This window comes from Serratia sp. 506_PEND (assembly GCF_001076875.1).
GTDB classification, from domain to species: domain Bacteria; phylum Pseudomonadota; class Gammaproteobacteria; order Enterobacterales; family Enterobacteriaceae; genus Serratia; species Serratia marcescens.
Map to the genome: position 1 here is coordinate 1 of NZ_JVEL01000469.1, position 40,726 is coordinate 40,726.

At 57.7% G+C, this 40,726-nt stretch carries 36 protein-coding genes; 11 read left to right on the top strand and 25 right to left on the bottom strand.

Features of this window, described 5'->3' with window-relative positions; genetic code table 11:
* Positions 1-562 precede the first annotated feature (562 nt).
* Positions 563-1,129, top strand: coding sequence for a hypothetical protein (locus tag ADK28_RS33060; RefSeq protein ID WP_075202108.1), 567 nt, complete (start codon positions 563-565; stop codon positions 1,127-1,129).
* A 153-nt stretch (positions 1,130-1,282) separates the two neighbouring features.
* Here ADK28_RS33060 and ADK28_RS30355 read toward each other — a convergent pair whose 3' ends face one another.
* The 3 genes from ADK28_RS30355 to ADK28_RS30360 form a co-directional block, all read right to left on the bottom strand.
* Positions 1,283-1,837: a hypothetical protein gene (locus ADK28_RS30355; protein ID WP_075202109.1), complete on the bottom strand. Its 555-nt coding sequence runs from the start codon at positions 1,835-1,837 to the stop codon at positions 1,283-1,285.
* Between the two features lie 281 nt (positions 1,838-2,118).
* A complete protein-coding gene (locus ADK28_RS19095; RefSeq protein ID WP_048796394.1) occupies positions 2,119-2,721 on the bottom strand; it encodes a hypothetical protein in 603 nt (200 codons plus the stop codon).
* 3 nt (positions 2,722-2,724) lie between these two features.
* Complete coding sequence (locus ADK28_RS30360; protein ID WP_075202110.1) at positions 2,725-4,185, bottom strand: tyrosine-type recombinase/integrase; 1,461 nt, start codon at positions 4,183-4,185, stop codon at positions 2,725-2,727.
* A gap of 159 nt (positions 4,186-4,344) precedes the next feature.
* On the opposite strand from ADK28_RS30360, the gene mutS reads away from it, so the two are divergent.
* On the top strand, positions 4,345-6,906 hold the full coding sequence (gene mutS, locus ADK28_RS19105; RefSeq protein ID WP_048796396.1) for a DNA mismatch repair protein MutS: 2,562 nt from the start codon (positions 4,345-4,347) through the stop codon (positions 6,904-6,906).
* A 79-nt stretch (positions 6,907-6,985) separates the two neighbouring features.
* Here the strand turns inward: mutS and rpoS are convergent, their stop codons facing one another.
* The 8 genes from rpoS to ftsB all read right to left on the bottom strand — a co-directional run bounded on the left by rpoS (position 6,986) and on the right by ftsB (position 13,291).
* Positions 6,986-7,984, bottom strand: a complete 999-nt coding sequence (gene rpoS, locus ADK28_RS19110) for an RNA polymerase sigma factor RpoS (RefSeq protein ID WP_004932578.1) — start codon at positions 7,982-7,984, stop codon at positions 6,986-6,988.
* Between the two features lie 54 nt (positions 7,985-8,038).
* Positions 8,039-9,037, bottom strand: coding sequence for a murein hydrolase activator NlpD (gene nlpD, locus ADK28_RS19115; RefSeq protein ID WP_015376692.1), 999 nt, complete (start codon positions 9,035-9,037; stop codon positions 8,039-8,041).
* A 325-nt stretch (positions 9,038-9,362) separates the two neighbouring features.
* The gene (locus ADK28_RS19120; protein ID WP_033641281.1) at positions 9,363-9,989 is read right to left on the bottom strand and encodes a protein-L-isoaspartate(D-aspartate) O-methyltransferase; all 627 of its coding nucleotides are present in this window, start codon (positions 9,987-9,989) and stop codon (positions 9,363-9,365) included.
* A complete protein-coding gene (surE, locus tag ADK28_RS19125; protein WP_015376691.1) occupies positions 9,983-10,744 on the bottom strand; it encodes a 5'/3'-nucleotidase SurE in 762 nt (253 codons plus the stop codon). Before surE ends, ADK28_RS19120 begins: the two co-directional genes overlap by 7 nt.
* Positions 10,725-11,771: a tRNA pseudouridine(13) synthase TruD gene (truD, locus tag ADK28_RS19130; RefSeq protein ID WP_033641280.1), complete on the bottom strand. Its 1,047-nt coding sequence runs from the start codon at positions 11,769-11,771 to the stop codon at positions 10,725-10,727. Before truD ends, surE begins: the two co-directional genes overlap by 20 nt.
* A 4-nt stretch (positions 11,772-11,775) precedes the next feature.
* Positions 11,776-12,249 (bottom strand): 2-C-methyl-D-erythritol 2,4-cyclodiphosphate synthase, encoded by a 474-nt coding sequence (ispF, locus tag ADK28_RS19135; RefSeq protein ID WP_004932594.1) that lies wholly within the window; start codon positions 12,247-12,249, stop codon positions 11,776-11,778.
* A gap of 10 nt (positions 12,250-12,259) precedes the next feature.
* On the bottom strand, positions 12,260-12,967 hold the full coding sequence (ispD, locus tag ADK28_RS19140) for a 2-C-methyl-D-erythritol 4-phosphate cytidylyltransferase (protein WP_028127843.1): 708 nt from the start codon (positions 12,965-12,967) through the stop codon (positions 12,260-12,262).
* A gap of 3 nt (positions 12,968-12,970) precedes the next feature.
* Positions 12,971-13,291, bottom strand: a complete 321-nt coding sequence (gene ftsB, locus ADK28_RS19145; RefSeq protein WP_016929043.1) for a cell division protein FtsB — start codon at positions 13,289-13,291, stop codon at positions 12,971-12,973.
* 403 nt (positions 13,292-13,694) lie between these two features.
* On the opposite strand from ftsB, the gene ADK28_RS19150 reads away from it, so the two are divergent.
* From ADK28_RS19150 to ADK28_RS19160, 3 genes are all read left to right on the top strand, one after another.
* On the top strand, positions 13,695-14,465 hold the full coding sequence (locus tag ADK28_RS19150; protein WP_016929044.1) for a basic amino acid ABC transporter substrate-binding protein: 771 nt from the start codon (positions 13,695-13,697) through the stop codon (positions 14,463-14,465).
* A 114-nt stretch (positions 14,466-14,579) separates the two neighbouring features.
* Positions 14,580-15,299: an amino acid ABC transporter permease gene (locus ADK28_RS19155; RefSeq protein ID WP_042706788.1), complete on the top strand. Its 720-nt coding sequence runs from the start codon at positions 14,580-14,582 to the stop codon at positions 15,297-15,299.
* Complete coding sequence (locus ADK28_RS19160; protein ID WP_048796397.1) at positions 15,283-16,005, top strand: amino acid ABC transporter ATP-binding protein; 723 nt, start codon at positions 15,283-15,285, stop codon at positions 16,003-16,005. The genes ADK28_RS19155 and ADK28_RS19160 overlap by 17 nt, the downstream gene beginning before the upstream one ends.
* A gap of 52 nt (positions 16,006-16,057) precedes the next feature.
* On the opposite strand, the gene ADK28_RS19165 is transcribed toward ADK28_RS19160, so the two are convergent.
* From ADK28_RS19165 to cysG, 5 genes are all read right to left on the bottom strand, one after another.
* The gene (locus ADK28_RS19165) at positions 16,058-16,384 is read right to left on the bottom strand and encodes a DUF3561 family protein (protein WP_016929047.1); all 327 of its coding nucleotides are present in this window, start codon (positions 16,382-16,384) and stop codon (positions 16,058-16,060) included.
* Between the two features lie 84 nt (positions 16,385-16,468).
* On the bottom strand, positions 16,469-17,158 hold the full coding sequence (gene cysC, locus ADK28_RS19170; RefSeq protein WP_079450100.1) for an adenylyl-sulfate kinase: 690 nt from the start codon (positions 17,156-17,158) through the stop codon (positions 16,469-16,471).
* Entirely contained in the window at positions 17,097-18,524 is a 1,428-nt protein-coding gene (gene cysN, locus ADK28_RS19175) for a sulfate adenylyltransferase subunit CysN (protein WP_048796398.1), read from the bottom strand. Before cysN ends, cysC begins: the two co-directional genes overlap by 62 nt.
* An 11-nt stretch (positions 18,525-18,535) precedes the next feature.
* Positions 18,536-19,444 (bottom strand): sulfate adenylyltransferase subunit CysD, encoded by a 909-nt coding sequence (gene cysD, locus ADK28_RS19180; protein WP_004932620.1) that lies wholly within the window; start codon positions 19,442-19,444, stop codon positions 18,536-18,538.
* Positions 19,445-19,466: 22 nt separating this feature from the next.
* The gene (cysG, locus tag ADK28_RS19185; protein WP_048796399.1) at positions 19,467-20,897 is read right to left on the bottom strand and encodes a siroheme synthase CysG; all 1,431 of its coding nucleotides are present in this window, start codon (positions 20,895-20,897) and stop codon (positions 19,467-19,469) included.
* A 260-nt stretch (positions 20,898-21,157) separates the two neighbouring features.
* Here cysG and ADK28_RS19190 point away from each other — a divergent pair, with 260 nt between their 5' ends.
* A complete protein-coding gene (locus ADK28_RS19190) occupies positions 21,158-22,228 on the top strand; it encodes an aminopeptidase (protein WP_048796404.1) in 1,071 nt (356 codons plus the stop codon).
* Between the two features lie 55 nt (positions 22,229-22,283).
* On the opposite strand, the gene ADK28_RS19195 is transcribed toward ADK28_RS19190, so the two are convergent.
* From ADK28_RS19195 to cysJ, 3 genes are read right to left on the bottom strand one after another with little or no spacing between them, the layout of a single operon-like run.
* Positions 22,284-23,018 (bottom strand): phosphoadenylyl-sulfate reductase, encoded by a 735-nt coding sequence (locus ADK28_RS19195; protein ID WP_016929052.1) that lies wholly within the window; start codon positions 23,016-23,018, stop codon positions 22,284-22,286.
* Positions 23,019-23,078: 60 nt separating this feature from the next.
* Positions 23,079-24,794 (bottom strand): assimilatory sulfite reductase (NADPH) hemoprotein subunit, encoded by a 1,716-nt coding sequence (gene cysI, locus ADK28_RS19200; protein ID WP_016929053.1) that lies wholly within the window; start codon positions 24,792-24,794, stop codon positions 23,079-23,081.
* The gene (gene cysJ / locus ADK28_RS19205; RefSeq protein WP_033641277.1) at positions 24,794-26,596 is read right to left on the bottom strand and encodes an NADPH-dependent assimilatory sulfite reductase flavoprotein subunit; all 1,803 of its coding nucleotides are present in this window, start codon (positions 26,594-26,596) and stop codon (positions 24,794-24,796) included. The genes cysI and cysJ overlap by 1 nt, the downstream gene beginning before the upstream one ends.
* 436 nt (positions 26,597-27,032) lie before the next feature.
* On the opposite strand from cysJ, the gene queD reads away from it, so the two are divergent.
* Positions 27,033-27,392, top strand: coding sequence for a 6-carboxytetrahydropterin synthase QueD (gene queD / locus ADK28_RS19210; RefSeq protein ID WP_004932638.1), 360 nt, complete (start codon positions 27,033-27,035; stop codon positions 27,390-27,392).
* A gap of 30 nt (positions 27,393-27,422) precedes the next feature.
* On the opposite strand, the gene queE is transcribed toward queD, so the two are convergent.
* Positions 27,423-28,094 (bottom strand): 7-carboxy-7-deazaguanine synthase QueE, encoded by a 672-nt coding sequence (gene queE, locus ADK28_RS19215; protein WP_004932641.1) that lies wholly within the window; start codon positions 28,092-28,094, stop codon positions 27,423-27,425.
* Positions 28,095-28,421: 327 nt separating this feature from the next.
* Here queE and ADK28_RS19220 point away from each other — a divergent pair, with 327 nt between their 5' ends.
* The 4 genes from ADK28_RS19220 (at position 28,422) to ADK28_RS19235 (ending at position 34,858) form a co-directional block, all read left to right on the top strand.
* On the top strand, positions 28,422-29,762 hold the full coding sequence (locus ADK28_RS19220; protein ID WP_015376678.1) for an MFS transporter: 1,341 nt from the start codon (positions 28,422-28,424) through the stop codon (positions 29,760-29,762).
* A 375-nt stretch (positions 29,763-30,137) separates the two neighbouring features.
* A complete protein-coding gene (gene hutU, locus ADK28_RS19225) occupies positions 30,138-31,829 on the top strand; it encodes a urocanate hydratase (RefSeq protein ID WP_025159649.1) in 1,692 nt (563 codons plus the stop codon).
* Positions 31,826-33,361 carry a histidine ammonia-lyase gene (gene hutH, locus ADK28_RS19230; protein WP_019455102.1) on the top strand — a complete coding sequence of 512 codons (1,536 nt, stop codon included), beginning with the start codon at positions 31,826-31,828 and terminating at the stop codon, positions 33,359-33,361. Before hutU ends, hutH begins: the two co-directional genes overlap by 4 nt.
* A gap of 102 nt (positions 33,362-33,463) precedes the next feature.
* Positions 33,464-34,858, top strand: a complete 1,395-nt coding sequence (locus ADK28_RS19235; RefSeq protein ID WP_033641276.1) for an amino acid permease — start codon at positions 33,464-33,466, stop codon at positions 34,856-34,858.
* A 37-nt stretch (positions 34,859-34,895) separates the two neighbouring features.
* On the opposite strand, the gene ADK28_RS19240 is transcribed toward ADK28_RS19235, so the two are convergent.
* The 5 genes from ADK28_RS19240 to pyrG all read right to left on the bottom strand — a co-directional run.
* Positions 34,896-36,092, bottom strand: a complete 1,197-nt coding sequence (locus ADK28_RS19240) for a methionine gamma-lyase (RefSeq protein WP_048796400.1) — start codon at positions 36,090-36,092, stop codon at positions 34,896-34,898.
* 30 nt (positions 36,093-36,122) lie between these two features.
* Positions 36,123-36,527 carry a hypothetical protein gene (locus ADK28_RS19245; protein WP_079450094.1) on the bottom strand — a complete coding sequence of 135 codons (405 nt, stop codon included), beginning with the start codon at positions 36,525-36,527 and terminating at the stop codon, positions 36,123-36,125.
* On the bottom strand, positions 36,524-37,714 hold the full coding sequence (locus tag ADK28_RS19250; protein WP_048796401.1) for an NAD(P)/FAD-dependent oxidoreductase: 1,191 nt from the start codon (positions 37,712-37,714) through the stop codon (positions 36,524-36,526). Before ADK28_RS19250 ends, ADK28_RS19245 begins: the two co-directional genes overlap by 4 nt.
* Before the next feature lie 298 nt (positions 37,715-38,012).
* Entirely contained in the window at positions 38,013-39,308 is a 1,296-nt protein-coding gene (eno, locus tag ADK28_RS19255; RefSeq protein ID WP_004932670.1) for a phosphopyruvate hydratase, read from the bottom strand.
* A gap of 81 nt (positions 39,309-39,389) precedes the next feature.
* Positions 39,390-40,726: glutamine hydrolyzing CTP synthase (gene pyrG, locus ADK28_RS19260; RefSeq protein WP_048796402.1), on the bottom strand; the 1,337-nt coding region annotated here is incomplete at its 5' end.

Consider the following 40,726-nt stretch of genomic DNA (forward strand, 5'->3'; position numbering starts at 1 on the left):
CTGTCGCCTGACTCTGATTTATTCAACAAAGCCGAGTAATATACAAATTCGGATAATATAATGGAACGCCACTTGTTTTTTCTATTACCTGACAATATCTCTCTCCACTATTTAAAGTAAAACATTTTAAACCATATTCAACAGACATAATTCCTCCTTTATTTACAAAGTGTTGTTTTCCAACATATAATAAAACACTCAAATTATTTAATTTACAAATTTTATTGCATCTTATTAATTATATCAGGAATGACAAGCACTCAAGACCCGGAGATTTTATATTCACCTTAAGGTGAATATAAAATCCTTTCTATTTACCTAATAACAATAACTCATTGAAATGAAATAATAATTCTTGGTTTGTAAAGCAAATAGTAAACGTAATGATAATTTACTACATTTTTAATTTACACTTCCCCAAAACATTCCTTTATTATATAAACACAATAAATATTAAGAATTCAAATTTATTTTGAGTTGATGGATAATTATTACTTTTTGACTTGCGCTGAAAAATGATAAAATGCACCTATCTCTATCACTCATTCTAAATGGAATTTTTATGAAAAAAATAACCAAGACAACAAAGAATACAATATTTATTGTGGCAGCTCTTGTTGGAATCTGTTCCTACATTTTCCCCAGAAGCCCTGATACTCAAAAGACAGATGATATCGTTGGGGTGTGGACATCTGATTATTCATATGGCACACAGAGTGTTCTTGCTGGTGTGAATGTGAGAACTTCATATTTTTCTAATGGGAAATATAATGTGAATGGTCGAATGTCTTTTAAAATAGATAATGCAAATGGAAAAACAGCCGTTGTTGACTATTATGTTAGTGGTGCCGGAGAGTGGATACTTCACGATAAAGAACTGATAGCCACACTTAGCAGTCTGAAATCAATTCCAGACCGGATTGTCTCTGATGGAAAAGACTTCGATATTCAGGATCTTGAAATATTAGAAAATATCATGCGCAAAAAATTTCCAACTATCGAGGAAAGAATGGCTCCTGGAACAAGCCAGTCTTACATTATCAAAAATGACAGTCATAATCAAAAGCTACTGGAGGTCGTAAATCCGTTTGGGAACAACTTTGACATAATTATAACAAGAGAGAAATAGTGCTGGGATTGATAGTTATATATATTTTTAATAGAATACCGTAATTTACATACCAGCAATCATTTTAAGGGCTTAGTATGTTTATCTAATTCACTAAAATAACCTCATCTTATTTTAAGAGATAATAAATAAGATGAGGTTATAGATAATTATCTATGAAGCCATTCTAATAGCAACGCCTATAATTGCCATACACATGCTTGCTGCTAATAACGCAGCAATTGAATATGTATATTTACTAAATTTAGCAAACAACCAGATATATCTCATAAGTGAGATTGATGCTATTGATATAGATGAGGCAAACATTAAAAATGCATATATCCCTGAAATAAGCCAACCTGTTATTTCATAGACATCTTTTAAAGTGAATAATAAAATTGACAAATAAAAAGCAGATAATGCAAGTCCACTTAAAAAATCATATAAATCAATGTAGGTGATATTTTTATCTTTATCCGGCAAGCCAATAAAAGCTTTAAATTTTTCATTGCTAATTTTTGCTAAAAATCGTCCTATGAATGGAGAAAGGATAGCAAAAAGCATTATAAGATGTATGAATAACAACATTAATTTTATTCTGCTATCTACAGATTGATTTATCGGCCAATTAGAGAAAATTGCATAATCCATTTTCACAAGTAAGAGCAGACATAAAATTGATGGTAGATAGTCAGAAAAAAATATTGTCCGTATCCATTTTAACATTTATTGCCACCTTCCAATTTAATGTAAATACTGTCAATATGAAACGAGCGTTCCATCTCAGTCCCAAAAAAAATAACATGAATGTTAGTGAAAAAAACAAAGCTCATGTCAATCTATAAAAATTCGTACAATACCCTTATGTTGTCTAAATTTATCATTTGTCTTATGGGAAAAATATAGTTTTCCATCTTACATAAAGAAAAACTAATATTGCTGCGGCATATAGAGCAACTATTGATAAATTTGTGATACTTAAATATTTCCGCCTCATACAAATTCAATTATTTATCATCCAAAATGTCATTCAAAATATACCTTTCCTCTTCAGCATCCGATGCAAGAACAATGTTCTTTAATACTGATGTAAAAGCCTTGTGCCAGATAGCTCGTTCATCTTTATTTATCCATGCATCAAAAAGAGCTTTTTCCACAGAGATCCAGACGACTTCTGCATTAGTCTCTAACAAAAGCTGCTTAAAATCATCATCAGGAAGGGTCAATGCATGGGATATGATTTTGCTTGCAGAGCCGCTACCGTTGGTGATGCACCAAAAAGGTTGAGGTTTTGTAAGATCCGAAAGACAAGTAAAAGCTAATCCCCTGACTTGTGCTGCGTGCATTGTGCTGCTTACCCTGTGGCTATCCCGCCATGAACGGAGATCTTTCAAGAGATAATTCACCCTCTGATTCCGGGCTTTGCTGTCTTCTGATTGGTATTGAATGTAGTGTGGACCACCACCGTTTTGTCTATACCTTGCTAATGATTTAACACTGATACCGAGGTAAAGCGCCGCTAAATCGACACCTAACGTAGCGTCGTCAGGCATATCACCAAATAATTGCCATACCTCGGAGAGTTCTCGTAGTGTTTGGATAACGCTCATCCCTTACTCCTTGTTATCAGACAATGGCGGGTATTTGGAAGAAGCCAATAGCGCATTGTATAACCTAGGTGCCGTCATAAGCATGTGCAACTCAATCCGTTGCAGAGCCTCAAAAATTCGCTCATCATCGGGAACCGCATACCTTTCAGTTGGATCTGTTGTATTCCTGTGGTTAAGTAATCTTTTAACAACAGCATACGATGTTAGCTCTTCTGCGACACGCCCAAACGTTCGTCGCAAATCATGCATACCAAGCTTTGTAATGCCAGCTTCCTGACAGAGGTATTCCCTTAAGCTTTTACTATCTGAGTAATGACCAACCTTGCTTCTTGTAGAACGTGCAGGAAAAACCCACTTTTGCCTTTCTGGACGAGTTTCTGCATCAAATACAATATCGTGCCTGTCCTCAAGGATGCATTTAACAGCATCGCATATAGGCAATTCGTGATCGTTCCTGTTTTTAGTGTCATAAAAACGAATAATTCTTTTTTCAAGATCGACATAACTTGTCGTTTTGACCTCTTCTACTGAAAGATGCTCTTTCCAACATAATGAAGCTGTTTCTTCCTTACGAGCACCAAGAAGGATAGTTAGTAGAAGGTAATCACACCCAAGGCGATTGAAGCTTCTCTTGTTATGTAATGCCGTCAAGAACCGACCAAGTGTATCCTTTGGCGATAGAGGGTTTCGGATTCCTTTAGCTTTATAGCTATCCTCAAGCTCAGAACGAGTCCTGAACTTCTTCTGAACTTTCAAGATAGAGAATGGATTGTAGGACAAAGAGGGTTGTCGTTGCTGGGTCTGGGCATTGCTGGCTTCAATTTCGATTGCATGTCTGACAGCAACATTAATCCACCTAAAGGTCTGTTCCGCTGCTGTTCTGGCTCTTGAAGCAATCTCATCAAACTTCCGAAGAATTTCATTACCAGTAAGGTCTTTAACTCGCAAACCAGCCCACTCGGAAAGTCTGTTTTCTGCTTTATCCAATACAGCCAAAGTGTTGGGTTTCGCTGGTTTAGATCTACCCATCAAATGATTTCTGTATTGAGCAAAGACTTCGCTGATAGTGAGTTCAGAAGCCTCTGTTTCTCGCTTAATCCTATTGGGATTTCTTTTGGTGGCGATCATGGTCTGAACCAATTCCCTGGCGGCTTCACGAGCTTGATCGATACTCGGAAAATCAGAAACATTTCCTACTTTCACTTTTAAGACCGAACTCGGTTTCTTACCTTCTTTCACATCACGAGCACCTGAGGACACTCTTCTCTGGATTACATAGGTTTTTTTCGTCAAACTTACCTTTACCCCGAATCCCACAGGAGCGTCCCTGTGATCATCAAAGACTATGTAAGGTTTTTGGTCAGGGTTTGCTTCGAAAACAACTTTTCCAGAGCTACTGAGTTCTGGCTTAACATGGACACTTAACTTGTTGATAATAAAAGACTGAGTGAGAGTTGTTTTCAAAGTATCACCACCATTTGTAGCCCAGAGAAGAAGTAAAACCAATCTATCACGTTCTGAGCTACAAGTGAGCTACAAATTTATGGGTTTATGTGGGTTTAAAGGGGCTTTACCTGGGGCCACATGAGCACTTGAGAGACTTAAAAAACGAGTAAAATCAATATGAATGAGTCTATTAACAAGGATTTATCAGGCCATACACCAATGATGCAGCAGTACCTGCGCCTCAAGGCCCAGCATCCTGAAATCCTGCTGTTCTACCGCATGGGCGACTTCTACGAGCTATTTTACGACGACGCCAAGCGCGCTTCTCAACTGCTGGATATCTCGCTGACCAAACGCGGCGCCTCGGCGGGCGAGCCGATCCCGATGGCCGGCGTGCCGCACCACGCGGTGGAGAACTACCTGGCCAAGCTGGTGCAGCTCGGCGAATCCGTCGCCATCTGCGAGCAGATCGGCGATCCGGCCACCAGTAAAGGGCCGGTCGAGCGCAAAGTGGTGCGCATCGTCACCCCCGGCACCATCACCGACGAAGCGCTGCTGCAAGAGCGCCAGGACAACCTGCTGGCGGCGATCTGGCAGGACGCGCGCGGCTTCGGCTACGCCACGCTGGACGTCAGCTCCGGCCGCTTCCGCGTCGCCGAGCCGCAGGATCTGGAAACCATGGCCGCCGAGCTGCAGCGCACCAATCCGGCCGAGCTGCTCTATCCGGAAACCTTTGAACACATGGCGCTGATCGAACAGCGCCACGGCCTGCGCCGCCGCCCGCTGTGGGAATTCGAGCTGGAGACAGCGCGTCAGCAGCTCAACCTGCAGTTCGGCACCCGCGACTTGACCGGCTTCGGCGTCGAACAGGCGCACCAGGCGCTGCGCGCCGCCGGCTGCCTGCTGCAATACGTCAAAGATACCCAACGCACTTCGCTGCCGCACATTCGCGGCATCACCATGGAACGCCAGCAGGACGGCATCATCATGGATGCCGCCACCCGCCGCAACCTGGAGCTGACGCAGAGCCTGTCCGGCGGCAGCGACAACACGCTGGCGGCGATCCTCGATCGTACGGTCACGCCGATGGGCAGCCGCATGCTGAAACGCTGGCTGCACATGCCAACCCGCGACATCAAGGTCCTGACTGCCCGCCAGCAGGCGATCGGCGCATTGCAGGAGCTGTTCGCGGATCTGCAGCCTTCGCTGCGTCAGGTAGGCGATCAGGAACGTATTTTGGCGCGTCTGGCGCTGCGCACCGCCCGGCCGCGAGATCTGGCGCGCATGCGCCATGCTTTCCAGCAACTGCCGGACATCCGCGCGCTGCTGCAGGATGTGAAAACGCCGCACGTGCAGCAGCTGCTGTCGCAGGTAGGCCAGTTCGACGAACTGCGCGAGCTGCTGGAACGCGCGGTCATTGAATCACCGCCGGTGCTGGTGCGCGATGGCGGCGTGATTGCCCCCGGTTACAACAGCGAACTGGACGAGTGGCGGGCACTGGCCGACGGCGCCAGCGACTATCTCGATCGGCTGGAGATCCGCGAGCGTGAAAAGTTGGGGCTGGATACGCTCAAGGTCGGCTTCAACGGCGTACACGGCTATTATATTCAGGTCAGCCGCGGTCAGAGCCACCTGGTGCCGATCCACTATGTACGCCGTCAGACGCTGAAAAACGCCGAGCGCTACATCATCCCGGAACTGAAAGAGTACGAAGACAAAGTGCTCACCTCCAAGGGTAAGGCGCTGGCGATCGAGAAAAGCCTGTACGACGAGCTATTCGATCTGCTGCTGCCGCACCTGGCGGAACTGCAACAAAGCGCCGCCGCGCTGGCCGAGCTGGACGTGCTGGCCAACCTGGCCGAGCGCGCCGATACCCTGAACTACGCTTGCCCGACCATGAGCGAGCAGCCGGGGATCCGCATTACCGAAGGCCGCCATCCGGTAGTGGAGCAGGTGCTGAGCGAGCCGTTTATCTCCAACCCGCTCACCCTGTCGCCGCAGCGCCGCATGCTGATCATAACCGGTCCGAACATGGGCGGTAAAAGCACCTATATGCGGCAAACGGCGCTGATTGTGCTGATGGCGCACATCGGCAGCTACGTGCCGGCCACCAAGGCCACCATCGGCCCGGTGGATCGCATCTTCACCCGCGTCGGCGCGGCGGACGATCTGGCTTCCGGCCGCTCCACCTTCATGGTGGAGATGACCGAAACCGCCAACATTCTGCACAACGCCACCGAGCACAGCCTGGTGTTGATGGATGAAATCGGCCGCGGCACCTCCACCTACGACGGCCTGTCGCTGGCCTGGGCCTGCGCCGAGAACCTGGCCAACCGCATCAAGGCGATGACGCTGTTCGCCACCCACTACTTCGAGCTGACGACCCTGCCGGAGAAAATGGAAGGCGTGGTCAACGTGCATCTGGATGCGCTTGAACACGGCGACACCATCGCCTTCATGCACAGCGTGCAAGACGGTGCCGCCAGCAAAAGCTATGGCCTGGCGGTCGCCGCGCTGGCCGGCGTGCCGCGCGACGTCATCAAACGCGCCCGTCAGAAACTGCGCGAGCTGGAGTCTATTTCCAGCCACACCGCATCGGGCAGCGTCGACGCCACCCAGATGACGCTGCTGCAGGAAGAGACCTCGCCGGCGGTAGAAGCCCTGGAGGCGCTGGATCCGGATTCCCTGTCGCCGCGACAGGCGCTGGAATGGATCTACCGGCTGAAAAATATGGTGTAGTCAGGCGCCAAACGCGGGCATAAAAAAACGGTGAGCATCATGCTCACCGTTTTTATTTGATGCGGTTCAACAACCGGCGTTATTCGCGGAACAGCGCCTCAATGCTCAGGCCCTGCATCTGCAAAATCTCACGCAGACGGCGCAGACCTTCTACCTGAATCTGACGGACGCGCTCGCGCGTCAGGCCAATCTCCCGGCCTACGTCTTCCAGCGTCGCCGCTTCATAGCCCAACAGGCCGAAACGACGCGCCAACACTTCACGCTGTTTGGCGTTCAATTCGAACAGCCATTTGACGATGCTTTGCTTCATATCGTCATCTTGCGTGGTGTCTTCAGGCCCGTTGTCCTTCTCGTCGGCCAGAATGTCCAGCAGCGCTTTCTCCGAATCCCCGCCCAGCGGCGTATCCACCGAGGTGATGCGCTCATTCAGGCGCAGCATGCGGCTGACGTCATCCACCGGCTTGTCGAGTTGCTCGGCAATTTCTTCAGCGCTCGGTTCATGATCCAGCTTGTGAGAAAGCTCGCGCGCGGTGCGCAGATAGACATTCAGTTCTTTGACGATATGGATAGGCAAACGAATGGTACGGGTTTGGTTCATGATCGCCCGTTCAATCGTCTGACGGATCCACCAGGTTGCATAAGTGGAGAAGCGGAAACCGCGTTCCGGGTCGAATTTTTCCACTGCGCGAATCAGACCGAGGTTACCCTCTTCGATCAGATCCAGCAGCGCCAGACCGCGGTTGCTGTAGCGGCGAGCGATTTTCACCACCAGCCGCAGGTTGCTTTCAATCATGCGGCGGCGGGACGGCACGTCACCGCGCAGAGCACGCCGCGCAAAATAGACTTCTTCCTCTGCGGTCAGCAGAGGTGAATAACCGATCTCACCCAGATAGAGCTGCGTCGCATCCAATACGCGTTGCGTAACGCCTTGAGACAACAGCTCTTCTTCCGCTAAATCGTTCTCGCTGGTCTCTTCTTCTACCAGCGCTTTTTCATCAAACGACTCGGCCTCAGCTCCATTCTCGTCGAAATCCGCATCATCATGTAACTCGTTAACTTTCAGCGTATTTTGGCTCATATGCTGCTCCTACCCGTGATACCGCGAGCAGAATCTCAGCGTATTCTGCCCAATCTATCGCTGCGGAAGATAACGCAGCGGGTTTACGGATTTCCCCTTGTAACGAATTTCAAAATGCAAACGTACTGAACTGGTACCGGTGCTACCCATGGTGGCTATTTTTTGACCCGCCTTCACTTCTTGTTGTTCCCGGACCAGCATTGTGTCGTTATGAGCGTAGGCGCTCAGGTAATCATCATTATGTTTGATGATGATTAGATTACCGTAACCCCGTAAAGCGTTGCCTGCATACACTACGCGGCCATCGGCGGTAGCGAAGATAGGCTGCCCACGGGAACCGGCGATATCGACACCCTTATTCCCACCTTCTGATGAGGAAAAGTTATCAATAACCTTACCGTCAGTCGGCCATCTCCAGGTACTGACCGGAGCGCTGTTGCTGACGGTGCTGCTCACAGGTGGAGCGGCTTCCGGCGCGGTAACAGGCGCAGTCGCGGTCCCAACCGCTGCGGCACCTGCTGCAGGTAACATCTTACCTACATTCTGTTTACCCGAGTTTTCAGAATACGCGTTAGTTGATTGAGAATCAACCGTTGCCGTCTGGATCTGGGAGCTGGAAGGTGGCTTCGGAACACCGCCTTTGGTCGCGTCTGTCGTCGCCAACATGCCGCCGCCGCCGTTGGCAGAACCATTACCAAGCTGAATGGTTTGGCCAACATTCAGGCTGTATGGCTCGGGAATATTGTTGCGCTGCGCCAGGTCGCGGAAATCATTGCCGGTGATCCAGGCAATATAAAACAGCGTGTCGCCGCGCTTGACCGTATAAGTTTCGCCGCCGCTGTAGCTCCCTTTGGGGATGGCGTTATAACTGCGGTTATAGACAATGCGGCCCTCTGGGCTGGCCTGCTGCACTCCGCCATTATTATTGCCGGATGGAGCGGCACCGCCGCCCCCCACGCTGCTGATAGGAGCCGACGTCGAGGCCGTATTCGTACAACCCGCCAACCACAAACTTACCATCGTACACACCGCTACCCGGCGTAACGTAATCATTGGGCTTCCCGTGCTCATGCTTCCCCCATGACAGCAATATCAGTGATATATCCAAAATACCCTTTACATCGTAGCCGAGCTTTTGCCACTTCCCAGTTTCTGCGATGTAAAGGCGCCGCCGGCCGATCCCTGAACGCCAGGTCATCTCGCGCCGGAGCATCAAAACGCGCGCCAATGCTAACCACATTGGCGTTGCCGCACCATAAGACAACTACGTAGAAAGGCCAATTCTAGTGAAAATTAGCCTGATTGGAACGAGAAAACCTTATCCGGCCATGATGAAAGTGCAACAGATTTTGCAGACGGTCGAAAATTCAGACAATCGCTAGGCCAATTCGCCTTTCACCAACGGCACAAAGCGCACTGCCTCTACCGCATCGATAACGAAATCGTTGCCATGACGCTGAATGCGTTTGAGGGTTTGAGCCTGCTCGCCCACCGGCAACACCAAAATGCCGCCATCGTCCAGCTGCTCCACCAGCGCCTGCGGGATCTCCGGCGGCGCGGCAGTGACGATGATCGCATCGAACGGGCCGCGCGAGGCCCAACCCTGCCAGCCGTCGCCGTGGCGGGTGGAAACATTGTGAAGATCGAGCTGTTTCAGGCGGCGCTTGGCCTGCCACTGCAGCCCCTTGATGCGTTCGACGGAACAAACGTGTTGCACCAGATGTGCCAGGATAGCGGTTTGATAACCGGAACCGGTGCCGATCTCCAACACCCTTGAGGTGGGCTTCAGATTCAGCAGCTCGGTCATCCGCGCCACCATATAAGGCTGGGAAATGGTCTGACCGGAACCGATCGGCAATGCGGTGTTTTCGTAGGCTTTGTGATCCAGCGCTTCATCGACAAAACGCTCGCGCGGCACCGCTTCGATCGCCCGCAGCAGCTTTTCGTCCCGGATCCCCTGCTGCCGCAGCTGCGTCAGCAATGTTTGCATGCGCTTATTCACCATTCCCCGCTAACCTCTGCCTTGGTTAACCATGTTTTCACGACTTCTTGCGCCGCGTAGGCGGTTAAATCCACCTGTAGCGGCGTTATCGCCACATAGCCTTGTTCCACCGCCGCAAAGTCGGTATCCGGCCCGGCATCAAATTTATCACCAGGCGGCCCGATCCAGTAGATATTTTGTCCGCGCGGATCCTGCTGGCAGAAGACCTTGTCGGCAGGATGGCGGCTGCCGCAGCGAGTAACGCGCAGGCCTTTGATCTCAGCCAGCGGCAGATCCGGTACGTTAATATTCAGGATTTTTCCGGTACGTAACGGTTCACGCTGCAGCGCGCGCAGGATGCGGCAGGTAATGGCCGCTGCGGTCGCGTAGTGTTGGTGACCGTTCAGAGACACCGCCAGCGCGGGCAGCCCCAGGTGCCGGCCCTCCATCGCCGCCGCGACGGTGCCGGAATAGATAACGTCGTCACCCAAATTCGGCCCGGCATTAATGCCGGAGACCACGATATCGGGCGCCGGGCGCATCAATGCGTTGACGCCAAGGTAAACGCAGTCGGTCGGCGTCCCTTGCAACACCGCAATATCCCCGTTGGCCAGCGTCTGCGTGCGCAACGGCGACTCCAGCGTTAAGGCGTTGGAAGAGCCGCTGCGGTTACGATCCGGCGCCACGACCTGCACTTCGGCGAATTCCCGCAGCGCCGCCGCCAGCACCTGAATGCCCGGGGCGCTGACGCCGTCATCGTTACTCAGCAATATCCGCATCACTGTCATCCTGCTGCATAATTTCACGCACCACGCTGGTCGCGAAGCTGCCTGCCGGCAGCCAGAAGCGCAATTCTACGGTAACGTCATCCCACCAGTTCCACTGCAAATTTTGCGGCTGCAACAGCAGGGCCCGGCGAGCGGGGTCGACACGCTCGCGCTTTAAAAGCGTAAGCAATTCCGGCTGTTCCGCCAAGCATTGTTGTTCAAAAGCCAAGGCTTTGCCGGCGGTGCCTGGCTCACCGTCGCCCGGTAAGGGAGCCGTAACCACCAGCTCACCGGCATCCAGCCGCTGCTGCAATGCCTCCAGCTCATCGGCTTTGGCGACGAACCAGCTACCGCGGCCGCTCAGCTGCAGGGCGTCCCCCTCCAGCGCGGTGCGCTGCAGGCCGTCGGCCAGGCGTTGGCTCGCGATCAGATTGAACAGCGCGCTGCGGCTGGCGGACAGATAGAAACTGCGCTTGCTGCGCTCTTTGACACGAATTTCATCATTCGCCCAGCGGCGCGCCATCGCCAGATTGTTGCCGCCGCGGCCGAAACGCTGGCTGCCGAAGTAGTTCGGCACGCCCTGCGCAGCGATGGCCTGCAGGCGACGTTCCACGTCCTGCCGATCGGAAATCTGGCGCAGCACCAACGTAAAGTGGTTGCCCTTCAGGTTGCCGATGCGCATTTTACGCAGGTGGCGGGCAGACGAGAGCACCTCGCAGCCTTCCAGCGTAAACCGGGAGAAATCCGGCGTGTCCTTACCCGGCATATGCAGGCAGAACCACTGCTCGGTCACCGCGTGGCGATCCTTCAAACCGGCATAGCTGACAGAACGGGCGTGAATGCCGGCGAAGCGCGCCAGGTAATCGGCCACAAACTGGGTATTGCAGCCGTTTTTACGGATATTCACCAGCACGTGCTCGCCTTCGCCGTCCGGCGCAAAGCCCAGATCTTCGACCACCACGAAATCTTCCGGATTGGCTTTCAACACCCCGGTGCTCTGCGGCCGGCCATGCAGCCAGGTCAGATTCGCCATATCCATGCGGTTATTCCTTGATCAGCAAGGCGACCGCTTCGCACGCGATGCCCTCGCCGCGCCCGGTGAAACCGAGCTGCTCGGTGGTCGTGGCCTTCACGTTGACGTCATCCATATGGCACTGCAAATCTTCCGCCAGGAAGACGCGCATCTGCGGGATGTGCGGCGCCATTTTCGGCGCCTGGGCAATAATCGTGATGTCGAGATTGCCGAGGCGGTACCCTTTGGCGCGGATGCGTTTCCAGGCTTCGCGCAGCAGCTCGCGGCTGTCCGCGCCCTTGAAGGCCGGATCGGTATCGGGGAACAGCTTGCCGATATCGCCCAGCGCCGCCGCCCCCAACAGGGCGTCGGTGGCGGCATGCAGCGCGACGTCACCGTCGGAGTGGGCCAGCAAGCCTTTGTCGTAAGGGATGCGAACACCACCGATCACCAACGGGCCTTCGCCGCCGAATTTATGTACATCAAAACCGTGACCGATACGCATGATGCGCTCCTTAATTGTCTAACTGGGTCAAATAGAACGCCGCCAGCGCCAAATCCTCCGGCCGCGTTACTTTAATGTTGTCCGCCCGGCCGGCGATCAGCAGCGGATGATAGCCGCAATGTTCCAGCGCCGAGGCTTCGTCGGTGACGTTCGCGCCTTCATCCAGCGCGCGCTGCAGGCACTGCTTGAGCAGCGGCAGCGGAAACAGCTGCGGCGTCAGCGCATGCCACAGATCCTGCCGTTCGACGGTGTGGGCGATGGTTTCGCGGCCGGGTTCGGCGCGTTTCATGGTGTCGCGCACCGGCGCGGCGAGAATGCCGCCGACCTTGCTATGTGCGGTGATCGCCAGCAGGCGCTCGAGATCGTCGGCGTGCAGGCAGGGGCGCGCGGCGTCGTGCACCAGCACCCAGTCCGCATCACCCGCCAGTTTCAGCCCGGCCATCACCGAATCGGCGCGCTGCTTGCCGCCTTCGGTGACGATCACCCGCGGATCCTGGGCGATCGGCAACTGTTCGAACTGGCGATCTTCGGGGCCGATCGCCACGATCACCCGTTCAATGCGCGGGTGGCGCAACAGGGCGTGGATGGCGTGTTCGACGATGCTGTGCCGGCCGATGGTTAAATATTGCTTCGGGCATTCCGCCTGCATGCGGCTGCCGATACCGGCAGCGGGCAGGACGGCAATCACCGAGGGAAAGGTACCTGCGGAGTGATTCATGCGTTATTTTTGTGCGTTGTTTTGCGAAGAAGACGCCGCGTTGCGTCTGGATTGGTCAGGAACCAGACGATAGAAAGTCTCACCGGGCTTGATCATGCCCAGCTCATTACGCGCACGCTCTTCGATCGCTTCCTGTCCGCCGTTCAAATCATCGATTTCGGCAAACAGCTGATCGTTACGCGCTTTCAACTTGGCGTTGTTGCCCTGCTGGACCGCAACGTCTTCATTGACCCGCACGTAATCGTGAATACCATTTTTGCCCAGCCACAGTGAATACTGTAACCAACCGAGCAATGCCAGCAATAGCAGCGTAAGTTTTCCCATCTCCGCCCCCTGAAAAACCGACCAATCATCCCACAACTTCTCGTTGGACTCCACACTGAGAGCGGCATTTCAGCGCCAAATTCAGAATACGGATGAAGGGTTCCCGTGTTTATCGCCTAATTCCGCTGCGAAAGCGGCAAAAAACGCCCCTTTGGCTCGGCGCGCGCGCCGCGTTTTCCAATGAGACACACGCTGCCCCACCTCCATTATGCAGCAAGAATCACTGCATCACCGCTTCCTGACCCATCGCTTACACCACAGCAAAGCAAAAAGTGAATATTTAACACCATAGAGAGAATAATCCTCATGCAGCGGTTGCACTTTCATTCATTGAAGCTTATTTTTATGCACTCATAGTGCATAAATAATTCCAATATATAACCATTCATTATCGGGGATCGCGATGTTAAAACGTTTAGTTCTGATCGGCGCCTGCCTGGCCGCCACCTTCTCTATCGCCGCGTTGGCGGCTGAACCAACCTACGTCGTCGGCTCCGGCGGCACCTATCGGCCGTTCGAATTTGAAAACAGCCAAAAGCAGCTGGAAGGTTTCGATATCGACATCATCAAGGCGGTGGCCAAGGCTGAAGGCTTCCAAATCAAACTGATCAATACGCCGTGGGAAGGGATCTTCGCCACGCTGAACTCCGGCGATCGCGACATCATCATTTCCGGCATCACCATCACCGACAAGCGCAAGCAAATGGTTGATTTCTCAGCGCCTTACTTCCCGGCGGAGCAGGCTATCGTGGTGCCGCAAGACTCGACGGTGGACTCCATCGCCGCGCTGAAAGCGCTGAAGGTCGGCGTGGTAAACTCCAGCACCGGCGACATCGTGGTGTCCGACGTGCTGGGTAAAAACAGCACCGCCATCAAGCGCTTTGACAACACCCCGCTGATGCTGCAGGAGCTGTATGAAGACGGCATCGGCGCGGCGGTCGGCGACGTCGGCGTGGCCAAGTTCTATATCAAAACCCACCCTGAGAAAGCCTTCAAGCTGGTGCCCGACGCCAAGTTCGAGCGCCAGTATTTCGGCATCGCCGTCGCCAAAGGCAACGATGAACTGCGCAACAAGATCAACGCCGGCCTGAAGAAAATCGTCGCCGACGGCACCTACGCCAAGATCTACCAAACCTGGTTCGACAGTAACGTACCGACGCTGCCGGCGGAATAATCCCCAGTCGCCGGCGCCCGCAAGAGCGTCGGCGCGCCACCGTTTCAGCCTACCAAGAAGGAATACCCCTTGAACTTCCGCTGGGAGATCATCCAGGAATACGCGCCGCTGTTTATGGAAGGCGCCTGGATGACCATCAAATGCACTATTATCTGCGTGCTGCTGGGCACCACCTGGGGCTTGATCCTCGGGCTGGGCCGCTTGGCGCAGGCGCCGCACGGCATCTGGAAACCCATCCTGCATTACGGCGTTCAGTGGCCGGTGCGCATCTACATCAGCGCCTTTCGCGGCACGCCGCTGTTCGTGCAGATCATGGTGGTGCACTTCGCGCTGGTGCCGCTGTTCATCAACCCGCGTGACGGTCTGCTGGTCACCAGCGGCCTGATGAGCGTCGATTTCGCTCGCGCGCTGCGCGCCGACTACGGCGCCTTTCTCTCCTGCGTGGTGGCGATCACGCTCAACGCCGGCGCCTATGTGTCGGAAATCTTCCGCGCCGGGATCCAGTCGATCGATCGCGGCCAGATGGAGGCATCGCGCTCGCTGGGCATGAGCTATGGCAAGACCATGCGTCAGGTGATCCTGCCGCAGGCTTTCCGCCGCATGCTGCCGCCGCTGGGCAACAACGCCATCGCCATCGTCAAGGATTCGTCGCTGGCCTCCGCCATCGGCCTGGCGGATCTGGCCTATGCCGCCCGTACCGTCTCCGGCGCCTACGCCACCTACTGGGAGCCCTATCTGACCATTTCGCTGGTCTATTGGGTCATCACCTTCCTGCTCTCGCTGCTGGTGCAGCACATGGAAAAGAGGTTCGGTAAAAGTGATTCGCGTACATAACCTGCAAAAACAGTTCGGCGAAAGCCACGTGCTGCGCGGCATTTCTTGCCAGATCGCCGCCAACGAAGTGGTGTGCGTCATCGGCCCTTCCGGCTCGGGAAAAAGCACCTTCCTGCGCTGCATCAATGCGCTGGAAACGCTCTCCGGCGGCGAGATCGAGGTGAACGGCTTCGCCGTCCACGATCAGAAAACCGACCTGAACAAAATGCGTGAAAGCGTGGGCATGGTATTTCAGCGCTTCAACCTGTTCCCGCACATGACAGTGTTGGAAAATATCATCATGGCGCCGGTGAGCGTGAAGAAACAGCCGCGCGCTGAAGCCATCGCACAAGCCGAGCAGCTGCTACTCAAGGTTGGCCTGCTCGACAAGATCGACGCCTATCCCAACAGTCTGTCCGGCGGCCAGCAGCAGCGGGTGGCCATCGCCCGCGCGCTGGCGATGGAGCCGAAGATCATGTTGTTCGACGAACCGACCTCCGCGCTCGATCCTGAGCAGGTGGGCGAAGTGCTGGCGGTGATGAAATCACTGGCCCTCGAGGGCATGACCATGGTGGTGGTGACGCATGAGATGGGCTTTGCCCGCGAGGTGGCCGACCGGGTACTGTTTATCGATCAGGGGATCATTCAGGAAGAGGGGCAGCCGCAGCAGATCTTCAGTCACCCGTCCAATCCGCGCACTCAGGCGTTTCTAAGCAAAGTTTTGTAACCTTCGGCACGGCTTTGCAATCCTGCGGGCGCCGGCATCGGCGCCCACTCTCTCACCACCCGGTCAGGAAGCTGAACACCAGCCAGAACAGGCACAGCACAACGGCGCCGGTCAGCAGCAGCGTCAAGATCAGACGGCCGCGCAGCAGCATGCTGAGAGTGATGCCGATCAGCACCGACAGCGGCATCAGCGCCAGGAAAAACGGCCAGGTATAGAGCAGGAAAAACAGCGTGTTGGAACCGTAAACCAGAAACGGCAACGCGAACGCCAGCCAGTAGAAAACAAAGCCGCTGACGCCGCCCAGGAAAGAATAAGAAGGCTCCTCTCTCTCCTGTTTTGACTGCTTGGAGTCGATCAAGATAGGCGTGACATTTTGCATAGTGATCCCTGGTTATTCGGCTCGCTCTGCGGCGGCTTAGAGTAAAAAGCGCATGGCGAAAAACGCCACACGCTTTTTTTGAATTCAGGGTTTGATAATAGCCTGACCACGCAACACGTCTAACAATTGCGCAATCAAATTTGTTACCAATTGTTGGCCGTCGAGGTGGATTTCCGGCTGCTGCGGCGCCTCATAAACCGCGTCGATACCGGTGAAATTGCGCAGCTCGCCGGCGCGCGCTTTCTTATACAATCCCTTCGGATCGCGCGCCTCACAGATCGCCAACGGCGTGTCGACGAACACCTCGATAAAGCGATCGTCGCCGAGCATCTCGCGCACCAGTTGCCGCTCGGCGCGGTGCGGCGAAATGAACGCGGTCAGCACCACCAGCCCGGCATCCACCATCAGTTTGGCCACTTCTCCCACCCGGCGGATGTTCTCGCGCCGATCCTCGTCGGAAAAACCGAGATCGCGGCACAAACCGTGGCGCACGTTATCGCCGTCCAGCAGATAGGTGCTGACGCCAAGCCCATGCAGCGCTTGCTCCAGCGCGCCGGCGACGGTGGATTTGCCCGAGCCGGACAGCCCGGTAAACCACAGCACCGCGCCGCGGTGGCCGTTGCGCGCTTCGCGATCCGCGCGCGTGACCGCGTGCGGATGCCAAACCACGTTCTCATCGTCCGGCCCGGTCGCCCTCAGTTCAGCGGCCACCTTATCGGCCACCGAGCAGATCGCGGGCGCCCCAGTGCGGGAAGTGCTTGCGCACCAGCGCATTCAGCTCCAGCTCGAAGGCGCTGAATTCTCCGCGCGCCGCCGATGCGGCCTGCAGCGTTTCACGCACCAGACCGGCGCCAACCGTCACGTTGCTCATGCGATCGATGAAGATCAGCCCGCCGGTGTCGTGATTGCTCTGATAGCTGTCCAGCACCAGAGGTTCGTCGAAGGTCAGCTCCACCAACCCGATGCCGTTGAGCGGCAATGTGTCGGCCGGGTGTTGCGCCAGCGTGTTGATCTCCACCTGATGGTGGATGCTCTCCACGCGGGCGCGGGTCTTTTTGCCGGCGATCTTGATGTCGTAGCTCTGGCCCGGCACCAGCGACTGCTCGGCCATCCATACCACGTCCACCCGCGCGCTCTGCGCCGCCTGCAGGTTTTCGCCGGCGTCGACCAGCAAATCGCCGCGGCTGATGTCCACTTCATCTTTCAGCACCAGCGTAATCGCCTCGCCCGGCACCGCTTCTTGCAGATCGCCGTCAAAAGTCACGATGCGCGCCACGCTGGACTCCACGCCGGAAGGCAGCACTTTGATGCGTTGCCCCACCCGCACCACGCCGGCGGACAGCGTGCCGGCATAACCGCGAAAATCGAGGTTCGGGCGGTTGACGTACTGTACCGGGAAACGCAGCGGCTGGTTTTCTCGCTCGCTGATCACATCAACGCTCTCCAGCACTTCCAGCAGCGTCGGGCCGCTGTACCACGGCATATGGGCGCTTTCGCTCGCCACGTTGTCGCCGTCCAGCGCCGACAACGGCACGAACTTGATGTCCAGATCGCCGGGCAACTGCTGGGCGAAGGTCAGGTAATCCTGTTTGAACTGCTCGAACACCGCTTCCTGATAGTCCACCAGATCCATTTTGTTTACCGCGACCACCAGATGGCGAATGCCCAGCAGGGTCGCGATAAAGCTGTGGCGGCGAGTCTGATCCAGCACCCCTTTGCGCGCGTCGATCAACAGGATCGCCAGATCGCAGGTCGAGGCGCCGGTGGCCATGTTGCGGGTGTACTGCTCATGCCCCGGGGTATCGGCGATGATAAATTTACGTTTTTCGGTCGAGAAATAGCGATAGGCCACGTCGATGGTGATGCCCTGCTCGCGCTCGGCCTGCAGGCCGTCCACCAGCAGCGCCAGGTCGAGCTTTTCGCCCTGAGTACCGATGCGTTTGCTGTCGCTGTGCAGCGTCGACAGCTGATCCTCGTAGATCTGGCGGGTATCGTGCAGCAGGCGGCCAATCAAAGTGCTTTTGCCGTCATCGACGCTGCCGCAGGTCAGAAAGCGCAGCAGGCTCTTGTGCTGCTGCGCGTGCAGATAGGACTCGACGCCGCCCTGGTCAGCGATTTGTTGTGCAATTGCGTTGTTCATCCGGCGGCTCCTTAGAAATACCCTTGACGCTTTTTCAGCTCCATCGAGCCGGACTGATCGCGATCGATCATCCGCCCCTGGCGTTCGCTGGTGGTGGAGACCAGCATCTCTTCGATGATCTCCGGCAGGGTTTGCGCCTGCGAATCCACCGCGCCGGTCAGCGGCCAGCACCCCAGGGTGCGGAAACGCACCATGCGCTGGCTGATCACTTCACCCGGCTGCAGATCGATGCGATCGTCGTCCACCATCATCAGCATGCCGTCGCGCTCCACCACCGGGCGAGGTTTCGCCAGGTACAGCGGCACGATGTCGATCTTTTCCAGGAAGATGTACTGCCAGATATCCAGCTCGGTCCAGTTCGACAGCGGGAACACGCGGATGCTCTCCCCTTTGTTGATCTGGCCGTTGTAGTTGTGCCACAGCTCCGGCCGCTGGTTTTTCGGATCCCAGCGGTGGAAGCGATCGCGGAACGAATAGATGCGCTCTTTGGCGCGCGATTTCTCCTCGTCGCGCCGCGCACCGCCGAAGGCAGCGTCGAAACCGTACTTGTTCAACGCCTGCTTCAGGCCCTCGGTTTTCATGATGTCGGTATGCTTGGCGCTGCCGTGCACGAACGGGTTGATGCCCATCGCCACCCCTTCCGGGTTTTTATGCACCAGCAGCTCGAAGCCGTACTCCTTCGCGGTGCGATCGCGGAATTCGTACATTTCGCGGAACTTCCAGCCGGTATCGACATGCAGCAGCGGGAACGGCAGCGTGCCGGGGAAGAACGCCTTGCGCGCCAAATGCAGCATCACGGAAGAGTCTTTGCCGATGGAATACAGCATCACCGGGTTGGCGAATTCAGCGGCGACTTCACGGATGATATGGATACTCTCCGCCTCCAATTGCCGCAAATGAGTGAGTCGTTTTTCGTCCATAACAGATCCTTAAAAGCCTTGCCTATGCCAAATTCACGACGGCCGGGCGCGCGGCCCCTTCCGTCTGCGATTGATGCCCGAACCAGGCGATTTGACGGTGCAGTTCCACCACTTCGCCAATCACCAGCAGCGCCGGCAGCGGCGCCCGTTGGGCCAGGTATTCCAGGTGTTCCAGCGTGCCGATCTGCACCTGCTGATCGGCGCGCGTGCCGCGGCTGATCACCGCTACCGGCGTCGCGGCGTCGCGACCGTGGGCGATCAGACGTTGGCTGATGTCCGCCGCCTTCATGGTGCCCATGTAGATAGCCAGCGTCTGCCGCGCCCGGGCCAGATCGGCCCAGTCCAGACCATCGCCGTCCGGGCGGCAGTGGCCGGTGATAAAGGTCACGCTCTGCGCGTGATCGCGATGCGTCAGCGGAATGCCTGCGTAGGCGGTCGCCCCCGCGGCGGCCGTGACGCCCGGCACCACCTGGAACGGAATGCCGGCGACGGCGGCCACCTGCAGCTCTTCGCCGCCGCGGCCAAAGATGAACGGATCGCCGCCCTTGAGGCGCACCACGCGTTTGCCCTGCTGCGCCAGCTCCACCAGCAGCCGGTTGGTCTCTTCCTGGATCACCGAGTGCGCGCCGGCGCGCTTGCCCACGCAGATGCGTTCGGCGTCGCGGCGCACCAGATCGAGGATCTCGCCGCTGACCAGATGGTCATACAGCACCACGTCCGCCTGCTGCATCACCTGCAGCCCGCGCAGGGTCAACAGCCCCACGTCGCCCGGCCCGGCACCCACCAGGGCGATCTCGCCCTGTGCGCCTTCATCGCCTGCGGCGAAGCGGTGTAAATCCTGCTCCAGCTGCCGTTCCGCCTGCGCCGTCTGGCCGTTGGCCACCAGCGTGGCGAAACGGCCGCCGAAGGTTTTCTCCCAGAAACGGCGACGTTCGCCGATCGAAGCCAACCGCCGTTTGACCTGGCCGCGCCAACGGCCCGCCACCTGCGCCATCTGCCCCAAACTAGCGGGCAGCAACGCCTCCAGCTTTTCGCGCAGCAGTCGCGCCAGCACCGGCGCCTGGCCGCTGGACGACACCGCCACCACCAGCGGCGAGCGATCGATGATCGACGGGAAAATGAATGAGCAGCGCGGCTGATCGTCCACCACGTTGGCCAACACCCGGCGTTTATCCGCCTCGGCGAACACCGCGGCGTTCAGCGCGTTGTCGTCCGTGGCGGCGATCGCCATAAACACGTCGTCCAACTGCTGCGGATCAAAGCTTTTCCCCAGCCAGAGCACCTGCCCTTGCTGACGTTGTTGTTCCAGTTCCGGTGAGAGCGACTGCGCAACTATCCGTATTTCAGCCCCGGCGCGCTGAAGCAGATCGACTTTGCGCGCAGCCACGTCACCACCGCCAACGACCAGTACCGGGCGTTGTTTCAGGTCGGCGAATATTGGTAGATAGTCCACAACAGCCTTTTCATATAACAGAAAGATAGTGTGACTATACGGGCTGAGATTTAGCCTCTGAAATGACGAAAAGGAATGATTAGTTCCTTTATGGAATATAGGCCGCAACGCAGGAGGCAAACGGTAATACTCACGGCGGCGGTTTGCGCGTTCGTACGAAATTAAGAGACAGGGAAATTGTGTAATGCCGCCCGGCGTCTCATACTGGGTGCCGAAGAAAAATGATCGGCAGCGCCGATAGCAAAGAAGGATTTTTCGGTATGTTTTCCCGTTTTTACCTGAAGACCAGCCTGCTGGCCCTCGCACTCGGCGGCGTCTTCAGCGTTTGTGCCGCACAGCCCGTAAAAGACGCGCCAATGGGCCGTTTCGCCGCCGAACAGACCCGCCACATCGCCACTTACTTCCCCGGCCGCATGGCGGGCAGCCCGGCAGAATTGCTCACCGCCGACTATCTGAAGCAGCAATTCAGCAAGATGGGTTACCAAAGCGACATTCGCAGCGTCAATACGCGCTATCTCTACACCAGCAAAGACGGCAAGAAGAACTGGAACAACGTCACCGCCAGCTCGGTGATCGCCGCCCGCAACGGCGACAGCCCAAAACAGATCGTGGTCATCGCCCACTTCGACACCTATACGCCGCAGAGCGATGAGGATCTGGATAACAACCTCGGCGGCCTGACGCTGCAGGGCGTCGACGACAACGCCTCCGGCATCGGCGTGATGCTGGAACTGGCGGAACGCTTGAAGAACATTCCCACCGCCTACGGCCTGCGCTTCGTCGCCACCAGCGCCGAAGAGATCGGTTCACTGGGGGCGCAGAACTACCTGCAACGCATGAGCGCGGAAGAGAAAAGCAACACCGTGCTGGTGATCAACCTCGACAGCCTGATCACCGGCGATCGTCTGTATTTCAACGCCGGTCGCAACACGCCGCCGCAAATGGCGAAGCGTTCCCGCGATCGCGCGCTGGATATCGCCCATCGCTACGGCATCGCCGCCGCCACCAATCCGGGCAGCGCACAGCATCCGAAAGGCACCGGCTGCTGCTCCGATCAAGAGGTGTTCGACGCCGCTGGCATCCCGGTGCTGTCGGTGGAGGCCACCAACTGGTCGCTGGGCGACAAAGATGGCTACCAACAGCGCGCCGTCAGCCCGCACTTCCCGCAGGGCATCACCTGGCACCGTCCGCAGTATGACAATCTGCAGTATCTGGATCGCTACCTGCCGGGGCGGATCGACAAACGCAGCCGCGACAGCGTGCAAATCCTGCTGCCGCTGATCAAAGAGCTGGCGCAGGCGCACCCGCCGAAAGCGCAGAAGAAAAAGTAGCCCGCAAAAAAACAGGGCCCAGCATTGCTGAGCCCTGTCATGTTGATCGCGCCGTTTAGCCTTCGTGCAGGCCGCACTCGCGCTTCAGGCCGAAGAAACGCGTCTCTTCCTCGCTCATGCCCGGCTCCCACTTCTGGGTGGTGTGGGTATCGCCGACCGACAGGTAACCCTGCTCCCACAGCGGGTGATAACTCAGCCCGTGTTCGGTCAGATACTGGTAAATCTTGCGGTTGTCCCAGTCGATGATCGGCAGGATCTTGAACACCCCACGCTGCACCGCCAGTACCGGCAGATTGGCGCGGCTGCCGGACTGCTCGCGCCGCAGGCCGGCGAACCAGCTCTGCGCGCCCAGCGTTTCCAGCGCGCGGTTCATCGGCTCGACCTTGTTGATCTGGTTGTATTTTTCAATCCCTTCCACGCCCTGCTCCCACAGCTTGCCATAGCGCGCCTCTTGCCAGGCGGGAGACTGCTCCGCGCGGAACACCTGCAGATTCAGCTTCAGTTGGTCGGTCAGTTGATCGATAAAGCGATAGGTTTCCGGGAACAGATAACCGGTGTCGGTCAGGATCACCGGGATATCCGGCCGGATACGCGTCACCAGGTGCAGGCATACCGCCGCCTGAATGCCGAAACTGGACGAGAGTACGAATTCGCCGGGCAGATGCTCCAGCGCCCATGCAACGCGCTGTTCGGCGCTGAGGGTCTCCAGTTGGCCATTGACCACCGCTAATGCCAGCGCCTGCCCGGATTTGGGCAACGCGTTCAGCGCCGCCAGATCGAATTCAGCCATGTTGTCTCTCCTGATACTTGAAATGACCTGTGCGGCCCCTCTGCCCAGGGGCCGCCGGCCTCACTCCCAAAAATCTCGCGCCGGATCCAGCACCGGTTTGACGATGCCCGCGCGAACGGTGAAGTCGCCGAAACCTTCGCCGGCGTTGCGCTCCTTCGCCCAGCGCCCCACCAGCAGATCGATCTCGCTCAGGATCTCATCTTCGTTGATGTTCTCGCGGTACATGCGCGGAATGCGCGTGCCTTCGCGGTTGCCGCCCAAATGCAGGTTATAGCGGCCGACCGCCTTGCCCACTAGCCCCAGCTCCGCCAGTAGCGCGCGGCCACAGCCGTTCGGGCAGCCGGTGATGCGCAGCACGATATGCTCGTCACCCACCCCGTGCCGATGCATGATCCCTTCCACCTTGGTGACAAACTGCGGCAGGAAACGCTCGGCCTCCGCCATCGCCAGCGGGCAGGTCGGGAACGACACGCAGGCCATCGAGTTTTTGCGTTGCTCGCTGATCTCATCGTCGATCAGGCCATGATCGCGCGCCAAGGCTTCAATCTTCGCCTTTTCGCTTTCCGGCACGCCGGCGATGATCACGTTTTGGTTCGCCGTCAGGCGGAAGTCGCCTTTATGGATCTTGGCGATCTCCGCCATACCGGTCTTCAGCGGGCGCCCCGGATAGTCCAGCAGGCGGCCGTTCTCGATAAACAGCGTCAGGTGCCACTGATCGTCGATGCCCTTCACCCAACCGATGCGATCGCCGCGGCCGGTGAATTCATACGGCCGAATCGGCGCAAAAGTGATGCCGGCGCGCTTTTCCACTTCGGCGCGGAAAACGTCCACCCCGACGCGCTCCAGCGTGTATTTGGTTTTGGCGTTCTTGCGATCGGTGCGGTTGCCCCAGTCGCGCTGCGTGGTCACCACCGCTTCCGCCACCGCCAGCGTATGCTCGAGCGGAATGTAGCCGAACTCGCTGGCCTGACGCGCGTAGGTTTTCTTGTTGCCGTGCTCAATGGACAGCCCGCCGCCCACCAGCAGGTTGAAGCCCACCAGCTTGCCGTTTTCGGCGATCGCCACGAAGTTCATGTCGTTGGCGTGCAGATCGACGTCGTTCTGCGGCGGGATCACCACCGTGGTTTTGAATTTGCGCGGCAGGTAGGTCGGCCCCAGAATCGGCTCTTCGTCGGTAGTGGCCACCTTCTCCTGATCCAGCCACACCTCTGCGTAGGCGCGGGTGCGCGGCAGCAGGTGTTCGGAGATCTTCTTCGCCCACTCGTAGGCTTCCTGATGCAGCTCGGACTCCACCGGGTTGGAGGTGCACAGCACGTTGCGGTTCACGTCGTTGGCGGTCGCCAGCGCGTCCAGCCCCAAGCGGTTCAGCAGCTGGTGCACCGGTTTGACGTTGCCTTTCAGAATGCCGTGAAACTGGAACGTTTGGCGGTTGGTGATGCGAATGCTGCCGTACAGCGTGCTCTCCTGCGCGAACTTGTCGATGCCCAGCCACTGCTGCGGGCTGATGATGCCGCCCGGCAGGCGACAGCGCAGCATCATGGCGTGGCGCGGCTCCAGCTTCTGCTCGGCGCGTTCGGCGCGAATGTCGCGGTCATCTTGCTGGTACATGCCGTGAAAACGGATCAGCAGGAAGTTGTCGCCGTTGAAGCCGCCGGTCAGGCCGTCGTTCAAATCTTCGGCGATGGTGCCGCGCAGGAAGTTGCTTTCCTTCTTCATGCGCTCCGCATCGGCCAGTTTGCCTTCGACTACCAAAGGCCCGGGGTGTTTATCACTCATCAGTAAACATCTCGCTGATAACGGCGCTCAAGGCGCAGCTCACTTAAAAATTCATCCGCCTGCTCGGTATCCATGCCACCGTGCTCGGCCACCAGTTCCAGTAATGTGTTTTCCACGTCTTTCGCCATGCGATTGGCATCGCCGCAGACGTAAATGTGCGCGCCTTCCTGAATCCAGCGCCACACTTCCGCGCCCTGTTCGCGCAGTTTGTCTTGTACGTATATTTTATGTTGCTGGTCGCGGGACCAAGCCAGATCGATGCGGGTCAGCAGGCCGTCTTTCACGTAGCGCTGCCATTCGACCTGATACAGGAAATCTTCGGTAAAGTGCGGGTTGCCGAAGAACAGCCAGTTTTTGCCGCCGGCGCCGTCCGCGTCGCGCTGCTGCATAAAGGCGCGGAACGGCGCGATGCCGGTGCCCGGGCCGATCATGATCACCGGCGTTTCCGGGTTGGCCGGCAGACGGAAGTTGTCGTTGTGCTCGATAAACACCCGCACGTCGCCGTCCTCCTCCAGGCGATCCGCCAGGAAGCCGGAGGCGCCGCCGCTGCGGGCGCGCCCGTCGATGTCGTAACGCACCACGCCCACGGTGATGTGCACTTCGCTTTCGTTCTCCGCCTGCGAAGAGGCGATGGAGTACAGGCGCGGCGTCAGCGGACGCAGCAGGCCGATCAGCTGTTCGGCGCTCAGATCCGCCGGCGCCTGGCGCACCATGTCGACGATCGGCGTGTTGTGCGCGTAATGCTGCAGCGCGGCTTTATCCGCCAGCAGGCCGATCAGCGTTTCGTCGCGCGACAGCGCGGCGTATTTATCGACGATCGGCGTGGTGTTCTGCGTCAGCTCGAAATGGCTGCGCAGCGCCTGCGCCAGCGGCAGGGTCTGCCCTTCCACCTCAACCGGCTCGTCGCCTTTCAGCCACAACAGCTGCACCAGTTCGTCCACCAGCGCCGGATCGTTGTCGAACCATACGCCGAGCGCATCGCCCGGCTGATAGCGCAGGCCGGAGTCGCCCAGATCGATCTCGATATGGCGCACGTCTTTATCCGACGCGCGGCCGGTAATTTTCTGCTTGACCGCCAGTTGGGCGGTGAGCGGTTGTTCCTTGCTGTACGGACTGCTGTCGATCAGGTCAACCGCGCCGCTGGCCAACACGCCCGGCGCGGCGCTTTCCGCCGGCGCGCGCGCCTTCAGCACCGACACCACCTGTTTGCGCCAGGCGGCGGCCAGCTCTTGGTACTCCACGTCGGCATCCACGCGCTCCACCAGGCGCTCGGCACCCAGCTCGGCCAGCTTGCCGTCGAAATCTTTACCTGACTGGCAGAAATTCTCATAAGAGGTGTCGCCCAGCCCGAACACCGCAAACGCGGTGTCATTGAGCTTCGGCGCCTTCTTCGAAAACAGGAATTTATGCAGCGCCACCGCTTCTTCCGCCGGCTCGCCTTCCCCTTGCGTGGAAGCGACGATCACCAGCAGGCGCTCTTGAGCTATCTGCTTGAACTTGTAGTCGCCGGCGTTGATCAGCGTGGCGCTCAGATTGGCGGCCAGCAGATCGTCGCGCAGCTGCTCCGCCAGGCGGCGCGCATTGCCGGTCTGCGAAGCGGAAATGATGGTGATGCCGGCGGCAGCCGCAGGGGCGACAGGCGCAATGGCCACGGCTCCGGGCTGTTGATTGACCATGCCCCAAAAATAACCGGACAGCCACGCCAGCTGCGTCGGCGAATAGTCGCCGATCGTCGCCTGCAGGCGCGCCAGCTGTTCGGGCGTCAGCGGGAGCAAAGATGTTGGAGGAGCCTGAGTCGTCATTGCTGTACTTATTTCCTATACTTAGCGCCTTTCCTGCCAGGCGCGCGCCAGTGCCAGTCGCTGTCTCTTCGCTGCGTCGGGTGTGCGGAAAAGATCAGGAGAGTTTGTAAGGTTACCGAGCAGAATAGCAACGATTAAATAAGGGATAGCAATAAATCATAACCAAAATGACTAAGCTGTTTTTCTGGTAAGGGATAACGCTTAAACCGTTAAACAAAGTTTTTTATCCAGATGAAATTAAAGCGCTTTTTTTCATCATTTTTTCACCGTTCAACATTTCGACTCATAACCCCAGCCGATAGGTGCCGCAAACACCAAACAAAAAAAGTGTTAACCGGGCGCGGTTACCGCGGCGGTAGACCATAACGGTATAAATGGCAAGCAGACGCGCTTTCCGGTACTATGCGGCGGTTTTTGAGTCAATGAGGCCGTAATAATGGCAACCACGCTGTTTAAAGATTTTCAGTTTGAAGCCGCACACCGCTTGCCGCACGTGCCGGAGGGCCATAAATGCGGCCGTCTGCATGGGCATTCGTTTATGGTGCGTCTGGAAGTGACCGGTGAAGTGGATCCCCACACCGGTTGGGTGATGGATTTCGCCGAGCTCAAGGCTGTGTTTTCCCCGATCTGGGAACGGCTGGATCACCATTATCTGAACGATATTCCAGGATTGGAAAATCCCACCAGCGAAGTGCTCGCCGCCTGGATTTGGCAGCAGCTCAAGCCCCAGCTGCCGGAATTGACGGCGGTGATGGTGAAAGAGACCTGTACTGCGGGATGCGTATATAAAGGTTAAAAGAAAGGGCGCCGCAATGGCGCCCTGATTTTAGGCGATGTTCAGATACTTGTGGGTCTGCATCGACAGCCGCCAATTGCGCGCGATACAGGTTTCAATACACAGACGGGTCGCCTCTTCTTTCTGGCTGATCGGCTGCAGCGCGATAATGCGCGCCTTGTCATCCTGCAACGTCGCCAGCAGCGCATCCAGCGCCTCGATGTCGCGCTCGCGCGCCACCGGATGCTTCACCTCGTCGGCGCGCCGCAGCGCCTGATCCAACACCTTCATGCCGCCGCGCATATTCACCTTGGGCGAAACCGTCACCCAGGTGTTGGCGGAGCAGCGAATTTCGTGGGTGCCGCTGGTTTCAATCTGGCAACGGTAGCCGTGCTGTTCGAACAGCTCGGTCAGCGGCGCCAGATCGTAAATGCAGGGTTCGCCGCCGGTGATCACCACATGGCGCGCGGTGTAGCCTTGTTGGCGCATCACCGCCAACAGCTGCTCGGCGCTGGCATTGCCCCAGGCGTCGCTCTCTTCTGTTTTGACCAGGATCCGTTGCAGGTCTACTTCCCGATGGGCTTCCTTTTCCCAGGTATGTTTGGTGTCGCACCAGCTGCACCCTACCGGGCAGCCCTGCAGGCGGATGAAAATGGCCGGCACGCCGGTGAAAAAGCCTTCGCCCTGCAAGGTTTGGAACATCTCGTTGATCGGGTACTGCATCGGTTTCTCAATCTGGAAAAGTAAAAAACGATTATCGCAGATTCCGGCCCGGCGACCAAACGGCCAAAATTGTATTAAATTTTTTCCTCCGCGCCGCCGCCAGCATATCTCACCGCCAATGGCGTTCATTTAATTTGTTAACCGGTCTTAGGCCTTTCATTCGCGGTGCAACCTGCTCCACAGAAAACAACACGCAGTTAACAAATAAGATAATTATATTTGACATAAAGCGCCGACGCGCAGATGTATATACAAGCAAACACAAGCCGAGCGTCAGTCTCGGCCACGTACTATTCATCACGACTACATCTGCGTTTAGAGGGTGCCATGACTCATTCCACCAGCGAGTTAAATATTCAACAGGCCATCGACGACAGCAAGTTTTCGCTGTTTCACTGGACACTGATCATTCTCGGATTCCTGATCCTCGCCATCGACGGTTTCGATACCGCCGCCATGGGCTATATCGCCCCCTCGGTCGCCAAAGACTGGGGCATCGTGAAGCAGGATCTGGGGCCGGTGCTGAGCGCCGCGCTGCTGGGGCTGTCGCTCGGCGCGCTGATAGCCGGGCCAATCTCCGACCGCATCGGCCGCAAGCGCGTGCTGGTGTTTTCCTGCCTGTTCTTCGGCCTGTCGAGCCTGGCCACCGCCTACGCCGGCTCGCTCAATAGCCTGACGCTGTGGCGTTTCCTCACCGGCCTCGGGCTGGGAGCGGCGATGCCCAACGCTATCACGCTGATCTCCGAATACGCGCCGCAGCGCTGCCGTTCGCTGGCGATCAATACCATGTATTGCGGCTTTCCGCTGGGCGCGGCCGGCGGCGGCGCCATTTCATCGTGGCTGATCCCGAGCTACGGCTGGCACAGCGTGCTGTTGCTCGGCGCCATTGCGCCGCTGGCGTTGACGGTTTTGCTGATCCTGCTGCTGCCGGAATCGGTCAAATATATGGTCAACCGCGGGCAGGATGCGGCGAAGATCAAACGCATCGCGCAACGCTTCGTCAGCCAGAGCCTCGACGGCGTGACGCGTTTTTACCTGTACGAAGAGAAGCTGACGCAGGCCAAGACCAGCGTCGGCCTGCTGTTCAGCCGCCCTTACCTGCTCGGCACGCTGATGCTGTGGGTGACCTACTTCATGGGGCTGGTGATCTACTACGTGTTGCTGAGCTGGATGCCAATCCTGATGCAGGGGCTGGGCTATCAGCTGGAACAGTCGGCGATGCTCACCTCGCTGTTCACCTTCGGCGGCACGCTGGGCATCCTGGTGGCCGGCTGGCTGATGGACCGCTGGAATGCGCACAAAGTGGTCTCGAGCGGCTTTGTCGTCACCGCCCTGCTGATCGTGGCGATGGCCACCGAAGACAAGCAGATCGTGCTGCTGGGCGCCTTCATCTTCCTGATGGGCGTCACCATGAACGGCGCGCAGTCCGGGCTGCAAACGCTGGCGGCCACCTTCTACCCGACCCACAGCCGCGCCACCGGCATCGCCTGGATGCAGGGCATCGGCCGCTTCGGCGGCGTCGCCGGCACCATGATGGGCGCCCAACTGCTGGCGATGCAGTGGGAAGTGCAGAGCATCCTGATGTTCCTGTGCGTACCGGCGCTGATCGCCGCCATCGCCACGGTGTGCAAGATGAGCCGCAAGCCGATGCTGCAACCGGCCGCCTGAGCCTGGCAAGCCCGCCCACGGCGGGCTTTCTTCCCGCGGTGATAGGGCTTGTTTATCCTCCGCCGCCAACTGTAATCAGTCTGTAAAAATATTGTGACTAGCCGCCCAAAAATGAGTCAATTTTAATTCATTTTTGCCGAACAGCTCACTTTTCTCCGGCTTTTCGCATATGAAGCCGGTGATAAAAAATCGCATATCAACCTGATATAAAAAGAAAATAACTTTTTCTTATGCCACCTTTCAGCGGCAACTGGTCAGTGTTGCATATGCTTGTACATACAAGTATATGTTAATAAGCCCTACGCATTGTTATGCCGTGGTACTCATCCCCACCGCGGCATGGAATCTGCACCGATACTGTTTGAGGAAAATGCTGTGACTACAAATAACAAAGTTCGCAATGTCGATGTACGCGCGCCACGCGGCACACAATTAAACGCAAAAAGCTGGCTGACCGAAGCGCCGTTACGCATGCTGATGAACAACCTCGATCCTGAAGTTGCGGAGAACCCACATGAGCTGGTGGTGTACGGCGGCATCGGCCGCGCCGCGCGCGACTGGGATTGCTACGACAAGATCGTCGAAACCCTGAAAACGCTGGAAGAGGACGAAACCCTGCTGGTGCAGTCCGGCAAGCCGGTCGGCGTATTCAAAACCCACAGCAACGCGCCGCGCGTGCTGATCGCCAACTCCAACCTGGTGCCGCACTGGGCGACCTGGGAACACTTCAACGAACTGGACGCCAAAGGCCTGGCCATGTACGGCCAGATGACCGCCGGCAGCTGGATCTACATCGGCAGCCAGGGCATCGTTCAGGGCACCTATGAGACCTTCGTCGAAGCGGGCCGCCAGCATTACGACGGCAGCCTGCAGGGGCGCTGGGTGCTGACCGCCGGTCTGGGCGGCATGGGCGGCGCGCAGCCGCTGGCCGCGACGCTGGCGGGCGCCTGCTCGCTGAACATCGAATGTCAGCAGAGCCGCATCGATTTCCGTCTGAAAACCCGCTACGTCGATGAGCAGGCCAAAGATCTGGACGACGCGCTGGCCCGCATCAAGAAATACACCTCAGAAGGCAAAGCCATCTCCATCGCCCTGTGCGGCAACGCGGCGGAAATCCTGCCTGAGCTGGTGCGCCGCGGCGTGCGCCCGGACATGGTCACCGATCAGACCAGCGCCCACGATCCGCTGAACGGCTACCTGCCGAAGGGCTGGAGCTGGGAAGAGTATCGCCAGCGCGCCCAGACCGAGCCGGCCAAGGTGGTCGCCGCCGCCAAGCAGTCGATGGCCGATCACGTCAAAGCCATGCTGGCGTTCCAGCAGATGGGCGTGCCGACCTTCGACTACGGCAACAACATTCGCCAGATGGCGAAAGAAACCGGCGTCGACAATGCCTTCGACTTCCCGGGCTTCGTGCCGGCCTACATCCGTCCGCTGTTCTGCCGCGGCATCGGGCCGTTCCGCTGGGCGGCGCTGTCCGGCGATCCGCAGGACATCTACAAAACCGACGCCATGGTGAAAGAGCTGATCCCGGATGACGAACACCTGCATCGCTGGCTGGACATGGCGCGCGAGCGCATCAGCTTCCAGGGCCTGCCGGCGCGCATCTGCTGGGTTGGCCTCGGCCAGCGCGCCAAGCTGGGTCTGGCGTTCAACGAGATGGTTCGCCGCGGCGAACTGTCCGCCCCGATCGTCATCGGCCGCGACCACCTGGATTCCGGCTCCGTTTCCAGCCCGAACCGTGAAACCGAAGCGATGAAAGACGGTTCCGATGCGGTTTCCGACTGGCCGCTGCTGAACGCCCTGTTGAACACTGCCAGCGGCGCCACCTGGGTTTCCCTGCACCACGGCGGCGGCGTCGGCATGGGCTTCTCCCAACACTCCGGCATGGTGATCGTCTGCGACGGCACCGACGAAGCCGCCGAGCGCATCGCCCGCGTGCTGCACAATGACCCGGCTACCGGGGTCATGCGTCACGCCGACGCTGGTTACGATATCGCTATCGACTGCGCCCGCGAGCAAGGCCTGAACCTGCCGATGGTTGCCGCGACCCAAGGAGAAAAAGCATGAAAGCGCTGACTATTCGCCCGGGCAAACTGACGCTGGCCCAGCTACGCGACGTGTATCAACACCCGGTGACGCTGACGCTGGACGACAACGCCTATGCCCCAATCCAGCAAAGCGTGGCCTGCGTCGAACGCATCGTTGAAGAAAACCGCACCACATACGGCATCAACACCGGGTTTGGCCTGCTGGCTTCGACGCGCATCGCCCGCGACGATCTGGAAAATCTGCAGCGCTCGATCGTGCTGTCACACGCCGCCGGCGTGGGCGAGCCGACCGACGACAATCTGGTGCGCCTGATCATGGTGCTGAAGATCAACAGCCTGTCGCGCGGCTTCTCCGGCATTCGCCTGGAAGTTATCCAGGCGCTGATCGCGCTGGTCAACGCCGAAGTCTATCCGCATATCCCGCTGAAAGGCTCAGTCGGCGCCTCTGGCGACCTGGCGCCGCTGGCGCACATGAGTCTGGTGCTGCTGGGCGAAGGCCAGGCGCGCCATCAGGGCCAATGGCTGCCGGCGACCGAAGCGCTGGCCAAAGCCGGCCTGAAACCGCTGACGCTGGCGGCGAAAGAGGGCCTGGCATTGCTGAACGGTACCCAAGTCTCCGCCGCCTTCGCGCTGCGCGGCCTGTTCGACGCGGAAGACCTGTTCGCCGCCGCGACCGTGGCGGGCAGCCTGACGGTGGAAGCGGCGCTGGGCTCCCGCAGCCCGTTCGATGCGCGTATCCACGAGGTGCGCGGCCAGCGCGGCCAGATCGACGCCGCCCTCGCCTATCGCCACCTGCTCGGCGCGCGCAGCGAAGTCTCCGACTCGCACCGCAACTGTGAAAAAGTGCAGGATCCTTACTCCCTGCGCTGCCAGCCGCAGGTAATGGGCGCCTGCCTGACGCAGATCCGTCAGGCTGCCGAGGTGCTGGAGATCGAAGCCAACGCCGTCTCCGATAACCCGCTGGTGTTCGCCGAGCAGGGTGACGTGCTGTCCGGCGGCAACTTCCACGCCGAACCGGTGGCGATGGCCGCCGATAACCTGGCGCTGGCATTCGCCGAAATCGGTTCGCTGTCCGAGCGCCGCATCTCGCTGATGATGGACAAACACATGTCGCAGCTGCCACCGTTCCTGGTGGAGAACGGCGGCGTGAACTCCGGCTTCATGATCGCTCAGGTCACCGCCGCGGCGCTGGCCAGCGAAAACAAAGCGCTGGCGCATCCATCGAGCGTCGACAGCATTCCGACCTCCGCCAACCAGGAGGACCACGTTTCCATGGCGCCGGCCGCCGGCCGCCGTCTGTGGAGCATGGCGGACAACGTGCGCGGCATTCTGGCGGTCGAGTGGCTGGCCGCCTGCCAGGGCCTGGATTTCCGCAACGGCCTGAAGACCTCGGAAGGTCTGGAGCAGGCGCGCCGTCTGCTGCGCGAGCATGTCAGTTTCTACGACAAGGATCGTTTCTTCGCCCCCGACATTGAAGCCGCCAGCCAGCTATTGGCGGCCGGTCACCTGACATCGCTGCTGCCTGCGGCGCTGCTGCCTAGCCAGGCATAATCATCACACACTGAATCACGCAGTTTGTTCTGCCCCGCCGGGTGCGTTCCACCCGGCGCGGGCAGCGCGTGCCTGTTCGGCAAACACTTAACGGGAAGCAACATGCGTAACGAAACGACACAACTCAGACGCGGACTAAACGCGCGGCATATCCGTTTCATGGCTCTCGGCTCGGCGATCGGCACCGGCCTGTTCTACGGCTCCGCCGGCGCCATCCAACTGGCCGGCCCGGCGGTGCTGCTGGCCTACCTGGTGGGCGGCGCGGCGGTATTCATGGTGATGCGCGCGCTGGGTGAAATGGCGGTGCACCAGCCGGTTTCCGGCTCGTTCGGCCACTACGCCAGCCACTATCTCGGCCCGCTGGCCGGATTCCTTACCGGCTGGACCTACACCTTTGAAATGGTGATCGTCGCCCTGGCGGACGTCACTGCCTTCGGCATCTATATGGGGCTGTGGTTCCCGGACGTCGCCCAGTGGGTCTGGGTGCTCAGCATCATCCTGTTTATCGGCGCGCTCAACCTGTGCAGCGTCAAGGTTTTCGGCGAGCTGGAGTTCTGGCTGTCGCTGGTCAAGGTCGCCGCCATCGTAGCGATGATCGTCGGCGGTGCGGCGGTGATGCTGTTCGGTTTCGGGCAAGCCCAGCACGCCACCGGCATCAGCAACCTGTGGCAGCACGGCGGCTTTATGCCTAACGGCATTGGCGGCGTGGTCGCGTCATTAGCGGTAGTGATGTTCGCCTTCGGCGGCATCGAGATCATCGGCATCACCGCCAGCGAGGCGAAAGACCCCGCCAAAGTGCTGCCGAAGGCGATCAACGCCGTACCGGTGCGCATCTTGCTGTTTTACGTGCTGACGTTGATGGTGCTGATGGCGATCTATCCGTGGAACAGCATCGGCCAGAACGGCAGCCCGTTCGTTGAGATCTTCAGCAACCTCGGCATCAGCTCCGCCGCCAACGTGCTGAACGTGGTGGTGATCACCGCGGCCATTTCGGCCATCAACAGCGACATCTTCGGCGCCGGCCGCATGATGTACGGCATGGCGCAGGACGGCCAGGCGCCGCGCAGCTTCACCAAGCTGACCGCCAGCGGCGTGCCGTGGATGACGGTGCTGGTCATGTCAATCGCCCTGCTGCTGGCGGTGGTGCTCAACTACCTGATCCCGGAGAAGGTCTTCATGATCATCGCCTCGATCGCCACCTTCGCCACCGTCTGGGTGTGGCTGATGATCCTGCTGTCGCAGATCGTCATGCGCCGCACGCTGTCGCCGGAAGAAACGCGTCAGTTGAGCTTCCCGGTGCCGTGGTGGCCGGTGGCGCCGGCATTGGCGACCGCCTTTATGGCGTTCGTCATCGGCCTGCTCGGCTACTTCGAAGAGAGCCGCATCGCGCTGTACGTCGGGCTGGTGTGGATCGCATTCCTCACCGCGGCTTACTGGCTGTGGGTGCGCAAAAAAGGCGGCGGTTCGCCGGTGACCACAGCGACGCAACAGATGTAACGCTCGCTTCGGCCAAAACCCGCTGCGGCGGGTTTTTTTATTGCGCCTGCGCCAGCGCCTGCAGGATATCCGCCTGCAGATCGTCAAACGCCTCCAGCCCGGCGGACAGCCGCACCAGCCCCTCGCTGATGTGGTGCCGTTTCCGCTCTTCCGGCGTGTAGGCCGAGTGCGTCATGCTGGCCGGGTGTTGCGCCAGGCTTTCGCAATCGCCCAGGCTGACCGCGCGCAAGATGAGCTGCAGCGCATTGAGGAAGCGAATGCCCGCACGCATTCCGCCCCGCAGTTCAAACGCCAGCATGCCGCCGGGGCGCGCCATTTGCCGCTGCGCCAACGCATGTTGCGGGAAGTTCGCCAGGCCGGGGTAATACACCCGCTCGATCGCCGGATGCTCCGTTAGCATCTCCGCCAGGCGCTGCGCGTTATCGCAATGACGATCCATGCGCAGCGGCAAGGTTTTCATCCCGCGCAGCACCAGCGCGGCATCCTGCGCCGACAGTACCGCCCCGTTCATGTCCTTTAGCCCCTCCAGACGGATCGCCTCGGCCAACGCCTGACGCGTCACCGCTATCCCGGCCAGGAGATCGCCGTGCCCGCCGAGGTACTTGGTCGCCGAGTGCACCACGATATCGGCGCCTAACGCCAGAGGCCGCTGCAGATAGGGCGTACAGTAGGTGTTGTCCACCAGCAGCAGCGCCTGATGCCGATGGGCGATCTCCGCCACGGCGGCGATATCGATCAAGCGCATGTTGGGATTGGCCGGCGTTTCGCAATACACCAGCCGGGTATGCGGCCCCACGGCCGACGCCAGCCGCTCCGGCCGGGTCAGGTCAACGTGGGTTATCTTGACGCCAAAGCGCGCCAGACCATGATGAAAGTAGCTGAAGGTGCAACCATAGACGGTTTCATCGACAATCAGCTCATCACCCGGTCTGAGCAGCGTCCAACAACACGCGGTGATCGCCCCCATACCGGAAGCGAACGCCACCGCCGCCTCCCCCTCCTCCAGGTTGGCGATGCGTTGCTCGAGCAGGTTTAACGTCGGGTTGGCGATGCGCGAATAAAAGTACCCCGGCTCGGTGCCGGCAAAGCAGGCGCCGCCGTATTCCGCCGTGGGAAAAGCAAACGTAGAGCTCATAAACACCGGTGGAGACAGTGCACCCTGATACCGCTGAGGATCGTAGCCGTAATGAATAGCCCGGGTGGCAAAGTCGTGGCCAACTGCTGTAGCGGACATAACACAACTCCTTACCTGAATGGGTGAAGCTTAATTCGACGATTCATCTGGAAGGGCTGACGGCAACGCGCTGTCTCGCGCGCGCTTGCCGATGATTTGTAAAGTACGCAGCAGCAGCGTTAACCCCAGCAGGGTATCCGGCTGCTTCAGCAAGGCGTACAGCGCGCGAAAACTGGCCGGCGGAGGATTCAACTGCAGCTCGCTGTGCGCCATCTGCAGCGCCGTTCCGCCTTCCCAGCCGAGGGTCACCAAACCTTCAAAGACGCCGGCCAGTTTCTCCACCAGCGCGTTGTCGGCAATATCCACCACGTCCGACAACAGCGACAACAGATCGACCACGTTATCCAACCGGCCGCCCGCCAGCAGCGGCTGCAGTTTCTCGAGCAACGCCGCCAATGATTGCAGGTCCGCCGCATGCACCGTGCTTTCCGTCATATCAGCCCCCTTACCGTGGCCCAGTAAAGGCCGCGGTTAAACCCATTGCGCAGCATGCCGCCCACCTTGGTGGCGGGCGTCGGCAGCACGTCGTGACGATAGTCGTACACCAGCGGCATGCCGGCATTCAGCCCCATTTGCGCGACCGCCTGCACCTTGCCGTCATAATGGCTCACTGTGTGGCCCAACCGCATTTCCGCCACGATGTTGTCGGCAATGACCGGCGCCTGATTATGGCAAGAGCCGCCGGCCTTGCTGACCGGCAAATCCACGGTATCGCCTATGACATACACGCCCTGCTGGCCGTAGACCTGCAGCGTTTGATGATCGGTCGGCAGCCAGCCTTCACCGTTTTGACTCTCGCTCAACCCGGTATTGCGCACCGCCTCGACTGCGCGAATCGGCGGCGTCGCCATCAGAATGTCGAACGGCTGCTCTTCCCCCTCAGCGGAATAGGCGACGTTACGCTGGGCGTCTACCCGGCTGAGGGTAAACCCTCGCTGGTGGCGAATGTCGCGCGCGGCAAAAATGGCGGGCAGCGCTTCGCCGGTCGGGCGCTGTAAAAACAGGCAGTTACGCAAGAGTTGAGAAATGGTCGGATAGGTGTACACAATCTCCACCGCCTTGCGCACGCCGCGCCGCCGCAGGTAGTCATCCAGCATCAGGGTGGTTTCGATCGGTGCGATGCCGCACTGATGGGGCACGTTGGGGGTTTCAGGGAAGGACACGGTGATGAAAATGCGGCCTTTCTCGATCGTCGCCAATTTATGCGCTAACCGCCTGGCGGCCTGATACTGGTAAAAATGATCGCCCGCCTGCGCCAGTCCTTCGATGCGCTCTGGCCAAGGTACGCAGCCGGTGGCGAAAACCAGAAAATCATAGGAATAAAATTTACCGCTTTGCGTAGCTATGCTTCGCTGTTTTAAATCGAAAGATTCCGCCTTATCAATAATAAACTGTATTTCTGGCCGCAATAAACTCCGCTGTGAGCGCGTGAGCTCTTGCTTGAAAAAAGTATTGAACGCCACATACATAAACGCCGGCTTGTAATAATGCAGCGGTGAATCCGATATCATTAATAACTCGACTTTATTATTAATAATTTCCCGGTGCAATTTTGCGGCCAATAAATTGGCCAGGATGGTGCCGCCGGTTCCGCCGCCGACAATGATGATTCGCTGTCGCATCAAGCCCTCGCTCAACCGGCCAGCAAGCCGGCAGTATTAAGGTATGGTGATGATGAAGGTCTACGGCAGAACGGCGAAAAATAAACTGCCTTATTGGCAGTCTAGTAACGAATAGTTATAAAGCAAATAAAATGGGAATATAAAATAAACGCATTTACTATCTTTAATGAAATTATCGGGTTAAACAAAACTACGCATTCAATGAAAAACTTATTATTAAACTGACAATCATCACGAATTTAAAACATAAAAAAACCCGCCGCAGCGGGTTTTTATTTAGCAACCGAATAGGTCGAACTTATTGGCCTTTAACTTCTTTCAGGCCGTTGAACGGCGCACGGTCACCCAGCGCTTCTTCGATACGGATCAGTTGGTTGTACTTGGCAACGCGGTCAGAACGGCTCATGGAACCGGTTTTGATCTGGCCAGCAGCAGTCCCTACCGCCAGGTCGGCGATGGTCGCGTCTTCGGTTTCACCGGAACGGTGAGAGATCACCGCGGTGTAGCCGGCGTCTTTCGCCATCTTGATAGCTGCCAGGGTTTCGGTCAGAGAACCGATCTGGTTGAACTTGATCAGGATGGAGTTAGCGATGCCTTTCTCGATGCCTTCTTTCAGGATCTTGGTGTTGGTTACGAACAGATCGTCGCCCACCAGCTGGATTTTGTCGCCCAGCACTTTGGTCTGGTAAGCGAAGCCTGCCCAGTCGGATTCATCCAGGCCATCTTCGATAGACACGATTGGGTACTGTTTGGTCAGCTCTTCCAGGAAGTGAGTGAACTCTTCGGAAGTGAAGGCCTTGTTGCCTTCGCCGGCCAGCACGTATTTACCGTCTTTGTAGAACTCGGAAGCCGCGCAGTCCATCGCCAGAGTGACGTCTTTGCCCAGCTCGTAGCCCGCCGCTTTTACCGCTTCAGCGATAACCGCCAGCGCTTCGGCGTTGGAACCCAGGTTTGGCGCGTAGCCGCCTTCGTCGCCCACGGCGGTGTTCATGCCTTTGGCTTTCAGAACTTTCGCCAGGTGGTGGAACACTTCGGAACCGATGCGCACCGCTTCTTTCAGGGTTTTCGCGCCAACCGGCTGAATCATGAATTCCTGAATGTCGACGTTGTTGTCAGCGTGCTCGCCGCCGTTGATGATGTTCATCATCGGCAGTGGCATGGAGAATTTGCCTGGGGTGCCGTTCAGTTCAGCGATGTGCTCGTACAGCGGCATGCCTTTAGAGGCTGCGGCTGCTTTCGCTGCTGCCAGGGAAACCGCCAGAATGGCGTTGGCGCCGAAGTTGGATTTGTTCTCGGTGCCGTCCAGCTCGATCATGATCTTGTCGATGTTCGCCTGGTCTTTGGCATCTTTACCCAGTACTGCCTGAGCAATCGGACCGTTTACTGCGGCAACGGCTTTCAGTACGCCTTTACCCAGGAAACGAGACTTGTCACCGTCACGCAGTTCCAGCGCTTCGCGGGAACCGGTAGAAGCACCTGACGGCGCAGCAGCCAGGCCTACGAAACCGCCTTCCAGATGAACTTCGGCTTCAACAGTCGGGTTACCGCGGGAGTCGATGATTTCACGACCGATGACTTTAACGATTTTGGACATTAGGTTTTCCTCAGTACAAGTTAAACTAAAACTCCAGACAAACAGCGCGCGGTTCTCACCGCGCGCCGCCTACCAAATATGTTATTTCACCTGGCGCTTCTGATGCTCGCCTGCGGCTTTCACGAAGCCGGCGAACAGCGGATGCCCATCACGCGGCGTAGACGTAAATTCCGGGTGGAACTGACAGGCTACAAACCACGGGTGATTCGGCAGTTCAATGATCTCAACCAGCTTGTTGTCGGCGGAACGACCGGCGACACGCAGCCCTGCGGCTTCGATCTGCTTCAACAGCATGTTGTTAACTTCGTAACGGTGACGGTGACGCTCGACAATGGTCGGTTCGCCGTACAGCTGACGCACCAGGCTGTTGTCGCTCAGGTTGCACTGTTGGCCACCTACGCGCATCGTGCCGCCCAAATCGCTTTCTTCGCTGCGCACTTCGACGTTGCCGTCTTCGTCGCGCCATTCGGTGATCAACGCCACCACCGGGTACTTACAGTCTGGCATAAACTCGGTGGAGTTGGCGTTTTCCATCCCCGCCACGTTGCGAGCGAACTCCATCAACGCCACCTGCATGCCCAGGCAAATGCCCAGGTAAGGAATGTTGTTCTCGCGCGCATAGCGCGCGGTCATCACTTTGCCTTCCACGCCGCGGTAGCCGAAGCCGCCCGGGATCAGGATCGCATCCAGCCCTTTCAGCACTTCCACGCCGCGCGTTTCCACGTCCTGCGAGTCGATCAGCTTGATGTTCACGGTCAAACGGTTTTTCAGCCCGCCGTGCTTCAGCGCTTCGATTACCGACTTGTAGGCGTCCGGCAGCTCAACGTATTTGCCGACCATACCGATGGTCACTTCGCCGCCCGGATTGGCTTCTTCGTAGATCACCTGTTCCCATTCGGCCAGGTTGGCTTCCGGCGCGTTCAGGCTGAATCGTTTACAAATATAATCGTCCAGCCCCTGAGATTTCAATAGGCCTGGGATTTTATAAATAGAATCAACGTCTTTCAGAGAGATAACCGCTTTTTCCGGCACGTTGCAGAAAAGCGCGATTTTAGCGCGTTCGTTAGCAGGAACCGCGCGATCGGAACGGCAAATCAGCACATCAGGCTGAATACCGATGGAAAGCAGCTCTTTTACGGAATGCTGGGTCGGCTTGGTTTTCACTTCGCCCGCCGCCGCCATGTACGGCACCAGCGTCAAGTGCATGTACAGAGTGTGCTCGCGGCCCACTTCCACCGCCATCTGACGGATGGCTTCGAGGAACGGCAGCGATTCGATATCGCCGACGGTGCCGCCGATTTCCACCAGCACCACATCGTGGCCTTCGCCGCCTTCGATGATGCGCTCTTTGATCGCGTTGGTGATGTGCGGAATGACCTGCACGGTCGCGCCCAGATAGTCGCCGCGGCGTTCTTTAC

Coding starts and splice junctions, on each gene's coding strand:
- ADK28_RS33060 (WP_075202108.1), top strand. CDS start 563: ATGAAAAAAATAACCAAGACAACAAAGAATACAATATTTATTGTGGCA.
- ADK28_RS30355 (WP_075202109.1), bottom strand. CDS start 1,837: ATGTTAAAATGGATACGGACAATATTTTTTTCTGACTATCTACCATCA.
- ADK28_RS19095 (WP_048796394.1), bottom strand. CDS start 2,721: ATGAGCGTTATCCAAACACTACGAGAACTCTCCGAGGTATGGCAATTA.
- mutS (WP_048796396.1), top strand. CDS start 4,345: ATGAATGAGTCTATTAACAAGGATTTATCAGGCCATACACCAATGATG.
- rpoS (WP_004932578.1), bottom strand. CDS start 7,984: ATGAGCCAAAATACGCTGAAAGTTAACGAGTTACATGATGATGCGGAT.
- nlpD (WP_015376692.1), bottom strand. CDS start 9,037: ATGATTACGTTACGCCGGGTAGCGGTGTGTACGATGGTAAGTTTGTGG.
- ADK28_RS19120 (WP_033641281.1), bottom strand. CDS start 9,989: ATGGTGAATAAGCGCATGCAAACATTGCTGACGCAGCTGCGGCAGCAG.
- surE (WP_015376691.1), bottom strand. CDS start 10,744: ATGCGGATATTGCTGAGTAACGATGACGGCGTCAGCGCCCCGGGCATT.
- truD (WP_033641280.1), bottom strand. CDS start 11,771: ATGGATATGGCGAATCTGACCTGGCTGCATGGCCGGCCGCAGAGCACC.
- ispF (WP_004932594.1), bottom strand. CDS start 12,249: ATGCGTATCGGTCACGGTTTTGATGTACATAAATTCGGCGGCGAAGGC.
- ispD (WP_028127843.1), bottom strand. CDS start 12,967: ATGAATCACTCCGCAGGTACCTTTCCCTCGGTGATTGCCGTCCTGCCC.
- ftsB (WP_016929043.1), bottom strand. CDS start 13,291: ATGGGAAAACTTACGCTGCTATTGCTGGCATTGCTCGGTTGGTTACAG.
- ADK28_RS19150 (WP_016929044.1), top strand. CDS start 13,695: ATGTTAAAACGTTTAGTTCTGATCGGCGCCTGCCTGGCCGCCACCTTC.
- ADK28_RS19155 (WP_042706788.1), top strand. CDS start 14,580: ATGGAAGGCGCCTGGATGACCATCAAATGCACTATTATCTGCGTGCTG.
- ADK28_RS19165 (WP_016929047.1), bottom strand. CDS start 16,384: ATGCAAAATGTCACGCCTATCTTGATCGACTCCAAGCAGTCAAAACAG.
- cysC (WP_079450100.1), bottom strand. CDS start 17,158: ATGCGCTGGTGCGCAAGCACTTCCCGCACTGGGGCGCCCGCGATCTGC.
- cysN (WP_048796398.1), bottom strand. CDS start 18,524: ATGAACAACGCAATTGCACAACAAATCGCTGACCAGGGCGGCGTCGAG.
- cysD (WP_004932620.1), bottom strand. CDS start 19,444: ATGGACGAAAAACGACTCACTCATTTGCGGCAATTGGAGGCGGAGAGT.
- ADK28_RS19190 (WP_048796404.1), top strand. CDS start 21,158: ATGTTTTCCCGTTTTTACCTGAAGACCAGCCTGCTGGCCCTCGCACTC.
- ADK28_RS19195 (WP_016929052.1), bottom strand. CDS start 23,018: ATGGCTGAATTCGATCTGGCGGCGCTGAACGCGTTGCCCAAATCCGGG.
- cysI (WP_016929053.1), bottom strand. CDS start 24,794: ATGAGTGATAAACACCCCGGGCCTTTGGTAGTCGAAGGCAAACTGGCC.
- cysJ (WP_033641277.1), bottom strand. CDS start 26,596: ATGACGACTCAGGCTCCTCCAACATCTTTGCTCCCGCTGACGCCCGAA.
- queD (WP_004932638.1), top strand. CDS start 27,033: ATGGCAACCACGCTGTTTAAAGATTTTCAGTTTGAAGCCGCACACCGC.
- queE (WP_004932641.1), bottom strand. CDS start 28,094: ATGCAGTACCCGATCAACGAGATGTTCCAAACCTTGCAGGGCGAAGGC.
- ADK28_RS19220 (WP_015376678.1), top strand. CDS start 28,422: ATGACTCATTCCACCAGCGAGTTAAATATTCAACAGGCCATCGACGAC.
- hutH (WP_019455102.1), top strand. CDS start 31,826: ATGAAAGCGCTGACTATTCGCCCGGGCAAACTGACGCTGGCCCAGCTA.
- ADK28_RS19235 (WP_033641276.1), top strand. CDS start 33,464: ATGCGTAACGAAACGACACAACTCAGACGCGGACTAAACGCGCGGCAT.
- ADK28_RS19240 (WP_048796400.1), bottom strand. CDS start 36,092: ATGTCCGCTACAGCAGTTGGCCACGACTTTGCCACCCGGGCTATTCAT.
- ADK28_RS19245 (WP_079450094.1), bottom strand. CDS start 36,527: ATGACGGAAAGCACGGTGCATGCGGCGGACCTGCAATCATTGGCGGCG.
- ADK28_RS19250 (WP_048796401.1), bottom strand. CDS start 37,714: ATGCGACAGCGAATCATCATTGTCGGCGGCGGAACCGGCGGCACCATC.
- eno (WP_004932670.1), bottom strand. CDS start 39,308: ATGTCCAAAATCGTTAAAGTCATCGGTCGTGAAATCATCGACTCCCGC.